General features: G+C 38.3%; 57 protein-coding genes, 1 tRNA gene and 1 pseudogene (1 of these 59 running past the window's edge). 14 read left to right on the top strand and 45 right to left on the bottom strand.

Features of this window, described 5'->3' with window-relative positions; translation table 11 throughout:
- A protein-coding gene (locus J7E77_RS26850) for a hypothetical protein (RefSeq protein ID WP_251028204.1) crosses the window boundary here: on the top strand, positions 1–344 show its final stretch. It extends 880 nt beyond the left edge of the window; the window shows 344 of its 1224 coding nt (coding positions 881–1224); its start codon lies off the left edge, out of view; its stop codon occupies positions 342–344.
- 53 nt (positions 345–397) lie between these two features.
- Here the strand turns inward: J7E77_RS26850 and J7E77_RS26845 are convergent, their stop codons facing one another.
- Entirely contained in the window at positions 398–1105 is a 708-nt protein-coding gene (locus tag J7E77_RS26845) for a hypothetical protein (protein WP_214718200.1), read from the bottom strand.
- Between the two features lie 193 nt (positions 1106–1298).
- On the bottom strand, positions 1299–2741 hold the full coding sequence (locus J7E77_RS26840; protein ID WP_214718199.1) for a hypothetical protein: 1443 nt from the start codon (positions 2739–2741) through the stop codon (positions 1299–1301).
- 662 nt (positions 2742–3403) lie between these two features.
- Here J7E77_RS26840 and J7E77_RS26835 point away from each other — a divergent pair.
- The gene (locus J7E77_RS26835) at positions 3404–4210 is read left to right on the top strand and encodes an aspartate dehydrogenase (RefSeq protein ID WP_214718198.1); all 807 of its coding nucleotides are present in this window, start codon (positions 3404–3406) and stop codon (positions 4208–4210) included.
- 51 nt (positions 4211–4261) lie between these two features.
- Here the strand turns inward: J7E77_RS26835 and J7E77_RS26830 are convergent, their stop codons facing one another.
- The 6 genes from J7E77_RS26830 to J7E77_RS26805 form a co-directional block, all read right to left on the bottom strand.
- Positions 4262–4939 (bottom strand): GntR family transcriptional regulator, encoded by a 678-nt coding sequence (locus J7E77_RS26830; RefSeq protein WP_214718196.1) that lies wholly within the window; start codon positions 4937–4939, stop codon positions 4262–4264.
- Positions 4940–5054: 115 nt separating this feature from the next.
- Entirely contained in the window at positions 5055–5672 is a 618-nt protein-coding gene (yyaC, locus tag J7E77_RS26825) for a spore protease YyaC (protein WP_214718194.1), read from the bottom strand.
- A gap of 189 nt (positions 5673–5861) precedes the next feature.
- Positions 5862–6776 (bottom strand): ketopantoate reductase family protein, encoded by a 915-nt coding sequence (locus J7E77_RS26820; RefSeq protein WP_214718274.1) that lies wholly within the window; start codon positions 6774–6776, stop codon positions 5862–5864.
- Positions 6777–6962: 186 nt separating this feature from the next.
- Positions 6963–8045, bottom strand: a complete 1083-nt coding sequence (locus tag J7E77_RS26815) for a sulfate permease (RefSeq protein WP_214718192.1) — start codon at positions 8043–8045, stop codon at positions 6963–6965.
- 262 nt (positions 8046–8307) lie between these two features.
- The gene (locus tag J7E77_RS26810) at positions 8308–9951 is read right to left on the bottom strand and encodes a flavin-containing monooxygenase (RefSeq protein ID WP_251028203.1); all 1644 of its coding nucleotides are present in this window, start codon (positions 9949–9951) and stop codon (positions 8308–8310) included.
- Positions 9952–9981: 30 nt separating this feature from the next.
- Positions 9982–10929 carry an alpha/beta hydrolase gene (locus J7E77_RS26805; protein ID WP_251028202.1) on the bottom strand — a complete coding sequence of 316 codons (948 nt, stop codon included), beginning with the start codon at positions 10927–10929 and terminating at the stop codon, positions 9982–9984.
- 145 nt (positions 10930–11074) lie between these two features.
- Between J7E77_RS26805 and J7E77_RS26800 the strand changes: the two genes are divergently transcribed.
- The gene (locus J7E77_RS26800) at positions 11075–11770 is read left to right on the top strand and encodes a helix-turn-helix domain-containing protein (RefSeq protein WP_214718189.1); all 696 of its coding nucleotides are present in this window, start codon (positions 11075–11077) and stop codon (positions 11768–11770) included.
- A gap of 86 nt (positions 11771–11856) precedes the next feature.
- On the opposite strand, the gene J7E77_RS26795 is transcribed toward J7E77_RS26800, so the two are convergent.
- On the bottom strand, positions 11857–12975 hold the full coding sequence (locus J7E77_RS26795; RefSeq protein ID WP_214718188.1) for an NAD(P)/FAD-dependent oxidoreductase: 1119 nt from the start codon (positions 12973–12975) through the stop codon (positions 11857–11859).
- A 389-nt stretch (positions 12976–13364) separates the two neighbouring features.
- Here J7E77_RS26795 and J7E77_RS26790 point away from each other — a divergent pair, with 389 nt between their 5' ends.
- Both J7E77_RS26790 and J7E77_RS26785 read left to right on the top strand, forming a co-directional pair.
- The gene (locus J7E77_RS26790; protein ID WP_088087953.1) at positions 13365–13559 is read left to right on the top strand and encodes an alpha/beta-type small acid-soluble spore protein; all 195 of its coding nucleotides are present in this window, start codon (positions 13365–13367) and stop codon (positions 13557–13559) included.
- A gap of 117 nt (positions 13560–13676) precedes the next feature.
- A complete protein-coding gene (locus J7E77_RS26785) occupies positions 13677–14513 on the top strand; it encodes an SDR family oxidoreductase (protein WP_214718187.1) in 837 nt (278 codons plus the stop codon).
- Here the strand turns inward: J7E77_RS26785 and J7E77_RS26780 are convergent.
- Together J7E77_RS26780 and J7E77_RS26775 are read right to left on the bottom strand one after the other, a co-directional pair.
- On the bottom strand, positions 14510–15082 hold the full coding sequence (locus J7E77_RS26780; RefSeq protein WP_214718186.1) for a DUF2062 domain-containing protein: 573 nt from the start codon (positions 15080–15082) through the stop codon (positions 14510–14512). The two genes, J7E77_RS26785 and J7E77_RS26780, sit on opposite strands and share 4 nt — an antisense overlap.
- Before the next feature lie 248 nt (positions 15083–15330).
- The gene (locus J7E77_RS26775) at positions 15331–15969 is read right to left on the bottom strand and encodes a hypothetical protein (protein ID WP_214718185.1); all 639 of its coding nucleotides are present in this window, start codon (positions 15967–15969) and stop codon (positions 15331–15333) included.
- A gap of 198 nt (positions 15970–16167) precedes the next feature.
- Between J7E77_RS26775 and J7E77_RS26770 the strand changes: the two genes are divergently transcribed.
- On the top strand, positions 16168–17763 hold the full coding sequence (locus J7E77_RS26770) for an acetolactate synthase large subunit (RefSeq protein WP_214718184.1): 1596 nt from the start codon (positions 16168–16170) through the stop codon (positions 17761–17763).
- 137 nt (positions 17764–17900) lie between these two features.
- Here the strand turns inward: J7E77_RS26770 and J7E77_RS26765 are convergent, their stop codons facing one another.
- The 6 genes and pseudogenes from J7E77_RS26765 to J7E77_RS26740 all read right to left on the bottom strand — a co-directional run bounded on the left by J7E77_RS26765 (position 17901) and on the right by J7E77_RS26740 (position 25683).
- Complete coding sequence (locus J7E77_RS26765) at positions 17901–18461, bottom strand: hypothetical protein (RefSeq protein WP_214718182.1); 561 nt, start codon at positions 18459–18461, stop codon at positions 17901–17903.
- A 228-nt stretch (positions 18462–18689) separates the two neighbouring features.
- Positions 18690–19121 (bottom strand): annotated as a pseudogene (locus J7E77_RS26760) (isocitrate/isopropylmalate family dehydrogenase); the annotation flags it as partial.
- A 180-nt stretch (positions 19122–19301) separates the two neighbouring features.
- Positions 19302–21242: an FUSC family protein gene (locus J7E77_RS26755; protein ID WP_214718173.1), complete on the bottom strand. Its 1941-nt coding sequence runs from the start codon at positions 21240–21242 to the stop codon at positions 19302–19304.
- Between the two features lie 174 nt (positions 21243–21416).
- Positions 21417–23600 (bottom strand): malate synthase G, encoded by a 2184-nt coding sequence (locus J7E77_RS26750; RefSeq protein ID WP_214718171.1) that lies wholly within the window; start codon positions 23598–23600, stop codon positions 21417–21419.
- A gap of 92 nt (positions 23601–23692) precedes the next feature.
- Positions 23693–24925 carry an RNA-guided endonuclease IscB gene (iscB, locus tag J7E77_RS26745; RefSeq protein WP_214718170.1) on the bottom strand — a complete coding sequence of 411 codons (1233 nt, stop codon included), beginning with the start codon at positions 24923–24925 and terminating at the stop codon, positions 23693–23695.
- 584 nt (positions 24926–25509) lie between these two features.
- A complete protein-coding gene (locus J7E77_RS26740) occupies positions 25510–25683 on the bottom strand; it encodes a hypothetical protein (protein WP_214718169.1) in 174 nt (57 codons plus the stop codon).
- A gap of 212 nt (positions 25684–25895) precedes the next feature.
- Here J7E77_RS26740 and J7E77_RS26735 point away from each other — a divergent pair, with 212 nt between their 5' ends.
- Positions 25896–26405, top strand: a complete 510-nt coding sequence (locus J7E77_RS26735; protein ID WP_214718168.1) for a DUF2243 domain-containing protein — start codon at positions 25896–25898, stop codon at positions 26403–26405.
- Positions 26392–27207 (top strand): cytochrome c oxidase assembly protein, encoded by an 816-nt coding sequence (locus J7E77_RS26730; RefSeq protein ID WP_214718162.1) that lies wholly within the window; start codon positions 26392–26394, stop codon positions 27205–27207. Before J7E77_RS26735 ends, J7E77_RS26730 begins: the two co-directional genes overlap by 14 nt.
- A 49-nt stretch (positions 27208–27256) precedes the next feature.
- Here the strand turns inward: J7E77_RS26730 and J7E77_RS26725 are convergent, their stop codons facing one another.
- The gene (locus J7E77_RS26725; RefSeq protein WP_214718160.1) at positions 27257–27979 is read right to left on the bottom strand and encodes a DUF2161 domain-containing phosphodiesterase; all 723 of its coding nucleotides are present in this window, start codon (positions 27977–27979) and stop codon (positions 27257–27259) included.
- A 218-nt stretch (positions 27980–28197) separates the two neighbouring features.
- On the opposite strand from J7E77_RS26725, the gene J7E77_RS26720 reads away from it, so the two are divergent.
- The gene (locus J7E77_RS26720; RefSeq protein WP_214718159.1) at positions 28198–28710 is read left to right on the top strand and encodes a CBO0543 family protein; all 513 of its coding nucleotides are present in this window, start codon (positions 28198–28200) and stop codon (positions 28708–28710) included.
- A 73-nt stretch (positions 28711–28783) separates the two neighbouring features.
- Here J7E77_RS26720 and J7E77_RS26715 read toward each other — a convergent pair whose 3' ends face one another.
- Positions 28784–29284, bottom strand: coding sequence for a hypothetical protein (locus J7E77_RS26715; RefSeq protein WP_214718157.1), 501 nt, complete (start codon positions 29282–29284; stop codon positions 28784–28786).
- A gap of 207 nt (positions 29285–29491) precedes the next feature.
- Here J7E77_RS26715 and J7E77_RS26710 point away from each other — a divergent pair, with 207 nt between their 5' ends.
- Complete coding sequence (locus tag J7E77_RS26710) at positions 29492–29785, top strand: hypothetical protein (protein WP_168244300.1); 294 nt, start codon at positions 29492–29494, stop codon at positions 29783–29785.
- Positions 29786–29911: 126 nt separating this feature from the next.
- On the opposite strand, the gene J7E77_RS26705 is transcribed toward J7E77_RS26710, so the two are convergent.
- From J7E77_RS26705 to J7E77_RS26675, 8 genes are all read right to left on the bottom strand, one after another.
- Positions 29912–30511 carry a class I SAM-dependent methyltransferase gene (locus tag J7E77_RS26705; RefSeq protein WP_214718156.1) on the bottom strand — a complete coding sequence of 200 codons (600 nt, stop codon included), beginning with the start codon at positions 30509–30511 and terminating at the stop codon, positions 29912–29914.
- A 249-nt stretch (positions 30512–30760) separates the two neighbouring features.
- Positions 30761–32083, bottom strand: a complete 1323-nt coding sequence (locus J7E77_RS26700; protein ID WP_214718155.1) for an aspartate aminotransferase family protein — start codon at positions 32081–32083, stop codon at positions 30761–30763.
- A 78-nt stretch (positions 32084–32161) separates the two neighbouring features.
- Positions 32162–33019 (bottom strand): ABC transporter ATP-binding protein, encoded by an 858-nt coding sequence (locus J7E77_RS26695; RefSeq protein WP_214718154.1) that lies wholly within the window; start codon positions 33017–33019, stop codon positions 32162–32164.
- Complete coding sequence (locus tag J7E77_RS26690; RefSeq protein WP_214718153.1) at positions 33020–33817, bottom strand: ABC transporter permease; 798 nt, start codon at positions 33815–33817, stop codon at positions 33020–33022. It abuts the gene before it with no gap.
- A 124-nt stretch (positions 33818–33941) separates the two neighbouring features.
- A complete protein-coding gene (locus J7E77_RS26685; RefSeq protein ID WP_308160793.1) occupies positions 33942–34736 on the bottom strand; it encodes an ABC transporter substrate-binding protein in 795 nt (264 codons plus the stop codon).
- 1 nt (position 34737) lies between these two features.
- Positions 34738–34929, bottom strand: coding sequence for a hypothetical protein (locus J7E77_RS30940; RefSeq protein ID WP_251028201.1), 192 nt, complete (start codon positions 34927–34929; stop codon positions 34738–34740).
- A 122-nt stretch (positions 34930–35051) separates the two neighbouring features.
- The gene (locus tag J7E77_RS26680; protein ID WP_214718152.1) at positions 35052–36161 is read right to left on the bottom strand and encodes an iron-containing alcohol dehydrogenase family protein; all 1110 of its coding nucleotides are present in this window, start codon (positions 36159–36161) and stop codon (positions 35052–35054) included.
- A gap of 307 nt (positions 36162–36468) precedes the next feature.
- Complete coding sequence (locus J7E77_RS26675) at positions 36469–37848, bottom strand: sigma-54 interaction domain-containing protein (protein ID WP_308160792.1); 1380 nt, start codon at positions 37846–37848, stop codon at positions 36469–36471.
- Positions 37849–38114: 266 nt separating this feature from the next.
- On the opposite strand from J7E77_RS26675, the gene J7E77_RS26670 reads away from it, so the two are divergent.
- Positions 38115–38807, top strand: coding sequence for a Dph6-related ATP pyrophosphatase (locus tag J7E77_RS26670; RefSeq protein ID WP_214718151.1), 693 nt, complete (start codon positions 38115–38117; stop codon positions 38805–38807).
- A gap of 148 nt (positions 38808–38955) precedes the next feature.
- On the opposite strand, the gene J7E77_RS26665 is transcribed toward J7E77_RS26670, so the two are convergent.
- The 3 genes from J7E77_RS26665 to purU all read right to left on the bottom strand — a co-directional run bounded on the left by J7E77_RS26665 (position 38956) and on the right by purU (position 40882).
- Positions 38956–39378 (bottom strand): SRPBCC family protein, encoded by a 423-nt coding sequence (locus J7E77_RS26665; protein WP_214718143.1) that lies wholly within the window; start codon positions 39376–39378, stop codon positions 38956–38958.
- Positions 39379–39617: 239 nt separating this feature from the next.
- Positions 39618–39824: a CDGSH iron-sulfur domain-containing protein gene (locus tag J7E77_RS26660; protein WP_308160791.1), complete on the bottom strand. Its 207-nt coding sequence runs from the start codon at positions 39822–39824 to the stop codon at positions 39618–39620.
- A gap of 158 nt (positions 39825–39982) precedes the next feature.
- Positions 39983–40882, bottom strand: a complete 900-nt coding sequence (purU, locus tag J7E77_RS26655; protein WP_214718139.1) for a formyltetrahydrofolate deformylase — start codon at positions 40880–40882, stop codon at positions 39983–39985.
- Positions 40883–41049: 167 nt separating this feature from the next.
- On the opposite strand from purU, the gene J7E77_RS26650 reads away from it, so the two are divergent.
- Positions 41050–41136: transfer RNA gene (locus tag J7E77_RS26650), tRNA-OTHER, on the top strand.
- Positions 41137–41361: 225 nt separating this feature from the next.
- On the opposite strand, the gene J7E77_RS26645 is transcribed toward J7E77_RS26650, so the two are convergent.
- The 6 genes from J7E77_RS26645 to J7E77_RS26620 all read right to left on the bottom strand — a co-directional run bounded on the left by J7E77_RS26645 (position 41362) and on the right by J7E77_RS26620 (position 48404).
- Positions 41362–41520 carry a hypothetical protein gene (locus tag J7E77_RS26645; RefSeq protein WP_214718137.1) on the bottom strand — a complete coding sequence of 53 codons (159 nt, stop codon included), beginning with the start codon at positions 41518–41520 and terminating at the stop codon, positions 41362–41364.
- A gap of 329 nt (positions 41521–41849) precedes the next feature.
- On the bottom strand, positions 41850–42770 hold the full coding sequence (locus J7E77_RS26640; protein ID WP_214718135.1) for a carbohydrate kinase family protein: 921 nt from the start codon (positions 42768–42770) through the stop codon (positions 41850–41852).
- Positions 42771–42855: 85 nt separating this feature from the next.
- Positions 42856–44250: an MATE family efflux transporter gene (locus J7E77_RS26635; protein WP_214718134.1), complete on the bottom strand. Its 1395-nt coding sequence runs from the start codon at positions 44248–44250 to the stop codon at positions 42856–42858.
- A gap of 152 nt (positions 44251–44402) precedes the next feature.
- Complete coding sequence (locus J7E77_RS26630) at positions 44403–45965, bottom strand: acetate--CoA ligase (protein WP_214718133.1); 1563 nt, start codon at positions 45963–45965, stop codon at positions 44403–44405.
- 271 nt (positions 45966–46236) lie between these two features.
- Positions 46237–47187, bottom strand: a complete 951-nt coding sequence (locus J7E77_RS26625; protein ID WP_214718132.1) for a ribose-phosphate diphosphokinase — start codon at positions 47185–47187, stop codon at positions 46237–46239.
- A 143-nt stretch (positions 47188–47330) separates the two neighbouring features.
- Positions 47331–48404: an NAD(P)H-dependent flavin oxidoreductase gene (locus J7E77_RS26620; protein WP_214718131.1), complete on the bottom strand. Its 1074-nt coding sequence runs from the start codon at positions 48402–48404 to the stop codon at positions 47331–47333.
- A gap of 245 nt (positions 48405–48649) precedes the next feature.
- On the opposite strand from J7E77_RS26620, the gene J7E77_RS26615 reads away from it, so the two are divergent.
- Positions 48650–48883: an ABC transporter gene (locus J7E77_RS26615; RefSeq protein WP_214718130.1), complete on the top strand. Its 234-nt coding sequence runs from the start codon at positions 48650–48652 to the stop codon at positions 48881–48883.
- A gap of 442 nt (positions 48884–49325) precedes the next feature.
- On the opposite strand, the gene J7E77_RS26610 is transcribed toward J7E77_RS26615, so the two are convergent.
- The 6 genes from J7E77_RS26610 to J7E77_RS26585 all read right to left on the bottom strand — a co-directional run bounded on the left by J7E77_RS26610 (position 49326) and on the right by J7E77_RS26585 (position 53750).
- Positions 49326–49805: an extracellular solute-binding protein gene (locus J7E77_RS26610; RefSeq protein WP_483861476.1), complete on the bottom strand. Its 480-nt coding sequence runs from the start codon at positions 49803–49805 to the stop codon at positions 49326–49328.
- Entirely contained in the window at positions 49706–50200 is a 495-nt protein-coding gene (locus J7E77_RS31970) for a hypothetical protein (RefSeq protein ID WP_483861477.1), read from the bottom strand. Before J7E77_RS31970 ends, J7E77_RS26610 begins: the two co-directional genes overlap by 100 nt.
- Complete coding sequence (locus J7E77_RS26600; RefSeq protein ID WP_214718129.1) at positions 50143–50421, bottom strand: extracellular solute-binding protein; 279 nt, start codon at positions 50419–50421, stop codon at positions 50143–50145. Before J7E77_RS26600 ends, J7E77_RS31970 begins: the two co-directional genes overlap by 58 nt.
- Positions 50422–50582: 161 nt before the next feature.
- Positions 50583–51230: a glycosyltransferase gene (locus tag J7E77_RS26595; RefSeq protein ID WP_214718128.1), complete on the bottom strand. Its 648-nt coding sequence runs from the start codon at positions 51228–51230 to the stop codon at positions 50583–50585.
- 99 nt (positions 51231–51329) lie between these two features.
- Entirely contained in the window at positions 51330–52676 is a 1347-nt protein-coding gene (locus J7E77_RS26590; RefSeq protein WP_214718127.1) for a hypothetical protein, read from the bottom strand.
- A 144-nt stretch (positions 52677–52820) separates the two neighbouring features.
- Complete coding sequence (locus tag J7E77_RS26585; protein WP_214718126.1) at positions 52821–53750, bottom strand: glycosyltransferase; 930 nt, start codon at positions 53748–53750, stop codon at positions 52821–52823.
- 182 nt (positions 53751–53932) lie between these two features.
- Here J7E77_RS26585 and J7E77_RS26580 point away from each other — a divergent pair, with 182 nt between their 5' ends.
- Positions 53933–55228, top strand: coding sequence for a glycosyltransferase (locus J7E77_RS26580; RefSeq protein WP_251028200.1), 1296 nt, complete (start codon positions 53933–53935; stop codon positions 55226–55228).
- Positions 55229–55321: 93 nt separating this feature from the next.
- Here the strand turns inward: J7E77_RS26580 and J7E77_RS26575 are convergent, their stop codons facing one another.
- The 3 genes from J7E77_RS26575 to J7E77_RS26565 form a co-directional block, all read right to left on the bottom strand.
- Positions 55322–56221 (bottom strand): ROK family protein, encoded by a 900-nt coding sequence (locus J7E77_RS26575; RefSeq protein ID WP_214718125.1) that lies wholly within the window; start codon positions 56219–56221, stop codon positions 55322–55324.
- A gap of 26 nt (positions 56222–56247) precedes the next feature.
- Positions 56248–56697 carry an ATP-binding protein gene (locus tag J7E77_RS26570; protein ID WP_214718123.1) on the bottom strand — a complete coding sequence of 150 codons (450 nt, stop codon included), beginning with the start codon at positions 56695–56697 and terminating at the stop codon, positions 56248–56250.
- 322 nt (positions 56698–57019) lie between these two features.
- On the bottom strand, positions 57020–57671 hold a 652-nt coding region (locus J7E77_RS26565; RefSeq protein WP_214718121.1), incomplete at its 5' end, for a hypothetical protein.

Here is a 57671-nt window from a genome sequence, read left to right as displayed (position 1 = left end):
AGTTTATTAGTTTAGCAGGTGTAGAAATCTTTTTGATTTTATTGCCTCTAATCCCGTTGGCTTTTGCTTTTCTAGGACTGCATCCCGCAGTTTCACTAGCCCTAATGACAGAGGGTTTGAACCCAGAGGTGATTGGGATATCACCGCATATCTTGACTGTGGCGATGTTAGCAGGAGCTGTTTCTGCTTTTCTAGTGGGCCCTTATAATGCGACATTAGGTCTTATGTCAAACATCGTTAAGGAAAGCTCCTATAAAGTGTCTAACTGGAACCTGCCATTCGCAAGCATTTATATTGGCTGTGTCATGTTATACTTATTTATTTTACAAGTGTTTTTAGCTTAACGAAGCCGCTCATAACTAAAGGTGTCAATCATTGAATTGACACCTTTAGCAATTTAAGGGGTTTTAACATTTTTACTAGAATTCTCTGTTTGTATTTCTTTGACAATTTCCTTGGCAAAGTGACCAAGACTCCCCTCACTATAGGAACGTATCACTTCGGGTGCTAGCGATGTTAGCGCTCTTTTAAGATATTCTGGGGATAATCCTCTGTCCGCAAATTCAGTCTCGATATTGATGGCCGTTTTTAAGGCAAAATAGGTGGCTAATTTATTTACCTCTGTTAAACAACTTTCACGATCAATCTTTACCTTTCCAATCTCCTCAAAAAGCTCCTCAATCTTTGGTGGTAATACGGATTCAGTTATAAATAAACCATTTGCGTGTTCCAATAAATCTCTCGAATGACCCATATACTTCACACCATGAATCTCTAAGCATGGAAACTTGATCGTTAGCTCATTAGTAGCAAGGTTCGTGGCCATATTAATGATAGATGGTGTATGCTGAGCATTGCTCTGGAGCTTTAAGCTTGAGATAAATGGAATAATCTCCGTAGCAGGAAGTGCGAGAATTAAAATATCTACATTACCTATTTCACTTTCTGTTAAGTGATAGCCATTTTGAAATAGGTGGAGATAATTTCTGGCTTTTGTTTCCACTGGGTGGTAAACACCTATTGGGATTGATTTTTTATCCCAATGAGTCATCAACGCTGTTCCTAATTTTCCTATCCCTACTAAACCAATCCTTTGTTGTTTCATCCTTTATCCCCTCTCTTCGTTTCATCCTATGTTTATTGTCTTTTCAAGATAACAAATGTTTTCTTGTTTAAACTACAAATAATAAGGCTACCCCAAAAATCAGTTCGCTGCTGACTTTTGGAATAGCCTCTTTATTTATAAGCGACACCTAATTTCTGTATCTAGTATACTTAAATACATTAAAACTGTTACTTTACCAAATGATAACGGCCAGTATTGTAGCAATGGTAAGTCCGGTTATAACTGGGAAGAAGTTCTTTCTGGCCAGTTCTAACGGTGATACTTGGAGGAACCCGGCAACTGCAACAAGAGATGACCATGCAATCAGCGTACCTCCGCCACTCCAAACCGCTCCCATCTGCCCAATAGCTGCCAGAACGGAAGGATCGATATTACTTCCAGGTCCAATCGCTCCAGACAGTGCACCTGTTAACGGTAGCCCTGCAAACCCAGAACCATCTAACCCTGTAATGATTCCAACGATTAAGATACTAAATGCTGCTATAAATGGGCTATGTGGAATATAATTTTGACCTGCTTGGATCAAATCGAATAGAAATCCTGGTTTTGCTGCATCTTCACCTAAAGAAAGGATAGACGCTGAAAAGTCTCCGCTTCCCATAAAGAAGTAGCCTGCAATCGGAATAACGGGTGCCATCGCCCTAAATGCGAATACAAAACCTTCGGTAATATGTTCACTGATTTTATCTAGTGCATGAATTCGGTTAAAAGCAATCGTCGCCAACACTAAGAGAATGGTTGCCACCCCTCCAATAAAAGCTGCGCCGTCGCCTCCCTCAAATCCAGCTCCACCGCCAATTTTTGTCTGGAACATAAAAATCATAACAGCAAGCATTGCTAAAGGCACAATAATCGCAAAGATTTTTCCCCATTTTTCTTTTACCTTAATAACTTCAGCAGTTTCTTCTACTGTAGCAGCAAGTTCTTCGGTAACTTGGAAGAATGCCTTTTCCTCTTTATTAATCTCATTAACAGATCTTTTTGTAATCGCTTTTCGATGTGTGGCATACACAATCGCTAGAGAAGTTATTCCAGTAATGAGAGAAAGAATGAAGGCCTTATCTGAAACTAAGGATTTATCAATTCCTGCGGCTTTCGCACTAAGCATTGGGGCTACTTGCATAATATAGTCTGATGAAAGTGCCATACCTTGTCCTGCAATAACAATAACCATTGCTGAAGTCATGACTGGCAATCCTGCGCTTACTGCAGCAGGCACTAACAAAGCACAAATTAACGGAACAGCTGGGGTTGGCCAGAAAAAGAGTGAAATCACAAACGTAGTGACCATTAACACTAAATAAGAAACGTGTCCGTTTACCATTATTTTTTGGATCGGCACGACCATCCTTTTATCTGACCCTAGATCCTTCAAGGAATTAAGGAGACCGATCATGATGGAAATGATTAGGAAAATACTAAATAGTTCCTTAGCGGCAACCAGGTTTGCATTAAAGACGGCTTGAAAACCGCCGATCACGCTCCCTTTATACACGGCCGCTACTAAAAAGGTTCCAACTATAAGAGGTAACACAACACCTTTTCTAAAAAGCATGATAATAATAACGGCTACAGTGACTACTAGATAAACCCAATGAGCTGCTGTTAATTCCATATTTCCCCTCCGTTTGTTTTAAAAAATTTTTAAAACGATTGTAGCGAAAGATTTCCTTAATTATTGGAAAAGGACCGTAGGAGAGGAATATTAGTTATAAATGGATGGTTATCATGGTGTATATCCTCTACTTCTGATTTGCTTTTCTTATTCCTATAAAGATAAACAATTGCTATTCCATTAAAAGAATAAATCGAAGAGATAATATTTTGAATACTGTAGATTGTATACCAAAGATTTATAAATTTTTTACGAAATTACATGACAACCAAAACACTAAGTTGAAGGCTCTTTTATATCAGAACATTTTCTAGTCCCTAAATCATTCAATCTACAAACAAAGAAAAACTAGTGCAAAGAGTCTAAGTTGCGTTTTATGTAGTTTGATTCTTTAGGAATGATTAAGATCAACCCCTTTCTTTTCACTATGTACACCTTGTTTACTTTAAGGTTGAAAATAATATACCATTATTCTCTTATCTTTGCAAACAATTTTGAAAATTTAGAAGTTTATATAAATTTATATTATTACTATTGCTTTTGTGATTCGAATCGGCTAAAATGTAGAAAATTGATGGTATATGGTATACAAAGAACTTTTATTACATAGATTGGTAACTTTATAGTTTATTGGAAAAAAATTCAATCCGAGGAGAATGAATATGCTTAGAGCTGGTATCATAGGATATGGAACGCTTGGAAAGAGTATAAGCCAGTTAATCGAATCAGGACATGCTGGCGATGTCGCCCTTCAAGCCCTTTTGGTTAGAACCCCACTTGGTCCTTTAGGCAACCCACCTAGTCAATGTACAGTAACTACTAATGAAGATGTTTTTTTTAACCAAGATTTAGATATCATTATTGAAGCAGCCGGTCATCACGCCCTCCAACTATACGGTGAAAAAGCCCTTTCTTCAGGAAGTAATTTAGTCATTCTTTCTGTCGGTGCATTAGCAAATATAGACTTTTATGAGTCCTTACAGGCGGCTGCAACTAAATACAATCAACAAATAATCATTCCATCTGCTGCCATCGCAGGTTTGGATCGGATCGCTGCTGGGGTATTGGGTGAAATCGATGAAATAACCTTAATTACAAGGAAGCCAACAAAAAGTTGGTATGGGACGATTGCTGAGGAAAAAGTAGATTTAGAAACAATTACTGAACCTTTTTGTGTTTTTGATGGTAATGCCAGAAACGCTGCAAAATTATTCCCTGAAAACGTAAATGTTTCCGCGGCACTCAGTCTTGCCGGGATTGGATTCGAAGAAACGAAGGTTCAAGTTTATGTGGACCCAACGATTCAAATGAATACCCACACAATCATTGCGAAGGGCTTTTTTGGTCAAATGGAAATAACGATTCAAAACAAGCCTTTTAAGCAAAATCCTAAATCTAGTCCTATTGTGGCGATGAGTGTCGCAAAAGTATTACAGAATCTAACCACCTCAGTCGTAATCGGACTTTAATAACATGCAGACAGAAATAGAAAAACTCCACCAGTGGATGGAGTTTTTTATTTATTTACTCTTTTTTCCTTGATTAACAGCCTCAATATATGCTTTTCGAGAATTTTCAATATGAATCTTCGTCAAATACTCAGCCATTTCTATTTCTTGATTGATAATGGCTTCCATTATTCGTAAATGTTCTTCCATCGACTGCACCGGTCGGCCTGGATTTTTATAACCTGTCTTGGCAAATGCCCGAATATAATCTGACAACCCACTTAGTATTTCATATAGTTTCGAATTTTTTGCTGAACTGTATAATAGATGATTCAATTCACCATGTAAATTAGAGAAATCATTATCATTCTTATCCTTTAAGCAGACTTCTACTTTTTTACAGTACTCGACAAACTTACTTTTGGTTTCATCGTCTAATTTTTGAGCAGCTAATTTTGCTGCCAAAACCTCAAGTGAGGAAAGAATCGTAAATACTTCAATAATTTCCTTATCTGAAATATCTGCAACTATAACACCTTTTCTTGGAACGGTTTTTACAAACCCCTGCGATTCTAATCTAAACAACGCTTCACGGATAGGTGTTCGGCTGATATTCAATCGCTCTGCCAGTTCCCGTTCCACCAAACGATCACCCGTTTTAAATTCACCTTCTAAAATGAGATCTTTAATGTGAATAAAGACCCTTTCGCGTAAAGACAATAGATCTTCCTCTGCCCAATTATTCCCCACGGTTTCTCCTTCTTTCTAGGTATACATTGTACCAATTATAACTTACTCTAATTGTAAACATCAAATACTATGGTTGAATTTTCCAAGGAAGTGGGAAATAATTTTAAATTTTTCATCATTGGATAGTTTCAATAAGTCTTTTGCGAGTTGAGGGTTCCCCTAAGACTGCTTGCGTAATAATCTTTGCCATAACTTCGGCCAACTTCACGACAGTGAATAATCTCGTATTATTTAAGGATTGCGCAGGTGCTAATGGATCCAGGTAATTAACCACAGCTTTCATATGGTATTCACCTACACTAGGTAAAGATTTATTAACCGCCATACCTGGGACCAAAGAACCTTCTTTTAAAAAAATAAACCCAATTTGTCGTTCATCCCCCAAACAAGCATCAATACCCAAGATAAATGGTTGATTATGTTTTTGATAAATGTCCTTGAGAATTTTCTTTATATTTAAGGCATGAACTGGTTTTTCTAAGGTTCCATAAACCGGAAAAGGAATGTCAGCTTCTGTTAACATCGTCCCGACAATCGGGCCTAGTGAGTCTCCTGTAGAACGGTCTGAACCCACACACAAAATTATGACTTCCCTCGAGGTGCTACTAAGGACTTCTTTTAGTTTAGTGACAATATCAATTAGCTCGTTTCCCTCTGTAGTCTCTTTAACGGAAACATAGCATGACCTTTCTGCCTTCTCAGTCGTCTTTTTCTTGCCGTCAAAAGGCCACATAAACATCAACCCTCTTCTCAAGTTGTAGTTTATACACGTTTTCTTTTATTTTATGATACCTAGTGTAAAACCTGCCATAATCCTGCAAATAAAAATCACATAAAAGAACTCTAGAGTTCACCATTTTGTAACAAAACAGTGCCTGACCCCCGCTATTGTATAACATTAAAGCAGTGGGAGTCAGGCACTTTATATACTTTCAAATAAGTTAATTCGATTATAAAGTTCTTTATTTATTGGAGTTGAGATCCCAAATTTATCTGCCAATTTTAGGACAGTTCCGGAGAACAGCTCCACCTCACTTGGACGTCTGGCTTCGACATCTTGAGCCATGGATGGTTTACCGTCTGGACTTAAGGTTGCTAATACCCGTAACCAATAGGCTAAATCTGCTTCGGTTAAGTGGATGCCTGCTCTTTCAGATAGCGTGATTACCTCTCTCATCGCCGCAATCATCATCTCTCTTGCTTCTCCTTCTCGTTGAATCTCACCATAGTTGCTCTGAAAGACAGCTACGGTTTGATTGACTCCGACATTTAACATAAACTTCCCCCATTGTCTCTTAACCATATTGGTATCGACCTCATAGGGAACTGCCATTTTTTCAAAAAAAGCCGCGACACTGTTAACATTTTTGGAAATGAATCCTGGTTCTTGTTCACCAAAGCAAAGCATTCCCCTATGGTCATATGTGAGTTGATTCCCCACTTTAACCGCATCCATTCCTTGGGCAACACAATATAAAATTTTCTCATGCCCATATGCCTGGCCAATGACAGCCTCACTGGAAATCCCATTTAAAGCCGATAAAATGATCGTCTGGTCACCAATATGATTCTTTACTGCTTGAATCGCATCCTTTAAACCATTATATTTCACCGTGAAAATAAGCAAATCAGCTGGCTCGCATCTTTCATCAGGTGTCAGATAAGTGAAATCGCAGCGTTCTCCGTTACAATAGACGTGTTCATTTTTATATTTGGTTATTCTGTCCCGGTCAGCAATAATTCGTAAATCTGCTTTTGGCATTTTCCTTGATAAATGATGTCCAAAAAGTATTCCTAATGCACCTAAACCAATGATCGATACCTTTTTTATCTCCATCACGCATTTCATTCCTTCCATATTGAAAAAGTGCTTTTTAAGAATTTTATATTTTGATTTAGCAACTAAATAGTATGTAAACAGGCTTTCACAAATCTATTTTACTACTTGTATTTTATTAATGAAATTAAAAAACTCTGTGGAAATAGATTCCCAACAGAGTTTTTAACCAGCAAAATCTATTACTTATATTCCGCCTCCATCATCATGGATGGTACTGTTTTCCTTGCGAATGGTCGCTGAAAGGCTGATCACACCCACGGTTGCGATCAATGTACTTACAATGATAATAATATTATAAATATTAATCTTAACTAAGAGATTAATCAGGATATAAGAAATAACAAGCGAAGCTAAAGGTGAGATTAGCCAGACTTTTAGAATCCTTTGAATGACTGATTTTTGCCAAATACCAAACCCCTTTTGTGAGGCACCCACACCTAATATTCCACAAGTCGTTACTTGGGTGAGAGGAATTGGCAAACCAAACAGTGATGCGACAATAACGAGGGTTCCTCCTGTAAAGGAAACCGCACTCCCTTCTAGCAAGGAGAGTCTGGTGATTTTCTTCCCATTCGTTTCAAGCACCTTGCTCCCTAGTAAAATAGCTCCGATTGAGACGAATAAACCGCCGATCCAGATTCCTTTACTCGTTGAAATCATCCCAGCCCCTACTAGCGGGCCAACGGCATTTGCTACATTATTCATCCCAGCTGAAAAGGCCTCTAAACAGCCCCCTATGACTAGTAATACCGCCAGCCATTTTTTCCATTTTCCATTCTTAGTTAAACCGACCCAACGCTTTTCAGCAGAGGATATCAACTTTCCAAGTCCAAAGGTAATGAGAAATGAGACGATTGGAACTAACACCCAGAAGGAAACAATCACCAAAAGATTATTTAAATATAAACTTTTAAAAGCGATCCCAGCACCTACAATCGATCCAACGGTAACCTCACTTGTCGATAAAGGGATCCCTAACAGATTTGCAATAAACAATGTCAACGTAGCTCCTGCAAGGATAAGGACGACTAATTTAATCGTTAGGAGATTGGAAGGAATAATTCCCTCGCCAATCGTTTTCACAACCTCCCCACCACCAAGTACAGCACCTAGAAAAGCTGCTAACGCAACCAAAATCATGGCCAAGCGCTTACTCTTTATGGCATCTGCACCATAGGCCGATCCCATTGATGCTGCCGTCCCACTTGCTCCAATATTCATCGCAAAGAAAAAAGCAATAATAAAAGCAATAGACGTCCAAACCATGTATAATCTCTCCTTATGTACCCTATCTATTAAACTGGTAAACACGCAACCAATTTTAAACTCCCAATTCATACTATTCAGGTAGGAATAATTTAGTATTTTGTTTATTATACATTCCCAAATCACATTAATCAATCAATAATTTCAGATGTCTTCAAATTTTCAAAAAATAACTTTTTACCTATTTTTAAAACCCATTTTTTGAAAATAAAAAAAGAGTCCGAAGACTCTTTTTTTGTAGTAATTTGGATTCATACATCCACTAATGTGATGCTGTCTTAGTTGAACTCTTTAATGAAAATCCCTCGTACCCTTTAGCAGCGATTTCGGTACACTTTTGGCGATAGGCGCCGACTCCGCCTACATAAATCAGGAAGCCACGCGGCTTGCCTGGGATATTCGCCCCTGTGTACCATGAGTCAGTTTTAGTATAAAGCGTGGATTCGGCTACTTCTCTGCAATGGGTACTCCAAGCTTCTTCCGCCTCAACAGTCGCCTCAATCGTTTCCACACCATTCTTATTCATATACTCAATACAATCCGCAATCCATTCCACATGCTGTTCAATGGAGACAGGCATATTACTCAGCACAGAAGGACTTTCAGGACCAGTAATCATAAACATGTTCGGAAAACCAGCGTTTGCAATCCCTAGGTAGGTCCTCGTCTGTGCTCCCCCAGCCCATTTCTCTTTCAGTGACACCCCGTTTTTACCCCGAATATCCATCTTCAATAAAGGCCCAGTCATTCCGTCGTATCCTGTGGCAAAAACAATCGCGTCCAGTTCATATTCCGCTTCCGTGGTCCGGATCCCTTTTAGAGTAATCTCCTCAATAGGTGCTTTCTTTACGTCTACCAAGGTGACGTTTTCACGGTTATACGTTTCGTAATAATTCGTGTCAATGATTGGCCGTTTTGTACCATAAAAATAACTTGGTAAAAGCTTTTCAGCCACCTCCGGGTCATCGACAATCTTACGGATCTTGGAGCGGATAAATTCGGCAGCCGTTTCGTTGGCTGCATCATTAATAAGCAGGTCATAATAGGCAGTAAAAATGCCTAATCCACCCTTCTCCCATGCCTCCTCGTATACACGCTCTCGCTCTTCAGGTGTAACCTCCAGCGCTGACTTAGTAGGTGGTACCATTGGCTGGCCTCCCTGGGATTCACGCATTTGTCGTTTTATCTCGCTGAAATTTTCTTTAGCCTGCCGGATATACTCCGGGTCGTACGGATGATTTCTAGCTGGGGCACAATACTGTGGAGTTCGTTGGAAAACGGTAAGGTGTTCGGCCTCTTGAGCGATGACTGGGATGGCTTGGACGCCAGTTGAACCCGTGCCAATAATGCCGACTCGCTTACCCTTGAAATCTACCTTTTCGTGCGGCCAATGTCCAGTGTGATACCACTTGCCCTTGAAATTATTGATCCCGTTAAAGTTTGGTACATTGGCAGCAGAAAGGCAGCCGACTCCTGTGATGAAGTATTTCGCTGATACACTAGTTCCATCGTTCAAATGGAGCATCCATCTATTATTCTCTTCGTTATAATGGGCAGCCAAAATACGAGTCTTAAACTGGATGTCACGACGGAGATCAAACTTGGTTGCTACAAAATTTAGGTAACTTAGTATTTCCGGCTGCTCAGGATATCGAGAAGTCCAGGTCCATTCCTTATAGAGTTCTTCTGAAAAAGTGTAGTTATAATAGATGCTTTCCGAGTCACAGCGTGCTCCGGGATACCGGTTCCAATACCATGTACCGCCAACACCATCACCCGCCTCGAAAACACGGGTAGAGAAACCAGCCTCACGTAAGCGATGAAGCGTATACAATCCCGAAAACCCTGCCCCAATAACAACAGCGTCGTAGTTGGCAACTTGATTTGACTGTTTAGTAGATTTCAATATTCCTACCTCCCGCATCTAATATAATCGTTAAACCCTGCTGACTTTTTGGTCAATTTCACTTAAAAACTTGGCAAATCTAGAAATTGATTCTTTAATTCGCTCTGGAAATACTGCCATATTCGTAAAATAACCATGTACTAAACCTGATTCGATAATCGTTTCAACCTTGACCCCTGCATCTTTAAGACGCTCAGCATAGGCTAAACCTTCATCCCTTAGGACATCATTTTCTGCGGTAATAACGTAAGCTGGCGGGAGATTGCTTAAATCCTCTGCCAATAATGGAGCAATATATTTATTTTTTGTATCCTCATCATTGTTAATATAATAATTTCCAAACCAAATCATTAAGTCTCTATCAAGACCAAATCCAGTTTGGAACTCTTGATATGACTTGGTGTCGTACCCGAGGGCCGTTACAGGATAAATAAGAACCTGGGCAGCGATGTCTGGACCATTTTGTTCTTTGGCGATTAACGAAACGACGGCTGAAAGATTTCCACCTGCACTGTCACCGCCAACAACTAGATTGGAAGCGTTTCCATTTATCACCTCAGCATTTTCACTAACCCATTTTAATGCCGCATAGGAATCCTCTATAGGGATTGGAAACTTATATTCAGGTGCAAGCCTATAATCGACAGAAACGACAACTCTGCCAATTCGATTAGCAATCATTCGGCAACTTGGATCTGCTGTCTCAAGATCCCCAATTACCCAGCCACCGCCATGGTAATAGACAAATAGAGGAAATGGTCCTTGACCTTCCGGTGTATAAATTCTCACCTTAATCTCGGCATCATCGGCGACAGGAATCATTCTGTCCTCTATCTTCGCAAGCGGGGCCAGTTCTACCTCTACGGGAGGGGCTAATGCAAACATTTCTCTTACTGTCTGTGCATCTAATGACTGGATTAATGGCATCTGGCTGAACATTTCTAAATAAGCTTTTGCTTGCGGGTCTAAATTGGCCAAAAAACATCTTCCTTTCCTAAATGGGAATTTTTCAACTTTTAAAAAAAAGATTTTCCTAAAAGTGTATCTTAAGGATATAATTTTTTGTATAATTTGAATATTCCCAATTTTAGACGTGCTATATCCCTATAAAGGAGATGATAATATGACATCTCAGTATACCTTACAGCATCGAATTCACGATTTGGAGGAAGCCACCTGCCACGAAGAAAGATTATATAAAATTCTCGAAGTATACATGGACCTTTATCCTGTCATGAATGCCTATTTATTTAGATTTTCTCCGTTAGGGTTTCTTGGTGAAGGAATCATCTCATTGTCATCTGCTGGTATGGTCCATATTGGGGATATTCGGGATGATATCCGTTCCCTGCCGATCATTTACTCAGCCATTAATGAGAAGAAAGCAAAGTATTGTTCTGGTATTGAGTATCTAAAGCAAACAAGTAGTAAATACATAACTTCTTCAAGTGTAAGTTCGATTTTAGTTGTACCTATTTGTTACCGATCGGTTATTATTGGATATATTTGCTCAAATGAGTTCGTGAAAGAATCTTCAATTGATGATAAACATCTTGTCTCATTAACCCTTTATGGCAAAGAAGTTGGAAAGTTTCTAGAAAAATTCGATAGTGTGGAAGACCCGCAAGTATTAAGTAAGCGGGAACTAGAAGTTATGAGGAGAATTGCCTGGGGAGAAAGCACAAAGGAAATGGCCGATTCGATGGAAATCAGCGAATTAACGGTAAAACAATATGTGAAAACGGCAATTAAAAAGCTTGGCGTTCAAAATCGTTCCCATGCAATTGGAGAGCTTTTCCGGAGAGGAATACTTTCGTAGTTTTTTGTAAGCGCTTTATTTCCCAAAGTAACTTACCTTAGATTAGATAAACTGGAGTATCAGCACCCAAGTGGGTGCTCTTTTTATTACTCATCATGTGCCACGGCTACTTCATAGCAACTCAGGTCAATCTCTGTTTGTTTTCCTAAAACAAGCTTTGCTAGTTCCACGCCGAGATACGGTCCACTCGTTAATCCTGAAGCCCCTAATCCATTGGCTAAATAGATTCCTTCATAATCAGGTAAAGCCCCAATCACAGGCAAAAAGCCAGGGGTGAACGGCCGAAAACCGACTCTTGTTTCAAGATACGTACCTGCAGCTAATCCAGGTGCTACTTCTAGGGCTTTGCTTAATATTTCATGGATTCCTCCTGCCGTTACACGATTGTCAAATTCAGCCTCATTTTCATGAGTCGAGCCGACGACGACCCGGCCATTATCAAAGGTAAGAATGTAATGGTTTTGGGGTGGAATAACAACCGGCCATTGGCTCGTATCTGTTTCAGGCAACTCAAGGTGGATGATTTGTGCCTTTTGTGGTTTGACTAAAAAATGAACTCCTAATGGCTGTAAAAGCTCTTTAGACCATGCACCTGCCGTAACAATGACCTGATCCGCTAAAAATGTTGAATCATCAAGTATAATGCCAACCACTTTGTTTCCCTGCATTGCTAGGGAGGCATTCCCGTTACGGAAAGTAACTCCATGCTTGATCGAGGCGCGGATTAATGACTCACGTAATGCTCTTCCATTTACCCGTCCTCCTCCACTAACATGAACAGACCCATACTCTTCAGATAACGGCGGGAAAAGCCGCTTTGTTTCAGCAGGTGAAAGAATGGTTATCTCCCCCATTTCGGGTGCATCGTCCCTTCGTTTCCGTGCTCGTTCAGCCATTTGTTCGAGTTTACTCATTTCTGTATGAAGACTAATTGCCCCTACCCGTTGATAGCCCGTTTCTTTCTCTCCATCTGCTTCCAATTGAGCAATTAATTCTGGATAGTAACGAGCTCCTCCTTTTGCTAACTGATACCATGCTTTGTTTCGCCGCTGCGAAAGCCAAGGACAAACAATCCCCGCTGCTGCATCAGTGGCCTGCCCGGGATCCATACGATCCACTAATGTCACCTCTGCCCCTAATTGTACAAGGTGATACGCTGTTGACGCCCCGAGAATTCCTGCTCCTATAACTACTATCTTCTGCATATTACACCTTTTCCGCACTTTTTAAAAAAAGGACTTAATGATTTCTTGTTCATTCATACATTCTGTACAAATGTATTCAATTTCTAGAGCATCTTCGCGTACCATGTGCTCTGTTTCTTTACCGCACTTTTCACAATAAAGATTTTTGGGGAATTCTATCATAATTACATCACTCGCTTTTTTATATAATGTTTACAACTATAAGTGTAATGTTCCCCATGATAGCGTATTTTAGCAAAAGGCTGAGGAATTTACTGCGATGTCATTAATAAATTTTAGCATTCATTGATTCAAAAGAACCAACTTATAATGAAATGGAACAAAATCGGTTAAATTATATACGAGCAATTTTTCATTGCTCAAAAAAACTTCGTCGGGAGTGATGTATCATGGCCAGAAACAAACTATTGGTTCCTGGAGCAGACAATGCTTTAGATCAAATGAAAGAAGAAATTGCCAACGAGTTTGGAGTTCAACTGGGTGCTGATACGACCGCACGAGCAAATGGTTCAGTCGGAGGCGAAATGACGAAACGTCTTGTCGCTTATGCTGAACAAACCCTTCAAAATCATCAAAATCAATAACAGGTGATTCCAAAAAGAGGCTGTCCCAAGTATTTTGGGGCAGCCTTTTTCCATTTTGCTATACAAACTTCTCTATTTTAAGTTTAAATAGAACAAAAGGAAGAAAAGGAGCCCATCATGACACAAAAAACAGCCATCGTTACAGGATCTTCAAGCGGCTTCGGTTTGTTAACCGTGATTGAACTGGCATTAAAAGGATTTATAGTGATTGCAACGATGAGAGATGAAAACAAAGCGCAGCCCCTACTAGAACTTGCAAAAGAAAACCAGGTAGAAAATTTCATTCATGTCCTCCCGCTTGATGTTACATCCACGGAATCCATTCTTCTTTTAAAAGGCAAATTGGAGAAATATCCCTCTATAGATGTGTTAGTCAACAATGCGGGTTATGCACTTGGAGGTTTTAGTGAAGAGCTCTCAATCGAGGATTATCGGCTTCAATTTGAAACCAACTTTTTCGGATTGATCGCCGTAACACAGGCAGTCCTTCCATTAATGCGGGCAAAGAAACAAGGCAGGATTATTAACATGAGCAGTATCAGCGGGAGATTCGGTTTCCCAGGATTATCTGCATATGTCGCATCCAAGCACGCTCTTGAGGGTTATAGTGAGAGCTTACGACTGGAACTTAAACCATTTGGGATTGATATATCCTTAATTGAGCCTGGATCCTTTCAAACCAATATTTGGGCAAGCGTGGATGGGATGGGGGTCAATGCGGAGTCCCCGTACGCATCCTATATGGAGAAGATACTAAATGAAATTGAAGGTGGAAAAGCTGGGCATGGCAATCCAATCGAGGTAGCCAAACTGGCTGCACAAATTGCCTCGCAGCCGAAATCACCTGACCTCCGGTATCCAATCGGGGCTGGTGTAAAGAATATGCTTACCATAAAAAATTTCCTGCCGTGGAAGCTTTTAGAATCAATCATCTTTAAGAAGCTAAAACCTTAGTTATTAGCAGCATCGATGATAACGAGAGGATTTTTTCGAGATGCTTGTTTATCACGAATTCTCGTAAGTCTTTTCGTTTTTTCTTTTTCGTAAAAATAATGAACAAGGAAGTACGAGATGACTCCAAGGACGATCCCAAAAATAGTCATTCCAATTAACACATGGACTCCGCCATGAAGAAGACTGACAACGCCTCGGAAATCCCCTTGCAATAATTGTTCAAACGAAAATGGTGTCTTATGACCGATTTGCCCGTTAAATGGATAGATGAGTTTACCAATTTTCTTGGCAAAAGGTAAAAGAAGAACAGGAAGAAAGGATAGTTTTCCAATGACATTTCCGATGATTGCTGCAGGCAATGAACCTCTAGCTATCCGGACCATCGGTAAAAACACAATATAAATAAGGGATGCAGACGATAGAACGACCATTTCCAAACCAAAGCCAATCGCAAATCCCAAGGAAACTTTTTTCGCTCCACCGGGAGAACGTAACAGTTTGATAAAATTCAACTTAAAAGCTCGTCCAATTCGTTGAAAAATATTATGCTTTTTATGTTTTAAGTTCATAGGAATACTTCCTTTTTTCGACAGATTTTCATCCACAGCTTCCAATTAATTCGAGGTTTCAACTCGTTAGTACGATTACCATTATCATAACACTAAAAATAGAATAATTAAGGTCTAAATTGTGAATTGTAAGCGAATTCACAATTTACCAAGGGTAAATTTTCCTCTCCTAATCGTTAGGACATTTAAATGAATGTTCTTATTATTCCTTACTTGATAAAAATAAGCCGTGATAAGGTAAGAAAAAATCACCCTTCACGGCCGTTTAACAGAAGAGTCAATTCATGATCAGGGAATTGATCTTTAATGCCTGGTTTGCTTTGAAAATAAGCGAAGATTTCTTCATTTGAATAATTTTTTGATAATCCCTTAATAATAGTTTTTAAATAGGCAGGGGAAGGCTTCTTCCATTCGACCTCATTAATATCCCATGGGGCTGTAAAGGTGTAAATGGGAAAGCCATTTTCATCTCCCAAATACAGTATATTTCCATACCAGGAATGGCGGTGGAATACTTTTGAACCCTTCTGTTTAACCTCATGTAAATCAATCTCAAAATTTAGTCCATTATTTTCTTGTTTGACGACATCTAGAAACTGTTCGCCCGTAATTAGATATTTCTTACTATAGGTATGGTTTCCTTTGTCTTGGTTCAATCCGATAAAGGCTACTCCTTGAGATTCCCATCTAGCCGCTTCTTTGGCGAAGTAAAGGGGCAGGTCTATGGTGAAGGTTGACTCGTCTACTGGAAGGGAAGGATCTTTACATCCTATCTCAATTTGGGCGGATCCCTCAGGTTGACCACCTTTTATATAACATAAGAATCGGTCGGCATTAATATTGGAACCATAACTTGCATACCAGACATATTGTTGTTTTTCATTCAATTATTTATCACCTTTTTCTAAGTTACCCATTATTTTCTTTTAATTGTAACACTACCATGACCAGACTTCTGCTGCTTCAGAGACTCCGTTGTGGAAATTTTCCGATTAAACTTTCTAAAGCCCGGAGAGGTTGAAAAATCCTATCAGCGGTAACCATAGAAAACATAGGATAAAAATCAAGGTTTTTTGGAGGATCAGATGAAAGTAACAGATGTACTCGTCCATTGTTTAGAAAACGAAGGTGTGGAATATGTGTTTGGGATCTTCGGCACGGAGACACTCGATCTTGCTGATTCATTATCAAAATCAACACAAATTCAGTATGTGAATGTCAGGCACGAGCAAGGGGCTGCTTTTATGGCCGATGTTTATGGTAGATTATCAAAAAAAGTCGGCGTTTGTTTATCGACGTTGGGTCCAGGAGCAACAAATTTATTGACTGGTATTGCCAGCGCTCAGCTCGATCATTCACCCGTGGTGGCATTAATTGGACAAGCTGGCGTGGAACGTCACCATAATGAATCACATCAATATATAGATATAGCTAAATTGTTTGAGCCGACAACAAAGTGGAGCACTCAAATCAAGGAATCCCAGACTGTCCCCACGATTATTCGAAAAGCATTCAGAGTGGCAAAAATGGAGAAACCAGGTTCGGTCGCTATTACGTTACCGGAGAACTTTTCCACTCAAATGATTCCTGGGAAGCCTTTGCCGGTAACATCTTTGCCTGAAAGTGTCCCAGTTAATGAGGCACTCGTAGAAGCAACCACACTTATTAAACAACACCTAAAACCATTTATTATCATTGGTAACGGAGTAATCAGGCAGGAGACATATCCTGAGTTGCTGACCTTTATCAATACCATTCAATCTCCTGTTACCCACAGTTTTATGGCAAAAGGTGTGTTACCGAAGGAACACCCGCTGAATTTCTTTACGTTTGGATTTAATGAAAACGATGAAGTTTTACCAGGCATGGAGGAAGCAGATTTACTGATTGTTATCGGCTTCGACTTTGTTGAAAAACTGCCGAAAGACTGGAATCCTAAGAAACTTCCGGTTCTACATATCGATACTTTACCTGCCGAAATAAATGAATATTACCCTGTCGGGGTTGAGCTGGTCGGGAACATTAAGATGACACTCCAAATGCTTAATCAATCAGAGCTCCCAACTAAATCCTGGGTACCTTCTGGGGAACTTAAAGAACAAATAAAGACTGCTTATCAAATCGACCAAGATCAGCCAGACTCCAGCACACTGCCCTATACAATTGAAAATGTTCTCCATTGTATTGAAAGTCTTACTTCAGAGAACACAATTGTGATTTCTGATGTCGGTTCCCATAAGGTTTCAATCGCCCGTACCTATCAGCCCAAAATGCCAAACCAGTTAATCATCTCAAACGGTCTAGCTTCAATGGGAATTGCCATACCAGGTGCCATCGGAGCAAAACTGGCTTGTCCAGATGACGACGTTATTTGTATTACTGGTGATGGCGGCGCGCTCATGAATTTTGCAGAATTAGAGACGGCCAAACGTCTAGGACTCTCTTTCCTCATTATTGTTTTAAATGACTCAATGTTAAAACTTGAGGTTCAGCAAATGAACAAAATGTTTGGAGAAAACTACGGAGTCACCTTCCAGAACCCGGATTTTGTTAATTTAGCTGCTAGCTTCGGTATTAAAGGAATAAGAGCCAGCACCCTTGGTGAATTTGAAAACATCCTCAAAGAGGAGCTGCAGCCCCTAGAGGAAATCGTTGTAATCGAGGTTGCCATGCAAAATTGACCCTAGCCTGGAATATGGACAACTCCTTTTTGAATAAGTAGATAGGAATGAAATGTACATTGCCGACTTTGGAATCTTTAAACCACCAGGAACAAATATAGGGGCTGCTCCTAACACAGGTGTGATTTGGAGGGTTACTAGTTTATAAACTTCTTAAACCTTTTTAAAAATGTTAACCCAATAACAACCCAAATCCAGTTATAAAAGAAAGAAAACAAAAAAATACTGCCTGTTGTTAGGATGGAAAAAGAACCAGAAACAGTTGGACCCAAGACTGGGAATCTAAAAACATATAAAAGGTTGATTATTCCAATCGTTAAAAAAGTAGCCCCAAAAGCAATGATGCTTATTCTTTTCTTGAGAAAATAGAAAGCGATTCCGGTCCCCAGCCCTAACAAGCCAGTGGTAAAGGGGAAGATAATTAATTCACTAGGTTGAAGGATTAAAAGCAATAGATTGGTAAGGAAATAGGACATGGCGCCAAGTGGAAGGGAGAGGATCGAACAGAATAGAATGGGAGCGGTCGCAAAAGGGCTGATAAAATAACCCATTACAGGTAAAGAACCACCTGCTGCCTGGAGAACAGCTGCAATGCTAGCAAATAGTGCAGCTAGAACAAGGCGTTTTGTTTTAGAATTTTGTTTGAAGACTAATTGCGCTGAATGAATATCATCCAAAATTGATTTGAACAAATACATCGGTTCCACCTCGTTTTTTTCGTTTCTTTTCATTCAATATATTATTATTTATTGGTGATGGAACCGATGCGTAATTTAAATTAGAAATTGAAACGATAACATATTAGTTTATTATTAACTTCCTAATAATCTCTTCTGTTACTTCTCCTGTTGAATGACTTCCTCCAAGGTCTGGTGTTAAGATGCCCTCATTGGTGACGTTTTCAATAGTATCTAGTAATAAAATTAGATTCTCCCGCCAACTGAACTGTATTCTCCTTCACTATTTTCCCTGACGACCATTAAATCAAAGTCTTTGGGGTTAATCAACGGCGATTTCACACCTTTAAGTACTTTCGCAGGTCTAATATTAATGACCTGTTCGAATTCTCGTCTTATTTTAATGAGAAGTCCCCAAAGTGAAACATGATCTGGAACGAGTTTGGCGTTACCCACGGCCCCAAGAAAAATAGCATCAAACTCTTTTAATCTTTCAAGTCCATCTGCGGCCATCATTGCTCCATTTTTCAAATAATATTCACACCCGTACGGAAAATGGGTGAATCCAAACTTAATGCCGCCATGGATATTTGCTATTGTATCCAACACTTTAATTGCCACAGGTACAACTTCATTTCCAATTCCATCCCCAGGTATAGATGCAATTTTTAAATTCTTCATCTTTCCACCACCTTTAATTAGTATCGATTCAGTCGACAGATCGCATGAATATTTTTACATTACATGAATATCATAACACTTTTTTAAAATATAAAAATACACAGAAATATGAAATAATTTTTTGTTATAGTCACCTATTGTAAACATCGCTATAGGTCCTTCTTTTACTTTAACAGAAACTCAACTTTCCATTTGAAGCGACTTTTGCAGGCTGATAATTTCACTTTGAATGCTAGGAAATGCTTCGATGTTAGGTACAGTTTTTAAAGAAGGCGAACGTTTTCGAGCGGTGGCATTGGCCATCGTTTCACATATATAAAGCAATTGGGAAAGTGTTTCATCTGATAGAATTGGACGTTCTTCGGTTCTTGAACAATTTTCTAGTAAATATCCTAAATGCTCGATCGAAAAAATTACCGGCCAGTAGTATTCCACTGCTTTTTGATTAACCGGAATCTCGCCTGCAGCTGTAGTATATAACGTAATTAAATTAATAATATTCGTACGCATTTTTCTTAATTCTCTACTCTCCGAAGCAATAAAACCTTCTCCTTGATCTGAAAAGAGGATGATCAAAAATTGAGCCTGACTTCGGATGGTTTTGGTGATTAAATGTGGCAGTCGACTAGAGGCTGATCGCCTCCCTACTAACCATACACCGATGAGACCTATACTAATTCCGATCAACACATCGATTAATCTGGCCGAGGCAAAATAGGAAAAGCTAAAACTTCCATGACTCGTGCTTTCTGCCATTAATAATGCATTCGGTGTAAAAAATAAGGCTGCCAATCCATAATTCTTTACAATAAAAAGTTCCGTAATAAACGTCAATAGTAAAACGAAAAAAGCAATAATGTAACCATCTGGGTGCATAGCAAGAATGAAACTAGCAATTAAAATACCAATGATGGTACCCAATCCTCTTTGAATGGCACGATGATAGGTCGCAACAATGGTAGAGCCTGACAAAACAGCTACACAGGATAAAGGGACCCAATAGGACCGTACAAATGCAAACTGAAAGGCAATAATTGCAGCGCTGGTCGTAATAACGCCGAATCGTATCGCCGTAATAAAAACAATCGAGTGTTTATCAAAGGAACCCATAAAAATAGTCTTAAAGGAAGGTTTGGAAATTCGAATCGTTTGATTTATTTTAGATGTTGGTTCATTCATGATGGCATCCGCATCATAAACGATTGTAAATAATTGAGCCACCTTTTCATCCATAACTGAAGGCTGAAGAATTTTTTTTGAAAAACTTTCTCCCTTTTTCTTATGGTCTAGTGAATGAGCCATTTCCCGGATAGTTTGACCCAATTCTGGTGGGAAGTTGGAATGACTATCTGAAAAATTTTCAAGGGCATACAAAAATATTTGATTGGCATGATCGTTTAATACGTATAAACGATTAAAGAGATCCGTTGTTCGACAAGGGATATACCCTGCTGCCAATGTTTCTTCAGCTTCTTTCAAAACGGACATAACTCGATGTCTCGGAATAGAAAATTTATTTGTACCAACGGAATCGAGAAACGCAGCCAATTCCAAATAAACTCTTTGGACGACCCCTGTTTCTGGGCCGTGTGGATTGAAGAACCAGCCAAACATGGCAATCATCCACGATAGGGTTCCACCAAGAAAGACAAGAGCGGCTCGTAACGGGGCAAGCTCTGGTTGGATTGGCATCCCAGTAGTCATCGAAAAAACCAACACAAAAAAGATGGCAGAGGGTCCCGTTATTCGTAATGCACCAAAAATAAAAATAGCAGCTGCTCCAATGATCCCCATTAAAATGGCGATAGCAAGCGGATATGGAGCAGATAGTGTCCCTAATACTGAGACCAAACACATGCCAAGAATGACAAAAACTAGCTTTTTTGCCCGCTGAGCATAGGGGATATTAAATACATAAAGATAGGTAAAGCCCCCCATCCCGGCTAACAATCCATATTCTAAATTACCAAATAATAATCCAATAATAACAGGGAGTGCTGCAGCAATACCTGCACAAAATGCCTTTAGCCAGGGAAATGGCTTCTTATTCACTGCCATCGATTGCTTTATAATAGTTAGGAATTTAGATTTAGAGGCTCCTGCTTTGTGGCTTTCTTCCATCCTGATCGCTTCTTTCCAACATTAGTAAAGTTTCCTTCTGTTCCATATTACTCATTCCTATTTACTCCTTAAAAGGTAATGTATCAAAGCTATTTTTCCTTATGTTGACAGTTTCATTCATCAAAAAAAGCAACTACATCTGTAACCATGTAGTTGCTTGTGATTTTGGCACTATTAATTGTGGTGCTCGACTCTCCATTTGGCTTTAGCTTCAATACGGCGACGATGCAAAATCGGCTCAGTGTAGCCGTTTGGCTGATCATAGCCTTTAAATACTAAGTCGCACGCTGCTTGAAATGCAACAGATTGATCATAATCTACAGCCATCGGGCGATAGGCCGGGTCACCTTCATTTTGGCGGTCCACTACTTTCGCCATCCGCTTTAACGTTTCTTGAACCTGTTCCTTCGTACAAATACCATGGTGCAGCCAGTTAGCGATATGCTGGCTAGAAATCCTTAGCGTGGCACGGTCCTCCATCAAACCCACATGATTAATATCTGGTACTTTCGAACAGCCAACGCCCATTTCTACCCAACGAACGACATAGCCAAGAATGCCCTGGGCATTGTTATCAAGCTCCTGCTGAATTTCTTCAGCGGACCAGTTGGTCTTTTCGGCAGCAGGGATCGTTAAAATCTGATCTCTTAAATCCTGAATATCCTTTGCTAACTCATCCTGCACCTTTGAAACATCTAACTGATGATAATGAAGGGCATGCAGGGTTGCAGCTGTTGGTGATGGAACCCATGCAGTCGTCCCGCCCGCTTGCAGGTGGACGATTTTTTGCTTGATCATTTCAGCCATCAGGTCCGGCATCGCCCACATTCCTTTACCAATCTGGGCCCGGCCTTTGAGTCCAGTGGCGAGTCCGATAAAAACATTGGATTTTTCATAGCTTTGCAGCCAAGTTGAAAACTTCATTTCGTTTTTGCGAATAACTGCTCCTATTTCCATTGAAGTATGGATCTCATCCCCGGTCCGGTCCAAGAAACCAGTATTAATGAAGACAATTCGATCTTTTACTTCACGAATACAATTCTTCAGATTCAAAGACGTCCGGCGCTCTTCGTCCATCACACCAATCTTTAGCGTATTCCGTACAAGACCAAGCATGTCTTCCACGCGATTAAACGTTTCGTTGGCAAACGCCGCTTCTTCGGATCCATGCATTTTCGGCTTTACGATATAGATCGATCCCTTAGACGAGTTTTGATATTTTCCATTCGCCAAAAGAGAATGCTTGGCAATTAAACTGGTAAGGACCGTATCCATTAACCCTTCTGGTACCTCGTTCCCATCCTTATTAAGAATTGCATGACTCTTCATTAAATGGCCGACAATACGAACAAACATAAGCGATCGCCCTTTTAAGGCGAATTCTTCACCTGATGGGGATGTATATTGTCGATCAGGCTGGAGAGATCGCGTGATCGTCTTTCCATTCTTAGTTAGAGCAGCCGTCAAGTCCCCCTTCATCAATCCGAGCCAATTTGAATAAACAAGCACCTTATCCTCAGCATCAACGGCGGCAACGGAATCTTCACAGTCCATAATCGTGGTTAATGCCGACTCTATGAAAATATCTTTAATACCCGCCAGGTCTGTTTTACCAATTGGATGGCTGCGGTCGAATTGGATTTCAAAATAGAGACCATTATTTTTAAACAAAATGGAGGAAGGTTCTTCTGGATTCCCCTGATACCCGAATAGTTTTGTTTCATCTGAAAGCCCTTTGGTTGAGCCATTGCGGAGTAAAACTGCTAATCTCCCATTCACAATCGAATATTTAACAGCTTCCTTATGGGAAAATTGGTTAAGTGGTATGGCTTGATCAAGAAACTCCCTTGCAAAAGCAATTACTTTTTCCCCTCGAACTGGATTATAGCCAGCATTTCGCTGGGCACCGCCGTCCTCACTTATTGCATCCGTTCCATATAATGCATCGTAAAGGCTTCCCCACCGGGCGTTAGCTGCGTTTAAGGCATAGCGGGCATTATCAACAGGAACGACAAGCTGCGGTCCTGCTTTTAAGGCTACTTCCTCATCGACATTTTCAGTAGTAATTTGAAAGTCTGCTGCCTCAGACTCTAAATAGCCAATTTCCTTTAAAAATGATTTATAATTTTCAAAGTGGAAGGATTTATTTATTCGGTGCCAGGCATTGATTTGATGTTGAATGTCATCCCTTCGAGCTAATAGCTGATTATTTTTCGGTGTCAAATCAGCAAAGAGTGTCTCGAAATCAGCCCAGAACTTTTCGCGGTCCAAGCCAGTTCCAGGTAAAGCGTCCTCGTTAATAAACTGATAAAGTACATCTGCTACTTGAAGATTACCTATTTTTACATAGTTTGACATCATTCAATTTCCTGGTAACAAAAAATGTAATAAAACGTACACTTTCCTTATTTTGTTACCAGAATTCACCTCCTTAATAATTTAACTTAACTTCAAAACCAATATATTTTGTTAAATCGCCATAATAATGTAAGCCTAGAAAGACCATATCTTTTCAAAATCTTTCCCTCTATCGTTGTCATGTTACATTGATTTTTTTCTGGATATAAAGCGGTGATATACGCCAAATACCTTTCTCCATTGCGTTTCGTATATTTAACAAAATCCCTGTGATGAAAACCATTTACCGACTCTATTTTTTTATTGGAGTGCTTTCTCATTGGTTTTATCGCCCAATTTTTGATTTCACATTGTTCAGGCCTAACATTTGAATGACAAATAACAATAGCATCATTGGCGTGTGTCTTCTCAATTCCCCAATCCATGCGTTTGTTTGCAGTATCCCCTCCAGTTGTTATAGATAATTGGGATATTTTCTTTAATTCATTTTGAATATAGGTTTTCCCTTGCATAACATGCATGGCATCACTGTACGAGATCTTTTTGCCTTTTACTTTTTGATAGAATCTCATACAATGGTTTAACTCATCGCCAGTTACCTTTCCATGGCAGGTGGAACAAAGGGTGATTAAGTTATGAAGGGAATCACTGCCGTTTAGTCGCCTTGGGGTAATGTGGTGCACTTCCATTCGGGAATTTGTCAATCCACAATCCTGGCAAGTATTGTGGTCACGAATCACTGCTGCTTTTCGAATGTTTTCATCTAAGCGATTGCTTTGTTGATATTCCCATTTGTATGGTTTAAAGCCTTTTTCCAATGCTCGGATATCAATTAAGACATCTTCTAAGAAAATACGGTCGATTCGTATCCACTTGTGGAGTTGTTTGACCACTCTTAAAATAGAATCCTTCTTTTGTTTAATACTTGCTGGAATTCGTCCTTCTCGTTTGGAAGAAGATCGATTATCAAATCGTGCGGGTCTGTATTTTTTATGTTGCCTTCTGTATCGACGGTACCCTCGTCTTACGGCAATTTTTTCTTTGACATTTGTACGAAGTTCAATGGTTCCTCTAAATACAGGTTTATTTCTGGTGTTGCATTTTTGTACTAAAGCAATACCTACAAATTTCGAACCATCGTCAATGCCTAGATGAACGGATGTTGAGTCGATTTCATCTACAGGGATTCCTTTTTTTAGCTGAATCACCATGGGAAATTTGCTTTTCAATGCAGCTTTCTGTTTCCGAATTAAATACCATGCACGATTTTCTTTTGTTGGAGATAACTTGTTGCCTTTTGCATCTAACACAAAACAATGGGTCATTTCTGACCAGCCTCCGTTACGGGAATTTTCCTCCTTGCCAAAGTCAATGGACAGGACATGCTATTTCGGTGGTAAGTTTCCAAACCCTAGGAAACGGTCTTCCTCCTAGCTAACAGAGCAGCAGACTGGTGGACACATCCGCAGGTGTTTCTTTACCTTATCCACTAACGTAGTTCATCGTGCTATTTCCTTTTCAGGAAACTACACTCACCTAGGCTTGAGAGCACGAATGAGCTTCATACAAAATGATTGGGTTCCATTTTAGTATGATTTAGATGAATTTGTTATGATTTTTCTCTTACTGATTCGAGCTCCTTATGTAGCTTAAACTTTTACAACCACTTAGTAATCTGTGATTCTATTCAAAATGAACAAATAAGAATCTTTATTAACCTTTACCCCCTTTCTCCTCTCCGCCAAAAAATATGAAGCGCTTCCTTTATTATACAATAATTGAAACAAGAAAAAACCTTGCAGTATGCAAAGTTATCTTTTAATACGATATCCGTTAAAAATGGGAATGATGTCAGCAACAATTACCGTCAGATGCTGCCCGAGGTCTGTATCACTTATTAAATCTATAATTACTTAGCCGAAAGGATTTTGATTTCATTTTCAGCCTCAACCATCCTGCCAAATCGATAGCCTTCAATCAGTACATGCCGCTCATGATCACTTAGTCGACGCTTCCATTTCGTTTCTAAAAAATAGATGACTTCGTTATAAAGAATTTCCTGATATTCAAAAGGTTTATTCATAAATAAGTCTCCTTCCTATCTTTATCGCCCTATGCTTAACAGTCTTGACAAATTGAGGAGAAATTAAAAATAAGAATTTTTATCCACCCATTTTAGCTATCAACTCAATAAGATAACTTTAAGGACAGGCACTCTTCTGGAAACCTGTTTATTGTTAATACATTTAGGGTAAATTGAAATGCAGAAGAATTAGTTGGATAAAGGAGAAGAAAATGGAACAGAAAAATAAGATTACTAATCACAAGAATTACCCTGCATACATAAGTCGAAATCTCTGGTCTGGCATTCTGTTTGGCATTGGACTGGTCGCTTTTATAGACGAAACTATTTTTCATCAATTACTGCATTGGCATCATTTCTACGATAAATCTACGACTACGATTGGACTAGTCTCTGATGGATTTTTTCATGCGTTTAGCTGGTTTGCGACAGTTGGGTCATTATTTATGGTTGCCGACCTTCGCCGCCGTAGTGGATGGCTGCTACCGAGGTGGTTGGGCAGTGTATTGCTTGGGGCTGGAGGATTCCAATTATATGATGGAACCATCCAACATAAACTGATGAGACTTCACCAAATACGCTATCAAGTAAATATCCTACCCTACGACATGGTGTGGTACACAACCTCTGTTCTGATGATTATTCTAGGCATCGTCCTCCTAGTTCGCACGAATAAGAGATATAAACCATCAGGAGTCCCCAAAGAAAATGCACATACATAATCACATACAACATGGTTCTGAAATGGGAATACCTGGCTTGATTCCCCAACTGATATTAACTCTGCCGTTTATTATGGCATTAGTGATCTATCTCTACGCAGTCATTCTAACTAAGCGACGGAAAAAATCATGGCGGTTTTTCCGAATGGTCTTGTGGATCGGAGGATTGTCCTGTTCCTTAGCTGCTATATCAGGACCTATGGCCGCTCGTTCCCATCAAGATTTCACGTCACATATGCTCGGCCATCTCCTGCTCGGGATGCTGGCACCGCTTCTTATGGTCCTGGCCGCCCCAATGACACTAATTCTGCGAACATTAAACGTAAAGCAAGCACGGCTCTTATCCCGTATTATAAAAAGCAACCCAATCAGATTCATCAGTAATCCTATTGTAGCCTCACTCCTAAATGTCGGCGGCCTTTGGGTCCTCTATACAACTAGCCTATATCAAACGATGCAACATAACGCACTGCTTCACAGCGTAGTCCACCTGCATGTATTCCTTGCGGGCTATTTTTTCACAGCAGCCTTTATTTATACGGATCCCCACCCACACCGGACGAGTAATCTATTCCGTTCGAGCGTATTAATCATCGCCTTGGCATGCCACGGCATTCTTTCAAAATATATTTATGCTCATCCGCCAATGGGAGTTCCCATTGCCCAAGCCAAAACGGGCGCTTTCCTTATGTATTATGGTGGAGATGCCATTGACTTGATTCTGATCACTATCTTTTGTTATCAATGGTTCAAAGAAACACGACCGCGAACGACCCAAGTATATTTTGAACATAGAGAGTAAAAAAGACTGTCCCAAGTAATTTTTGGGGCAGCCTTTTAGGTAGTAGCAGTTAAGTAACCTGGTCGTCGCCTAAACTAGTTAAATAATAATTTATCAACTCCGGATATTCCTTGATTTCTTCTTTCCCCTTCTCAGTTATTACATAGATACCTCGTTTAATCCTTTCAAACCAACCATAATAGTTTTTAGTAAGGACCGAAGAAGTATTTTTTCCAGATCCCAATTGATTTAACTTTTTCGGGGATAATGGACCCAAATTTTCTAGGTAACACGCAATTTGGATGCAATTTTCTTTATAAGCTGTCATAATCTTGGTTCGATTACTGCCGCCCACATTATAGTCCGCACTTCGGCCTTTAATTTCCTTCATAATAGAATCTCGCTTGCGTTTGTTTTTGCGGCGAATAAATGGAGTGGGCTCGAAAATAATTTCTGCCCTTCCCCGTTTTCCTGGGCTCGAAACAACAATCATTCCCAGCTCCAGCCTGCGAATTAAATGGCATTTTTCTGTCCACCGTTTAGAATTTAAACGATGCTTCGGTTTCGGTATCGCCACATAAACTTTATCCGTAATACGCTGCCGTTTGGCCGCCTGTATTAGTAAATCCACACTTAGGGTGAGTTTTAATTCAATGACAACTAACTCTTCATCTTTCACTGCAACAATATCGCAGTCCTTCACTTCCCCGTAAACCTCATACCCTTCACGTAAAAAATAAGTCTGAATGGGTTTATATAAATCTATCTCTTGCAGCTTTTTTGTTTCCGTCACACGGTATCACCACCCAATGCAAACCTTTAGAATCATACTTACAAATGTAACCCATTTTTTCTTTTTGGAAAAGGATGTTTCACCGATGAAAGAACTTAATTCTTTAAATGATTTGTAGAATTTATAACTGAATTAAAAAATTTTATTATTACTCACCTATGGATGGTATATCTACTTTTGGGAAATATAGTATATATTAACTTCTAGGAGTGTACCTCATGATTGCCATCATCTATTCGGTTATTTGGATAATTGCTGCCTTTAAGTTCGCAGATCGTAATTGGAAGGTATATTATCCTACGATGCTTTTTGCTTCCCTAGGAGACGCATTATATGAACTCCTTTGTTATAAATATCAACTTTGGCAATTGGAACCCAATGGGATACAGTTTGCTATGATTCCGATATTGTTACTAACTTTGATTGGAATGCCCCTATCGACATGGGTTTACCTTTCCAAATATCCTTTTAGAAAAGGCGTCCTCTCTCAATCTCTTTACATCGCCTTTTTTACAAGTGTCTATATTGTTTTGGAATATTTTGCGGTGAAGGGCGGATCTATTACCTACCATCATCATTGGAATTTATTATGGTCCCTATTATTCGTAATGGTTATGTTCATGATCATTCGAATCCATTTTAAAAGGCCCATCCTCGCCCTTATCTTTTCTGCGATCTTTGCTATTTTTCTATGTTTCATCTTTGATGTTACCCTTGACAAAATGAAGTAATTTTAATTTCCGGTGTCAGTGCTCTACCGTCTGTCCACTTTCAGACGGAAGTATGCTGACTACACCAAAATCATTATGATTCTTGTTTTTCCCAAAATTCATAGATCAATTCTTGAAAAATTTCATTTATACTTTTCTTTTTATGTTTTTTAATCCACTCAACCTGGTCGATTGGCAGATTTAGTTTTAAACTAACATCCTCATTTGGCATTTCCACTTTTCTTATTTCTTCGATGGTAATGCCTTCTTCTATATTCGGAAACCAAGATTCATTTTCGTTTACCCGTTTGAAGTCTTGATATTCTTTGATATCATCGAGCGCACAGAATAAATTAAGTTGTGGCAAGCCTCCAGCCAGAATTTTTACATGCATAATGGAATTTATGATTCTCCCATCTTCAAATTCTATCTCAACAATTAGGTTTTCAACGGTTTTATATTTTTTTACAACAACCTCACTTACAATCAAATCCAATTCTAAGGTAAAGCCTGAGCTCGATTCAAAGATGTAAACCGCATTTCTAAATACATGAATACTCTCGCCATCGATTGTGACTGATTTTACAACTGCCATAAACCTTTCCTCCATACATTTGGTTCATCTATTAGTTCATTGAAACTACGCTTATTTTAAAGCGGTAATATTGATTCTCACTCTTTAAATTTACCATATAAATGAAGTGACAGTTGAATTTTTATTTCAACTTTTAATACTCAATAATTTTTATGCCAATGGGGAATATTAGAAGAGGCAATATATTGGAAAGAGGTGAACGAGTTAATGAATCAAGATCTTACAATTGATCCTAACCAAATGCCTAAATTCAATAGTCATGAGGAAGCAAGAGGTTGGTTTAAAGGGCAATTTGGAGACCGATTTTTACTAAGGATGACGGATATGAAAGATGGAAAAAGAGTGAATTTTTATCATCTCGTCAAAGACCCTGAGGTGTACAAGCCTTACATGGAGAGCTTTGCCAGCGTCGTTCAACATGAAATCACCAACATGGACGTCTTCAAAAGCTATACAACTATCGAAATTGATGACAATGGGAATGTTGAAATCAAGGATTAAATTTTGGGGGTTGACCCCAGGAGCGTTAAATCAATAAAAGATAAGAAAAAGAGACTGGCTGACTCAACAATGTTGTTTTTAGACAACATTAGAGCCAGCCTTCCAATATGGAGACTCTTGAAAAAACTATGCTTTCTTATTATTTTTGGCTTCAGCAAAAACAAATAAATCACGATAATATTTTTGCACCTTTATTATTGAGATATCATGAGCCTTTAGTAAGTCAAAGGTATTCCTATTTAAACAGCATCCATCACAGATTTTTTTCCAAGCGGGAGTTAACCAGTCCTGGAGTGTGGATAAAAACCGATTTTGCATTTTTACATGCTCAAATAGTAGAATTTTACCTTCAGGCTTACATACTCGTTTCATCTCTAAAATGGCTATATCCGGATTTGGAATCGTACAAAATACAAGTGTTGCCACTACTGTATCGAAAGTATCCGCAGCAAAAGGCAGTTTTTCTGCACTTGCCTGAACGATTTCTATTGGGACTAGTGATTGCTTATGTTTCGATAAGGAACGCTCAATCATATGTTGATTCGGTTCAATCGCAGTCACTGTTTCTGCAGATTCATATAAAGGAAAATTAATTCCTGTACCCGACCCTAATTCTAGGACACTTCCCGTTGCCTTTGAAAGAAGTTCCATGCGAATCCTCTTAAACTTCTTTTTCTCCAACGGATTCATAAAAAAATCATACCAATTTGCAAATAAACGACTCAAAATTTTCAACTCCAAACAAGTAACCACAAAGGACTCAGATATATTTATTTTAACAAACGATGCCCGGTAAGGTTGTTACTAAATAATTAACAGTATACCATTTTTCAGCTAATATCCTTGTATAATTTTCTTTCTTAAAAACATATTAGTTTACATAATATATTTATAACAAACTATTTTGCCTACACAAGACAAAATAAAAAGCGATGAGAGAAAAATCTCAACGCTTATCATGCTGTTTGCTGATTATTATTTTACTGGCTGCATCAATGTCGCTTCATACTCCGATAATGCTTCATCAAGTATTTGAAGCCCTTCATCAATTTGTTCCTTGGTAACGATTAACGGAGGAATCATTCGAATGACTTCCCCATGATTTCCGCACAGATAGAATAAAACACCTTTTTCAAGCGCGAGATCAAGAATTTTTAACAATCCTTCACCATTCGGTCCACCTGTCACTGGGTCAATGATTTCAATCCCAATCATTAAGCCAACCGCACGGATGCTGCCAATAACAGAGTGACGTTCTTTAATTTGTTCTAGCTGCTGAACGGCATAGCTTCCCATGTTTCGAGTGTTTTCAAGTAGGTTTTCCTCTTTCATTACTTCCAAGGTAGCTAGTGCAACGGAACATGCAATTGGATTTCCGCCAAACGTTGTCCCATGACTTCCGAGTGGCCATTGTTTCATTAATTCACTGGAAGAGACCGTCGCGCTAAGCGGAAGACCATTGGCAATTCCTTTGGCGATTGCCATAATATCTGGGGTTACATCAAAGGTTTGCGCTGCGAACCATTGACCTGTACGGCCAAATCCTGTTTGAACTTCATCAAATATCAATAAGATATTGTGGCGATCACAAATCTCACGAACTTTTTTTAACCAGCCCTTTGGCGGAACCACATAACCACCTTCACCGAGCACAGGCTCTAGAATCACACATGCGACCTCTTCCGGTGTTACTTGATGGCTAAATAATGATGCAAAATCTTTTTCTAATTTTTCGATCACATAGGTTTCAGGATCCATACCTGCTGGACATTCTTTTACATTCGCATAAGGAACTTGATAGGTAAGTCCAGACGGTTGGATAAATTTCCGGTACTTGCTTTTCGATGTAGTCACACTTAATGCGCCTAAAGAACGACCATGGAAACAACCTGTAAAGGAAATGACATAAGGTCGTTTCGTCACATATTTTGCTAGTTTAAGAGCGCCTTCGATTGCTTCCGTTCCACTATTGGCAAAGAAAAAGCAATCAAGGTCCCCAGGTAAAATTTCAGCAAGTTCATCGGCTAAACGTAAAATCGACTCATACATAATCACGCCAGAAGGACCATGCATCAATCCATCTGCTGCATCTTTAATGGCTTGCACCACCTTTGGATGACGATGCCCAACATTTGTTACGGCTATCCCGGATGTAAAATCAAGATACTTCTTTCCATCCACTCCAAAGTAATAGCAGCCTTCCTCTTTAACAACTGGTAGATTTGGATGGTCCTTCGCCATGCTAGGTGCAAGTCGATTTGGCATATTTTTCACGAGGTGATCCCATTTGTTCTCCATACTTTGACCTCCATATTCGTAATCCTTTTCTCTCGAAATTACGGGTTTCTTCTATTATTATCAGTTTAGTGACGTGAGTTATTTAATCGCTTTTAAACTTTCATCACGAATCAGCGACAATAATTCTTCTTTGTATTCGGCAAACTCGAGTGTAGCTTTTACACTAAAATCTCTAGGTCTCTCTAATGTTATAGGGATCTTTTTCTTTAAACGACCTGGTCTTGCAGTCATCACATAAACGGAATCTGCTAAAAAGATCGATTCATCAACATCATGCGTAATAAATAAAATCGTCTTTTTGGACTCTTCCCATGCTTTAAGGAGCACTTCTTGCATAATGTTTCTAGTTTGGGCATCCAATGCTCCAAATGGCTCATCCATTAATAATATTTTCGGATCGTTTGCCAGCGCCCGTGCAATCGCTACACGTTGTTTCATCCCACCTGATAATTGAATCGGGAAATGCGATTCAAATCCTTCTAAACCGATTAATTGCAAGTAGTGTCTTGCAATATCGTCCCTTTCTTTTTGAGAAACACCCTTTAGCTTTAGTCCAAAGGTAATATTCTCTTTGACAGATAACCATGGAAATAAAGTGTACGATTGAAACACCATACCTCGATCAGGTCCAGGTCCATTGATTTCCTGCCCATCAAGAAGAACTTTTCCTGACGTTGCATCTTCTAAACCTGCGACAATCCTTAACACGGTGGATTTGCCACAACCTGAAGGTCCTAAAATGGTGACAAATTCCCCTACCTCAATCGAAAAGGAGGTTTTTTCTAATGCGGTTGTTTCACCTTTTTTTGTTTTAAAGACTTTCCCTACCTCTTTAATTTCTAACTTTGGGGTACCCATTTTTGAAACAAGAGATTCTCTCTGTTTTGGTACAACTATTTCTTCTACTTCTTTCACTTTTAATCCAGGTGTAACCATCTAGAAACCATCCTTTCTCATCCAAGAAAACGAAGCCTTGTATATAGCTTTAAAGAGAATATCTGTAATCAGCCCCAGTAAACCAATAATTAGAATGCCCACGATGATTTTATCCGGCTGCAGAAAACGTGATGCCTGCATGATCATATATCCTAAACCACTAGATGCACCAACGATTTCAGCAACGACTAAATATGTCCACGCCCATCCGAATGTAATACGAAGCGTATCAACAATTCCCGGTAATGAAGCAGGCAGAATTACCTTTGTGAACACCTGTGCCTTCTTTGCGCCTAATGTGTAGGAAACATCGACTAAATCATTTTGAACATTTTTCGTAACGTCCATAATCATCAGTGTCAGCTGAAAAAACGTTCCTAAGAAAATGACACTCATTTTTTCGGTCTCTCCAAGTCCAATCCAAAGTATAAGTAAAGGAATGAAGGCGGATGCCGGCATATAGCGAATGAATCCGATGATCGGTTCAAATGCTCCCTCCATAATCCGCAGCGATCCCATTAAGATCCCTAGAGGTATGCCAATAATGGCAGCAGCTAGAAACCCGAAAAGAACCCTTGTAAAACTGATTCCAATATCAGAGAGAATCTCACCATTAATGAACATATCGACGGCTGTCGCTAATACAGCAGTTGGAGTTGGTAAGAATAAAGGATTAACAAACTGGCCGTAACTGAGTACAGACCAAATCAATAGAAAAATAATAAATGTTAAGAAGCCAGCCGAAGTATAAAACATTTTTGGAATTTCCTTATTAGGAGTAAACAATTTTGCTATCATTTTTTCTCACCTATTTTCTTATGCGTTTTATTTTGAAAAAAAGCCTAACTGATGAGGGGTAAAAAACAACTCATGAGTCAGGCTGATCAAAGTGAATCCAAAAATAATTTAGCAAGTAAATTTCTTACTTTTGGAAAGTTGGATTGATGACATCTTCTGCTTTTGGCTCTGTTTTAAGAAGTTTTTGATCCTTGTAAAACGAAATCGCATTTTCTGTTGATTGATAAATGGAACCTTTTGCACTTTCCGTGCCAAATAATTTTACGTTATCTTCTTTTGAAAAGAATTTCAAACCAGTTACCGTTCCTTCAAATTCTCTTAGGTCAATTTTTAAACCTTTCGCCATAATTTCGTTGGCTTCTTTTTCATGTTCTTTCCAGTAAGTCATTGCTTCGCCCATAGCTTTTACAAAAGCTTCCACATCTTTCGGACGATTTTTGATGACATCTTCTTTAAAGCTGACGGTATCAACAATAATTCCTGATAGATCTTTAGTTGTTAACAATACCTTTCCGTTTGCTTGTGCTCCTTTTGATAACCAAGGCTCCCATGTTACGGCTGCATCCACTTTACCAGCTGCAAAAGCTGCACCAGCATCGCCTGCAGACATTTGGACAACTTGCACATCTTTTTCAGTTAATCCGCCTTGTTTTAAGGCTTGTAGTGCTAGCATATGGCTTGTTGAACCAACTTCAAATGCTACTTGTTTCCCTTTTAAATCTTTCACACTATTAATTCCTTTTTTTACAAGGATGCCATCTCCGCCGTATGAATCATCCAATAACCAAACAACTTGAACTGGGATTTCAGAGGCTGCTAATGAAACTTGCACATCCAGTGCTGTTGCCATCCCGTCAATTTTCCCGCTTGCTAACGCTTGTTTACGTTCACCTAATCCTTCAACAATGGAAAGATCCACATCAATTCTTTTTGAAAAAGCCCTTTTCCTTTGCTAAAAATAATGGGCCATATCCTGTCCATGTCGGCAATGTCACTCTCAAAGGTTCAGACGACTTCCCATTTTCTGCAGTACTTGCCGCGTCCTTTTTTCCACATGCCGCTAACGCGAATAACAACATCAACGAGCAAACAACTAATAACCATTTTTTCATCCTACATTCCCCCTTGATTGATTAAAAAAATTATCTCTCTTTCGTGTAGCTAGCTTCATAGAATCAAGTTTTTTCAACCATGTTGCTCTTTTTTAAATGGACTGCCTACGAATAAAGAACCATTACTGTGCAGCAACACCAGTAGTTAACATCCCATTTCCTATTTCATCTGCTCGGCGGACAGCTTCAATCACCATTTCTGGTGTGACTTCAAATGGCATATTTGCCATATCTTCAATAGTAACGGTAATGTCACCAAGCCTTCTCCACTGACTATTTGTTAAATTTGTTATCCCCATTTGCTTTAAAGTAAAAGGAAGTCCTACTTCCTGGTAATAACTTATTAACGTTTTCAACTCATCATCACTGGTATTCTCCATACACAACTGTGCAAGAATACCAAAGGCAACAATTTCACCATGATAGGTGTGGTGCACTTCAGGGAAAATCGTTAATCCGGAATAGATGGCATGCGCTCCAGCTGTCCGGCAATCATCCCCGCCATACCCACTTACACTGCCACTGACTAAAATAACGGTATCTATCACATTTTCGAATTCTTTTGTCACTGTTTGTGCTCTTACAGCATTGACAGACTCTTTCCCTATTTGAAGCAACGTTTGGTACACCTGACCTGCTATCGCAATGGCCGTCTGATTTAAGGCGGTTGGTGTTGCTTTTTTCACAGAGGATTTCGTTTCGAAATATTTAGCCAATGTATCGCCAATACCTGCTATTAAAAAACGAACGGGCGCCTTCATGATAATTTCCGAATCTACCAAGACTAAATCAGGAGCTTTTGACTTTCGTTCAATCCCGATAAATTCACCTTCATTGCTGTAAAGAATGGTAAAAGGTGTGGCAGCTGCACAAGTTGCGGCGATTGTTGGTATGGCAACTAAAGGTTTGTTAAGTCGGTAAGCAACGGCTTTCACCGTATCAATTGCTTTACCTCCACCTGCCACGATGAGGACATCGATCTTTTCATCTCTTAAGTCGGCTACTACTCTATCGATATTCGATTCGGAAGATTCTCCTCCATACCACAGGGAATTCTTCAATAAAATCCCATGCTCTAACAAACTTTTTCGTAATGAAACTTCTACAATTTCTTTACTTGTATGGCCTCCAATAAGGGCGGCAGAGTTTCCGAAGTTTTTTATGTAAGTTCCCGCTGCTTCTAATAAACCCTTATTTCTAATATATTGAGCTGGTCCTACTGTTACTTTCATAATCCACCTCTTCTCCACTAAAGTTATTTAAAAATGAATAATATTCCTTAAATATAAATATTTGTCTATTTTATGTCAATATATTTTCCTAATATTCTATCATCAATTGAATATACACAAATTGAAATAAAAATACACTTACAATGTTATTTGAGAATATTTACGTTTATTATTTTTGTATAAATATAAGCAATAAAGAACCGCTTTCCCTTCGTATCGCCCCCCTTATAAGGAATAGCCTTGCTAAGAAACCTCCCTTGGTTGGTCCACTCATTACTAAAATATAATGCAAGTTTCGTGCCACTCTTTATTCTATTTCGTATTTTCTGAGTTTTCTAAATACAGATGGTTGACTGATTCCTAATGCTTTAGCCATGTTAATCGTTGTTTTGTATTGTTTTCTAGCTTTTATTAGCACTTGCTTTTCAACGCTTTCAAGAATTTCATTCAAGGAGCGATTGGTTTCTTCAACTGACGTCACATCAGGAAAAGGCTTTCGAAATTGATTAGGTAAATTTCCAATTTCAATCAGCTGTTTAGGTGAGGTGACTACCAGTCTTTCAATTAAATTGATTAATTCCCGCACATTTCCCTTCCACTCTTGTGTTAACAATAGATGGATAACACCCTCATCAAGGCTGCGCTCCCGGCCGTACTTTTTTGAAAAAAACGCTAAAAAGTGTTCAATCAACGGAATAATATCAGTTGACCGCTTCCTTAATGGCGGAATGGTGATGGGTACCACATTTAAGCGAAAATAGAGGTCATGTCTAAAGGTTTTTTCTTCAACTGCATTCTCTAAGTTTTTATTTGTCGCGGCTAGGATACGGAAATCAACGGTTCGAAGCCTCGTTCCACCGACACGATAAAATTGCTTTTCCTGAATAAATTTGAGGATTTTCACTTGATCTGCTAATGACAACTCACCAATTTCATCTAAAAATAATGTCCCACCTTCAGCAAGTTCCGCTAACCCTACCTTCCCTTTCGAATTTGCACCCGTAAATGCACCTGATTCATAACCAAAAAACTCTGCCTCAAAAAGGGATTCGGGTATGGCCCCACAGTTCACCTCGATAAAAGGTCCGTTCTTTCTCGAACTCTTCTTGTGAATAAATTTAGCAATATGTGATTTTCCCACTCCTGTTTCCCCCAGCAGTAACACATTGACATCGATTTCAGCTACCTGTAATGCGAGTTGGAGGACTTTTTTCATTTCTATACTGGTTGCTATCATCCCATCAGAATCAAACTGAAGATTTCTCAGCAATTCAAGCTCACTTTTCACTCGTTCCATTTCGTCTTCGATGTCAATTAAGTATTTTTTCATGTTAAGTAACTCTGTTACATCATGTGAATAACTGACAATTCGGACGAGCGTTTTGTTAGCATCGAATACAGGAATCCCCGTAACAAGTAACTTATCGCCATTATTAGTTGTTTGGACAAGGGTAATTTTCTTTTTTTCTTTAATGACCAAAGGGGTCAAAATCGGTGTAAAAACCCCTTCTTTTTCAAGTTCATAAACGGATCGGCCGATCATTTCATTTGTCTTCATATTATAAATACCTTCGGTTGCTTCACTCACCTTCAAAATAATGCCATCTGTATCGGTCACTAAAATATCGTCTTGCAATGAATGAAGAATGGCTTCATTTTCATTCCAAACTTTTATTTCATCATTCACAAATAATCCTCCCTTCTCGAATTCCAATCAATGAAAAATTATTCATTTATGAATAATAAACCAGCAAAATTTCTTGATAGTTCAGTTATATCAGATGATTGATAATTTTTATACTTTTTTGAATAAATTATTTAAAATTGTATAATGAAATACGTATCACTTAATGTTTTACTTGGATTCCCATCTACGAGCTCGGGTTATTAATCTTTATGATAAAATATCATTATGACAAACATGAAAATATCATTAAGGGGAGATGATGAATCTTGAAAAAACGAATAGCTTTATCTTGGAGTGGCGGAAAGGATTGTTGCATGGCCTTAGATACTTTAATTTCGCACGGATTTGAGGTTGTTTGCTTGGTTACAACTGTTCCCAAAGAACTTGGGCGAACATTTGGCCATGGAGAGCGAACAGAAATGATAAAACTACAAGGTGAAGCTTTAAACCTACCTGTTCATTTTATCGAATGTACATACGAAAACTATACAAGTCAATTTGTCGAAGAAGTGCTTTCCTTGAAAAATCAATATAATGTAACGGGAATAGCCTACGGAGATCTATATTTAGATGAACACAGGGAATGGGGAGAAAAAGTCGCTATCGCTGCAGATGTTGATGCCCTGTATCCACTATGGATGAAAAAGGAAGCTTCTTTACAATCATTGGATAAGTTTGTCCATTCTGGTTATGAAGCAATCGTGATCCGCGTACGGGAAGATGTATTAGATGACATGTGGCTTGGTAGAATCATAGATGAATCGTTCCTACAGGATGTTCAACAGACTACTATTTGTCCGATGGGAGAATCCGGTGAATATCATACCTTTGTATATGATGGACCACTATTTTCAAAGAGGATTCAATTGGAACATGGAGAATTAATCCAGCTGGTAACCACAAAGAAACTAGAATTTAGGAGTTATCGACTTATTGAGAGTGGTACCCGTCATTGTTGAATCAGCATGCACAAAGGTAGCAAAGTGAGTTCATCTTCATCACAAAATAAAAAGGAGAAAATCAGCCTTGAACTGATTTTCTCCTCTCTATTTTTCCAAAAAAATCCCTATTAAAGGGATTCCCTTGAAAACAATCTTTTCGATTTGATTATTGCTCGCTATATTTTTTAAAATTATCTAAAATGGCCTGCCATCCTGCTTGTTGCATCTCAATTGAATTGGTGGTTTCTGCATCAAAAGTTTCGATTACCTGGGTTTCATTTCCACGACCTTTAAAAGTAATATCAACTTTTCTTCCATCCCCCATGGTATAAGAAATAGCCTCATTTAATTTCACTTCATCATAAATCCCACCAAAATCAAAGCCAAAACTGCCATCTTTTGCTTCCATTCTTGTGAGAAATTTCCCGCCAACCGTTAAATCATTTTCAGCAATTGGCGTGTGCCAGTCATCTGAAGCATTGTTCCATTTCGTTATATGATTTGGCTCTGTCCAATATCCCCACACTTTTTCTACTGGTGCATGAACTGTTGCTTTTACCGTTATTTTCTCATTATTACCTTTTGTCATTTTATTTACCGCCTCTCATAATACACTTAGTTATTAAGTTGAATTCCTTTGGCGTACAAACTTCATGGTGACACATACCTGATAATATATTATCAACTATTCACCATGTCCGCAATAAACAGTCTTGGATTATGAAATTCAATAAAATAAGAACAGCCAAGATTTGTTTGCCCATCCTGGCTACACCTACAGAATCCAAAAGTGCTACAAAACCCTGGAAAGAGTGGTGCCTGACACCTTTACTTTCCGTCAGTCACTCTTGGGCTGCTTTCAAATCCGCCTTTCTTATGTGATCCATCACAAAACGGCTTTTTGTTGGAAAGTCCACAACGGCATAGATACACTTTTGCCTTCTTCGGATATTCATTTCCTTCGGCATCCATGATTTGAAAGTCTCCATTTACAGCTAGTGGACCATTATCGTTAATCTTAATTTGATTTTCCATTTTCCTCATCCCCCTAGTATTTTAAATGTATATTCACGACGCTTTCCAATAGTCCTAGTTTTTGATTGGAAAAATAGATTAAATCCATTTTTAAAAATCCCGCACAAATAGCCCAATCTAATGATTGGACAGAAAAAAATCCCTATTAAAGGGATTTACTAGAAAACAATTGTTTTATTTTGATGAACGATAATACGGTCTTCAATATGCCATTTTACCGCTCGAGCCAATACGCTTCTTTCAATTCTACGTCCAATTTTCTTAAGGCTGTCCACATTGTCATGATGATCGACCCGACTGATATCCTGTTCGATAATAGGTCCCTCATCCAGGTCATTGGTCACATAATGAGAAGTAGCACCGATTAATTTGACACCGCGGCCAAAAGCTCGTTCATAGGGTCTTGCACCCACAAAGGCTGGTAAAAAGGAGTGGTGAATATTGATAATTTTATTGGGATTCTCTTCGACAAATTTCGGTGACAAGATTTGCATATATCGGGCCAATACCACAAAATCAATGTCATACTCTTTTAGCAGCTTAAGTTGCGTTGCTTCGGCTTGTCCACGAATATCTTTATTGGCTGGAACGTAATAAAACGGGATGTTTAGTCCTTCGACAACCTCTCTTCCTGTTTCATGATTACTGATAACAAGGGCGATATCAGCCATTAAGTCTCCACTTTGCCATTCCCACAAAAGCTCGAGCAAACAATGAAGTTCTTTTGATACAAAGATTGCCGCTTTTTTCACATGATAAACATGCGTAAAGCTCCATTCCATCGAAAACTCCTTAACAATTTCAGCAAACTGAGTCTCCATGTCCTTTGCTTTATCCTTTAAACCTGGGCATTCAAATTCAATCCGAATAAAAAAGGTGCCACCCTCAGGATTGGTGGAATACTGACTGGATTCAATAATATTTGCATTATAGGAAAACAAAAACTTTGATATCGCCGCAACTATGCCAGGTTGATCTGGGCAGCTAACTAATAGGCATCCACGATTCTGATTTTTTTCTTGAAACACTTCAATTTGATCTTTTATATATGAGTTCATGGTAATTCCTCTCTATCATTGTTGAAAATATTATACATTAGATGGACCTAATAGTTAATCATTATTTAGAAAATTGCTAACTGCGCAACATTAGTATAGTTTAGTTTACTAAAAAATTTTGTTATAACTAAGGAATAATAACTTATTTTTGGTACATATTATAGATAGGACTTGTAGCTCAATGAATAGAGCAACTTGCAGCCCTTACACAAAGGTTGCAATGTGTTTTGTGGGTTTAAATCCCACCAAGTCCTATATAAACAACCTCCCAAATTCCTGATTCTATTTTTTCATAATAATAATTCCCTCACTAGGCTAGTTCCTCTCCTTAATGTTATTTTTTCAGATTAGAAGTTGACAATAAGTGCTCTTGGAATCATTTTTGGAGTTTTTATTAGATTTTTGTATCCAATAAGCCTCATTAGATTCATTTTCTCCACTTTTTATTAGATTTTTATAGCCAATTGGCCTCATTGGATTCATTTTCTCCACTTTTTATTAGATTTTTGTATCCAATAAGCCTCATTGGATTCATTTTCACCACTTTTTATTTGATTTTTATAGCCAACAGGTCTCATTGAATTCATTTTCACCACTTTTATTTGATTTTTATAGCCAACAGGTCTCATTGGATTCATTTTCACCACTTTTTATTAGATTTTTATAGCCAACTGGCCTCATTGGATTCATTTTCTCCACTTTTTATTAGATTTTTGTAGCCAATAGGCCTCATTGGATTCATTTTCTCCACTTTTTATTAGATTTTTATAGCCAACAGGCCTCATTGGATTCATTTTCACCACTTTTTATCAGATTTTTATCGCAAGGTACCAATTATTACCATTTTATCTCCATAAAAAAATCAACAATAACATTTAATAACATCCAATAATAAAAACCTGAGTCCATTTCAATATCGGACTAAGCAACTAGTGGCGTTTTATTACCTTCAACTTGATCGTACACTTCAGATTTTTTTGCTAAAGTTGGCAGATAGGGAGCCGATTTCTGTTGTCGCTGCTGCTCCTATTCTATTTGCAAATTGAAGGTACTCTTTTATTTGAGATAGTTTAACCGGCATTCCTTTTTCGTGAAAACAATACAACAGGGCTGACATAAATGCATCACCTGCACCGGTCGTATCAATGGCTTTTACTGTCGGAGCAGGAACAAAAACTTTGTGACCATTAATAACAGCACATGCACCTTTGCTCCCCATCGTTATAAACAGATAGGGAATCTTCCATTTAGATATTTTTTCTAATCCAGCCTCTATTGAATTTGTTTCTGTTAAAAAGTTCAACTCATCTTCCGCCAGCTTCACTAGATGTGCATATTTAAGGAAAGAAGAAACAGTTTGACGACAATGCTGCTCATTTACCCAGCGCTTTAGACGAAGATTAGCGTCAAAAGCAATCATATTGCTGAAATCTTTGGCATATTTTAGCGCAGCTTCTGTTGTCTTTTTTGCTTTTTCATGAAAGAGAGTTCCTGATCCAAAATAAAAGATCTTCGCCTGTTCAAAAACTCCCCTTCTTAATTCGTCTTCAGTTAATACTTCATCTGGAGTGTCGTTGACGTAAGTGTGGAAATACCGCTCACCGCTTGCATTAATATGAACATAGACACCGCAAATCTTTTTACTCGGTGAGTGGACAGAAAATGAAGTATTGATATTTTCTTTCCTAAATTCTTGTTCTACAAATTGACTAATTTCATCGGTTCCAAGTTTACATAAATAATAAGCATGGATACCGAGTCGCCTTGTACCGACGGCCACGTTAACAGTAGCGCCGCCTAATAGTTGTTTATATTGGGTATTGGTTTGGTCTATTGAAATAAAATCTACAAATGCTTCTCCAATTGAAATGACTCCTTGTTGATCCAAGATGATCCTCCTTCAAACATTATCTATGATGATTATATGAAAAAACCTCCTCAAATGCATGTTGAGGAGGTTCTATCTGAATTTATTATACAAGTTTATGCTCGTACCACTTTTTCCCTTTGAATCGCCATCCAAAGATGATTCCACGTGCACCCCATTCTACAATCATCGCTACCCATACACCGATAATCCCAAAACCTAAGGTAATACCTAAAATATAACCTAGGACCACCCGTAATAACCACATTGACAGCAAAGAAGCAATCGAAGTAAAGTTCGAATCGCCAGCTGCTCTTAGGGCTGATGGCATAATAAAACTCGGTGACCACAAGATTGGCTGGGCAATGGCAGATATCAGGATAAGTGTAAATATGGTTGGAACAATTTCATCAGGTGGGTTGAACAATTTTATCAATAACGGAAACAATGGCAATAATATAAGATCTGCAACAACAAAGAAGATGGAGGAAAGTCCAATCAACGAATAAATGAATTTCCTAGCGTCCTCTATATTCCTACGTCCAACACACTGCCCAACAATCGTAACAATTGCAATGCCGAGTGCATTTGGTCCGATTTGATATAACAAAGCAATGGCATTACCGATAGCATATACCGTCATTGAAAGGGTGCCTAATTGAACAATAAACGTTTGCGTTAACAGTTTTCCACCATTGAAAAATATCTGTTCTGCAGCAAACGGAAGACCAATAAACATCACTTTCTTGAGAATAGACATATCTATTCGGAATGCGCTTTTTATCCGAAAACGGATCGTCTCATTATATTTTAAGACATAAATTAATGAAGCAACCATTCCCAAAACTCGTGCTAGAATCGTTGAAACCACGAGTCCTTCCACACCCATTTTAAAAATCGTAATAAGCAAAACATTTAGAATCGTATTCGTTAAATTCATGATTAATGATAAATTTAAGCAAGGTTTTGTCTCTCCGACACCTCTTAAGGCCCCCGTCACCGCTTGAAAGATCGCGATTAACGGATATGAAAGACAGCTTCCGATGAGATAGATTCTTGCGTTTTGAAACACGTCTGCTTCCGCTTTACCAAATAACATGTTTAGGATTGGTGTATGAAAAATAATTACAAGAGCGCTGATTAGGACTGAAAATATGGTACAGGCAGATATCGCTTGGGTCGCTGTTTTAGACACCATCGCTGAGTTACCGCTGCCTTTATATTGGGCCACAATAACGGTACCACCTGTTGCCACAGCAATAAATACATTGGCCAAGAAAATATTCAATGAATCTACCATACTCACCGCGCTGACTGCAGCTACTCCTGCAGAACTGATCATCGCTGTATTTAATAAACTCATTAAGATTAAAAAGGCCTGGTCTACGAAAAGGGGCAAGATGATTGCAAATATTTTCTTGTAATCTATCGATTCGCCAGTAAAATACTTATCTAATATAGATACCGTTCTATGCCTAATATTCAGTTCTAATTTATTCATTACACGACACTTCTTTAATGGATTTTTGGAAATTCAACGACAATATTTGTAAAATGAACTTTGATTATTATACCACGAATTGGAAGAGAGTATAGTGTTTTAATGTGACTCTCGCCAAGGGCTGTCAGAATCGCAAATTTGCCTTTCTTCTATTATCGCTGCGTTCGAAGTTCGATCCGACGAATTTTTCCTGAATCTGTTTTAGGTAGTGCCTCGATATATTCAATCACCCGTGGATATTTATAAGGTGCTGTTAAATTTTTAACAAAGCCCTGCAATTCCTTTGTTAACTCCATTGAATTGGAAATCCCATCTTTCAATACCACAAATGCTTTGACAATGTTTCCTCTGATTGGGTCCGGTAAAGCGACTACCGCGCACTCTTTCACCGATTTATGTTTCATTAAAGCATCTTCCACTTCAAAAGGTCCAATCGTATAGCCAGAGCTGATGATTACATCATCTTTTCTTCCTTGGAACCAAAAATAGTTATCCTCGTCTTTAAATGCCCGGTCACCCGTTAAAAAGTATTGATTATTATAGGAAGCCGCCGTTGTCTCGGGATTTTTATAATACTGTTTAAATAATGCTGGGAAATCGCTTCTAATCGCAATCGTCCCAACTTCCTTTATAGGAGCAGGTTGGCCATTTTCATCAACCACTTCAATAAATTTTGATAACAGCGGCTGCCCCATTGAGCCTAATTTTTTCTCATCTATATTTAAATTGGCAATCAGTAACGTACTTTCAGTCTGACCGTACCCATCCCGAATCAGGATGTTAAATTGATTTTTAAACACATCGATGACTTCACGATTAAGTGCCTCTCCTGCGGAAACAGCAGTATGTAATGGCGATAGATCGAAGTTTGAAAGGTCATCTAATTTAGCCATCATCCGATATTCAGTAGGTGTGCAGCATAAAACATTTACTTTGTTATTTTGAAGAAGCCGTAAATATTTATGGGGATTGAACCTGCCATGATAGATAAAACCTGTTGCCCCTGAACCCAATATCGATAAAAATGGACTCCAGACCCATTTTTGCCACCCTGGGGAAGCTGTGGCCCAAACCAGATCCTCTTCACTAATATTCAGCCATTTTGAAGCGGCAATTCTTAAATGAGCAAATCCCCATCCATGGCTATGGACAACCCCTTTTGGCTGCCCGGTTGTCCCAGATGTATAAGCTAAAAAAGCATAATCCTCACTCAGTGTTTCTACATCGATAAAGGTTTCTGATTCCTCTTCGATTAACGCTTCTAACGAGAGCCAATTTGGTACTTCTAGACCAAACGCGATTTTATATTGTAAAAACGGTGTTTCCTCGTTAATATTTTCAAATTCTTTTACCAAATCAAAATATGAAATGACGGCTTTAGCTTCAGAATGATTTAAGCGATAAACTAAATCCTTTGCCCTAAGCAATTCTGAAGTAGGACTAATGACAAGCCCTGCCTTTAAACATGCTAAGTAGATGACATAAGATTCAATGAGACGAGTGGTCATTACGACAACCCGATCACCTTTCTCTAATCCTAATTTAGTTAACCCATTGGCAAGTTTATTTGCATTCGTGATTAACTGAGCATAAGAGATCGTTTTTGTTTCCCCAAGTTCATTTTCCCATCGCAAGGCAATTTTATCTGAGGCATGCTTTGAGATTTCACTTGCTAAATTAAAGTGTTCTGGTACGATCAATGATTTCAATTCCACTTTAATCAAACTCCAATCTTGATAGTATTAGTGGGTTCCCTATGGAACTCTGCCTGTAAGAAATACCCAAAGATATTAGTATCTGGTATTAAAACAAGCTATTAAATGCAATTCCCTCTTACAATAATATCATTTTAAAAATCATTGTAAATTATTTAGATTTATAACTACTGCCCAATACCAGGGTTTATTATCTGGTCATAAACTTTTTCTAGATTCTCTAACAAATAAAAAAGCCAACAAAATATATAGTTGGCTTCGAACAATAAACTTATTCAAATAACGGACTTACTGCTTTTTCATTATGAATCCGATCGATTGCCTCTACAAGCAATGGAGCAACAGATATCGTTTTGATTTTGCTAATGACTTTATCTTCAGGTAACTGAATTGTATTCGTCACCACTAATTCCTTAATTGGTGATGCTTCAATTTTTTCAATCGCCTTGTCTGTAAAAACAGGATGAGTACATCCTGCATAGATCGCTTTAGCCCCATTTTCTGCTAGTGCCTTAGCTGCTAACACAATAGTTTCTCCTGTATCAATTAAATCGTCAATAATAATCACATTTTTTCCTTCTACATTACCAACTACATTAGTGGTTTCGACACCATTTTCCTCAAATCTTCTTTTATCGATCAGAGCAATTGGAGCATGTAATAGGTTGGCCACTTTCCTCGCTCTGCCGATACTGCCGTTATGAGGCGCCACAATAACAATATCTTCCAATCCCTTTTCCTGAAAATACTGTCCAAGGATTGGAACACCATATAGATGTTCAACAGGGATATCAAAGAAACCTTGAATTTGTGATGTGTGGAGGTCCATTGTAAGAATTCTAGTTGCTCCAGTAGTTTCTAAAAGGTTAGCGACTAGTTTTGCCGTAATTGGCTCGCGCGAACGTGCCTTTCTGTCTTGCCGTCCATACCCATAGTATGGAATGACAACATTGATTACTCCAACTGATGCTCTTTTTAAGGCATCTATCATAATGAGGAGTTCCAAAATATTATCATTAACAGGGTAGGAAGTAGATTGAACGATATATACTTCACTGCCTCGAACACTTTCTTCTATATGGATTTGAATCTCTCCATCACTAAAATGAGATACTGAACTTTTGCCTAACTCACAGCCCAATAGCTCTGCTATCTCTGCTGCTAGCTTTTGATTTGAATTCAATGAAAAAAGTTTAAATCTTTTGTTTTGTTGGTATGTCACCTTAGATCCTCCACACTATTTCAATTTCTGTAGTTAATTTTTTAATCCTCACTTATTTTACTATATTCAACGCTACAATGGTAGGAATTCGAAATATCCATACTCTGTTTTCAACGAGTTTTAGAAGCATGGTTTGTCCCAAACTATTTGAAAGATAGTAAACGTGTGGCACCTGTAACTAAATCATGGATAATTTTACTAGCGGATACTTCGTTTTGTAATAGTCTTATTGCCTGACCTGCCCATAATGACATATATTCGGGTTTATTTTGCAAAGCTGCTTCTCTACGAATATCATTTGTCAGGGTATTTTGGGTTGGGAAATCCGCTGGAGAGATATTGGCGTCATGGTACGTTTGAATAAAAGCATTGTTGATTCCCCTCGCTGGACGGCCGGAAAATACTTTCGTAATAACCGTACTTTCTTCTGTACTGTTGATTAGTGATTGTTTATATACAGGATGTGCTCCCGACTCAAGGGTCGTTAAGAAAGCGGTCCCCATTTGCACCCCCTGCGCACCTAAAGCTAATGAGGCAACTAGGCCGCGACTATCCATTATTCCCCCTGCAGCAACAACCGGCACCGTAACAGCATCCACGATCTGAGGAACAAGTGAAAAGGTTCCGATTGCTGCACCATGGGTGTTTTTTTCAATTTCAAAAGTTCCTCGATGACCACCAGCGTCACTCCCTTGGGCAATAATGATATCTACCCCACTATCCTCAGCAAGTTTCGCTTCACGAACAGTTGTTACCATGGTAGTAATGATGATGTTATGTTGCTTTGCGACTGTCATTTTATCTTTGGGAAGGACACCGAATGCAGTTGAAATGACAGGTACGTTTTCATCGATTAACACTTCAAACTGTTCCTCAAAAAAGTTGTTCGTTACGACTTGTTGTTCAGTGAATTCGATTCCTAATTTCCCTCTAATGTCATTAAGTACCTTCTGTGACTCTTCGACTCCTTCATATTGATCTTTCAAATTTGTACAAAACAAGTTCACGGCAAATGGCTTTGTTGTCCGATCCTTAATTTCCCTGATAGCTTTTCTTATCTCCTCCGGTTTCATATAGGCCGCACCCAAAGTCCCTAACCCACCAGCGTTAGATACACTAGCAACAAGATCCACGGTTGTAGGACCTCCAGCCATTCCAGCTTGGATAATTGGATAGGCAATATCCAGTAGGTCACATAGTTTTGTGTTTAAATGCATAGAAATCTTCCTTTCTCCTAACAATCCATTTTATTGTTCGTTATGTATGAAGGGATAGTATTCTTTCGGCCCAATCCCAATAACGTTTTCCTCTACTACTATATAAACACAATTAGAGCAAAAGTGTCAGAAACTTTTTATTAGCGCCTTTTTTGAGCCCGCTTTTCGTGATTTCATAAACAAGTTGTCAAGCAACTGCATACATTAATATCGAACAACCATAGACAGACAGGGGGTGAATTTATATGAGTCCTAATCATTCTTGCTATGGGATTTTTGGAATTTTTCTTGGATTTTTAACAGGTGCCATTTGGTTATTGTTTGTAGTATTGGGCTGGGTCACTATGTTGCTTGGAGTAATCGGCCTAAGTGGTCTAATTGTTACCGTTCTAAACTTCCTTATCGCTGTAATTGGTTTCCTAGCATTCCTTATCTTCGGATTATACGTATTCAAGAGGGCGTGGCATCACTGTAAGTGAAATAGCATTCAAGATTAATCCAGCTTGGAATTATAAATTTTGTGCAAGAAACCAATACTGGATGACAGTCTCTTATTAGAGGCTGTCCTTTTCATTATTTTTATACAAATAAAAAAAGCGGGCAACTAGGGCTGTTGTCAGCCTTGTTGTCCGCTTTTTAAATTAGAATTTAGTTTGATAGTTATCGATTTCCCATGTATGAACCGCAGTACGGTAGCTATATCATGCTTTTTTTAAGATTATTTAAGTATCAATAACCTTGATAAATCGACACTTTACTGATTCACTCTTTCATTAAATATTATAGAATTTCAAAAACAGTCGGTCAAAAATCGGTCAAAGTGGTCGGTCAGTGGTCACAAGAAAATGGTCATAAAAAGGGTCATTAAATTGGTCACAAAATTGGAAATAAAAATGGATAGAAAACCCAAAAAACGGGCTTCTATCCATTTTGTTTTTCTAGCCAATCTAATAAAAACTTTTTAGTTTTTTCGGTTGGGAATAACCATTTTCTTCCTAATTTTCTTTTAGGAAAATCTTTGTCATAAAAAAATTCTTTAAGAATTGTGTTCCATGACAATCTTGTGTGTCGCATTAAATCTTCCGTATCCCAAAACATCGCCCAACCAATTCCGTGAACAATGGAAGCCTGTTGTTTGCCTTTAGGAAGTGGAGCGACCCCTAATTTATCACCGAGTACCCCTTGAAATTCGCCTGCACTAACTGAAATCGCAGGAATCATGGCCACTTTTCCGGATAGGAACAACTGCTTGCCTTCCGTCTCCATAACCGTTTTCGCTGAAGGCGAGATTCCCTTGTCAATTAACTTCTTGATAAAATGAAAGGCTTCTTTCGATTCGGGAGAATCAAACCCAGACTTCTTTTTATCCTCGCTGATAATGTATCCTCCTGCTTGGTGCATAAGATCGTAATAAACGGCTTGACTTTGCTTGATATCAGTGGAATACCCATAAATACCCTTTTCTTTATTCGATAACTACTTTGCAACCTTTTCAATATCAGCCCAGGTCCAGTTTTCATCTGGGTATGGAACCCCTGCATCATCGAAAAGCTTTTTGTTGTAATACAGCCCGACAGAGTCGATAAAATAAGGAGCCGCATAAAGCTTATCTTGATACGTATTAAATCCACAACGGCTGGGAAATAGTTATCCTTTTTATATTCACTATCTTTTTGAATATAAGGGTCTATATCCTTGATAAATCCTGAAATAGCATATTGGTAGAAGTTCGGTCCGTTCATCCAGAAAACATCCGGACCTTTTCCGCCTCCGATACTTGTTTTAGCTTGGTCCAATAATCCTCCCAAGGTGTATAGGTGACATTGACCTTGATATCTGGATGTTGTTTCTTAAATGCTTCAATAGATTTATCTACGGCAGGATTGACATTTTTATCCCATAATGCAGCTTCAAGTGTCTTCTTTTCTTTCCCGCTGCTCTGTGTGTTGGAGCAAGCAGACATAACAACAACGACAATGATTAACAATAGGTGAACCAGAAACCTCATCTTTTTCATTTCTCTCCCCCTCGTATCATTTTGTTCATATGAAGCTATTAAAGATTGTAAATCTTAGGGGAAGTGGTATATCAATCTAAAAATAGAAGTTCTATTCCATTTCAGGCAAATCGAAAAACCATATTCTTTTTTACAAGGATCTTTCTGTGTTGAAAAGAATCTTAATTAGGGCGGAACCAACTACTTACTGATGTATTTTTACCATGAATATGCCAAATGATATTACTTGAATTATCAACATTATCGTCTTTTAATCCATACTTGCTCCAGGCAGTCCTCCACTGCAGATCCTCGTAATTTTTATTATCTTTAATAGTAAGTAAAGTTTGGTATGCTTTTTGACTAAATGCAAATGTCATAGGCATTCGATAGTTATTATTTGGAAAATGACCACCTAGACTTTTGTAATTACCTTTTGCTAAATGGTAGTTATTCAGTTGATAACTTATTTTTGAGCTTAATATATCACATTGATGTGTCTCAAAATATTCAACTACAGTTTTCACATAATCCTTTTTATAAATATCATCGTCATCAATTTTAATATATAGATCATATAGTTCTGGACATTGTGATATTGTCGTCATTGCATTTGTATGGGTCCTTGAATTTTTCTTGTACTGAATTTTAAATCGATCGTCAAGGATATCATCAAATAAGATTTCATAATCTTTAACTTCGAATTCATTATCAAACATAATGCTGATTGAATGGGTAAAATTTGTATACGACTGGTTTTTCATATTAAGTATACATTGACGAATCATGTAGGGACGTTGATACGATGGTGTAAATAACAAAACCTTCACTTTTTATACCTCCCTTAACAAGTCACAGCAGTTATATAATTTTATACATCACAAATGAAAAGATTTGGATAACGTATTTCGGTTTTTGAGAAAATGTATTTATGATAGAGGCGGTTCTTTTATCCATTCTCCTTCTACGGAACAAGCCCAATATGTTAGTTTGTCTCCCGATTGACAAACCAGAATTGTCCGGCCGTCCTCCAACTGATCAAGCAGGATAGGTTCGACATCTTCCTGAGTAATTACTATTGGGCCATGCCATGGATATCCTCGTTTTTCATTCTCTCGCCACCAAAATCCAATACCGCCCCTTTCTAACTTGCATGCTGCCTCAAAATTCCCAGAGCGATTCCCATGAAAAACGGGAATATCCTTTACCCCTTCAGCAAACGTTATGGTCCTATTCCATATTTTTTTTACTCTATTTTGCCAATAGTGGGTTAACGTATTACCTGACTGTACAATTAGTTCTTTATTGCCAAATTTACTTCTAATGGGCAGCGAAGGCGCAAAATTTGACTCATCTTTTTCATACCAAGGGTAAATCTCGTCACAATATTTTTCAATCATGCATTTATAAGCCAGCTGTTTAATTAACCTTCGTGTTTGGTCGTTCTTAAGGCGATAAATTGGATGGCACAACCCACTAAACTTCTTGCTATTTAAACAGTCTATTATTTCATCCAGTTTAAAATGTGGACGATACCGTATGAGATCCGTGTCACTTACGTATGGATATTTTTTCATTTTAAACCCTAATTCGTGTGCGATATTGACAAAAAATATTTCGTCAGAACCCCAAGATATCGTTTCTAACAGAGCATTTTTGTATTTTTCCTTTTTACTCGGTTCCAGAATTGCCTTAACCAATGATCTTTTAATCACTTGACCAACATTAAATACACCATAATACGGATCAAGCCTGAATAATTCTTTCCATCTATCAATATCTTTTCTTAGTTGTTTTCCGATAAACCAATTATGTCCAGGTATCCTTAGTCTAACGGCCATGTAATCTGCTTCTCTCATTTGTTCGGATATGATGTTCTCATATCCGTCCTTAATAAATAAAGCATCGGAATCTATATTAATAAAATATTCATAATCTATTCCCAGTTCCTCAATCCATTCCATTGTCTCAAGAAAATATATAGTTGTGTATCCATACTTTAATTTTCTACTGGATGGACACACAGGTACACCTAAATCATCGCATAGGGATGGATCTCCCCCTCCATTAAATAAAACGAATGTGCTATTCGGACAAAAAAATCGGACATTATTGATTAGTTCCTTAATAAGCTCACGATTATTATGAACAAGGATGGCAAAACAAATTTTGCTTTTTGGTTTTTTAGTAAAGTACTTATATTCCTTTTTAAGGGTCTGCTCCCTTGTTACATTTCCATTCTGGTGTGAATTTACTTTTGAATTATTTTCATTCATGATCATTCACCTCATATAATAAATGAAAGGATAAAGGGAGAAACAATCGACCTTTTTCCAAATTTATTAATAAAAAAAGAAAATTCCCTTGTCATTGATGATTCATATTTTTTGGGTATTACTTGTTTGTTAGTTATGGACATTCTATTGTTTGCCTAAAATTTCTTCAATCTTCGCAATTAATTGTTCTACTCTTTTATAAGTAGTATGTTGGGTTTGTACAAATTGATAACCCTGGTCCGCAATCCTATTCCTTTCGTCCTCGTGTTCTAAATAATGTTCTGCTTTTTCATAAAAATCATGTTTCGTAATACTAACATAATGTTCACCAGGAATAAGCCCCAAATCATCAAGGTCTTTAAGTTGTGGAGCAAGCAATAAAGTTCTGCATCCCGGAACTTCAAAATATTTCATTACCGGAAACTTTCTTCTCGTTCCACAAGTAAAAAAGATTTTTGCCCTATTTATTTCCATTGCATATCTTTCAGTTACAAAAATTTTAGCCTTTTCGTCTTCCGTATATTTTCGATATCCGGGATGGGGGTGATAGACAAATCTTGAATCTTTTTTAAATTGCTTAACTATTTTTTCTCTCAAGGGATAACCGCCATTTACAGCCCCCATTAGTAACATATCGATTTCTTTTGGTAAACCATAATCCTTAAAGATTTCACTATTAATATGGTGAGGAAACCAACAGAGTCGATTTTTAAATTCAGGATATATTTTTTTGAAAATCCGCTTGTAATTAGAAAAAATGTATTGAATGTTATTGGAATTGATATATTCTCTTCTTTTTTCAATAAATCGGTGTACATCCTCAATAAAAATCCCAGCAGGAATACTAATATCTGATAAACCGTAAACTACAGGTTTCAAACTGCCCCCAATATCATTTTGAATAAGAATAAAATCAGGTGTAAAAGCTATATGCTTTAAAATATCCTGTATATGTCCAGAATCTCTCCAAATGGCTAAATTTGTTTTTTGGGATAATTCTTTCTCAACATGGTAAAAGCTCTCATTGAAAGTATTAAGTTTTGTATCTTTACCTATCAGAAGTAGATTTAACATTAAATAAGCCACCTTTTTTTTCGCCTAATCCATCATTATAGTATGTTAATAGATAAAATATGTTCCTCGAAATATTTTTCTGTTTTCGCAATAATCTCTACCGAACAAATTTCCGGGTTTTTCCATATGATAAGACGTTCATCAAACAAAATGTTCTATTAAATTAAGGGAGAGGCTAAGAGATGAAAATAGCACTTCTTACAATGTTTAATGGCTTAGATAGTTCGTATTCTTTGGTAAATGTAGTAGCGGAACAGGTTCGAATGCTTCTTGATGCAAATATTGAAACCAGAATTTTGGTAAGTGACATCTGCCCGCTAAATAAACTTTATGGAATTTTCCTAGATAAACGAATTAAATGGGTGAAAATATGTAACCATCTAGAAGGAAAACAAATGCATTGGAAAAACTACATTCAGTCAGAAGGTGAGGTACATGATACCTTTTTTAATGAGGCAGATGTGATTGCAGAGGACTTAGTAAAAAAATTAGCAGATATTGATATCTGTTTTATGCATGATATTCATTACCAGGGGTGGCATTTACACCATAACATCGCAATTAGAAAAGTTCAGGAGAAACTGACTAACCTTAAATTCCTTGCATTTACCCACTCCGCGCCTGTTAAACGCCCCCCCAACCCGAAATGGCCTTTCTCTGCCCGATTTACACCAATGCCTAATACTTTGTATATTTATCCAACACAATCTGGAATTTCAGCCTTGGCAAAACAATACAATGTTCCTGAAGATCGTTGTAAAGTAGTAAATAACAGTCTTGACCTACTAGGTTTTGTAACAGAGGAAGTTAATCTATTATCAAAGTATATTGATTTGCTGACTCCGGATATTTTAGTTGTCTATCCTGGTCGTTTAACGAGGGCAAAGAAATTTGATAAAGTTGCTGCTCTATGCGGAGCAATAAAAGTAAAAACAAGCAAGCTTGTCAAAGTAATATTCTGTGATACATTCCCAAAGTTAGATACTTCTCCAGAGGCCTATAAGGAATTTGTTCGCTCTATTGGGGTAAAATTTGGTTTAAATGATGGAGATTTATTATTCACATCAGATATAAAAGAATTTAATAAAGGGCTCCCAAGAAAAAGTGTATTAGAACTTTTCACACTTTCAAACTTATTTATATGTCCTTCTTACTCAGAGTCTTTTGGTTTAACTGTCCTGGAAGCAGCAAGTAGAGGGAATTTTCTTGTTTTAAACGAACAGGTGCCGGCTTTAAATGAACTCGGGAGCCAATTGGATGCGTACTTTATGAAATGGGATGCCAAGAATTTTGGATTTAATACTCGTGAAATCTATCGTCCTTCAGAAGAAGCTTATCTTACTAACCATGCTGACAACATTATCAAATTGATGGATACCAATTCAGTTATTCATGCAAAAATAATCGCAAAACAACGGTATTCTCCAAAATGGATCTGGAAAAATCAATTGGAACCGATTATTAAATCATTATGTTAAATTGCGAAACTAAACTAAAAAGAAACCCGGTCCAAAAAATTCCTTGGATTGGGTTTCTTTTATTTGAGTTAATACACAATTACAACAGCTATTTTATTTAAAAGGCCGGTTTTGTTCTTGTAAAAAATGATACAAAGCGCCAATCATTCCAGCATCGTTTTGATATTTACATAGTTCAACAGGTACCTTGAATACTTTCCACCATGAAATAAGGTCAAGTTGATGATTAATCATGCTTAACAATTCTTGTTGATTGGCCACGCCCCCGCCAATTAATACTTTTTGAGGGTTTAAAGTTACAGTAAGGTTATAAATTCCATAACTTATGTTTTTTGTCCAATCATCAATTAGTTTTCTAACCGAATGATTATTATTAGAATCCAAAAAAACTGTCTCTCCATCAATATTTTCGTTTTCACTTAAGCCTTTTAATTTTTTATAGGAATGAATTAAGGCAGATGTAGAAGCGTTCGAATGCCATACTTCAAATTGCCCTCTTTTAGTCCGGTTCTTCATAAACCCAAATTCACCGCCTCTAAAACTGTGACCACGCAAAAGCTTCCCGTTAGTGAAAATCCCTCCGCCAACGCCGGTTCCCAATGTTATACAAATAAAATCTGTACAATTTTTTGCATTACCACTGATGCTTTCGGCTAACGCAGCACAATTCCCATCGTTTTCTATTTCAATCGGAAGGGAAGTTTTTGCTTTTAATAATTCTTTTAGATTTTGTTTACTTAATGCCTTTACAGAACCTGCTGCTTCAGAATACCCTGTATGGGGATTAATAAATCCCGGTAAACTAATAGCAATCCCACTCACAATAGTATTTCTTGTGTTCATGTTAATTGTATCTATCATGTCTTTTAGAAATAGTTCCAGGTTGATTGGACGGGTATTATAGCTACCTTGTGAAAGAACAGTTCCATTCTCTAATAATAAACCGTACTTAACTTTTGTCCCGCCTACATCGAAACAGATGTACTTTTTCAAATTACTTCCTCCAGACTAATCTAGATTTAGGTGGTATCGTTATTCATTACCTTAATAATTACTCCCTCATCCGAGGTAGGTTTTTCGAACTCTTCGTAGTAAATTTTTTTTAATAAATTTTCCGGTAATCGTTTCAACACTTTATTACGTTTTTTACAAATATCAAAGTTGGTATCAACATGAAATATTTCCAAAGTTAGCCCGAATTCTTTAGCAACCTCGATCCATCTATTACGACGCTCTCTTGTCTTGTTTGTGGAATCCACAACTACTTTATGGCCGCTTTTAAGTAACGTCCGGACCATGAGTTCAGCTGATTCCCATACTTTTGGTTCAGCCTTAGCTTTATAAACGTGGCCATGTAAAGCTAGCCTGAGATCATCAATAGATACGCGTGTCCACCCTTGTTCCTGAAGTGTTTTCCCGTATGTTGATTTTCCGCTTAGTGGAATCCCGCACATAATTCCAAGTTTCATCATACATCTCCCCTAAGTACTTTTATCAATGCTTCTCTTTATTAAATGCTTGAAAACATTAAGAAGTTAGTTTTTGGGATACCCATTTTTCTATTACGCCTTCATCATCTCTATAACTGGACAATTGTTGATATTAACTATTCCTTTACATCATTCCGGCATTGATTATTTTTGATTGTTGGTAAAAAGAGACCCTACATATTCCTCCCACAATAGAGATCCTTTGCCCTCCAAATTCCCAAATAACCTAAAAATACAAAGTAGAGACTGACCTAAAAAGTCGTTTGATTACCTTTAGACCAGTCTCTTTTTTAAATGTGATTTATTTTCCTGGTTTCGGTGGTTTTAGTTTTCTTGGTTTCGGTGGTTTTAGTTTTCTTGGTTTCGGTGGTTTTAGTTTTCTTGGTTTCGGTGGTTTTGGTTTTTCTGGTTTCGGCGGTTTTGGTTTTTCTGGTTTTGGCGGTTTTGGTTTTTCTGGTTTTGGCGGTTTCGGTTTTCCTGGTTTCCGCGGTTTCGGTGGGATCGGACATTCAGTTGCTGTATCAGTCTCGGTTTCGGTTTCCGTCTCGGTTTCGGTCTCCGTCACGGTCTCCGTTTCCGTTTCGGTTTCGGTCTCCGTTTCAGTCTCGGTTTCTGTCTCGGTCTCCGTTTCGGTCTCCGTTTCGGTCTCCGTCTCCGTTTCGGTCTCCGTTTCCGTCTCGGTCTCCGTTTCAGTTTCCGTTTCAGTCTCCGTCTCGGTCTCCGTTTCAGTTTCCGTTTCGGTCTCCGTTTCGGTCTCCGTTTCCGTTTCGGTTTCTGTTTCCGTTTCGGTCTCCGTCTCCGTTTCCGTTTCCGTTTCCGTTTCGGTCTCCGTTTCCGTCTCGGTCTCCGTTTCGGTTTCGGTCTCCGTTTCCGTTTCGGTCTCCGTTTCCGTTTCGGTCTCCGTTTCCGTTTCTGTTTTGGTGTTGTCGTCGGGTTCTGTTTTCATGTCACGT

The organism is Bacillus sp. ISL-77, assembly GCF_018613105.1.
The sequence above is the reverse complement of the archived record's forward strand: the minus strand, read 5'-3'. Positions and strand labels throughout refer to the sequence as shown.

Coding starts and splice junctions, on each gene's coding strand:
- J7E77_RS26610 (WP_483861476.1), bottom strand. CDS start 49,805: ATGCACCAAGCAGGAGGATACATTATCAGCGAGGATAAAAAGAAGTCT.
- J7E77_RS26835 (WP_214718198.1), top strand. CDS start 3,404: ATGCTTAGAGCTGGTATCATAGGATATGGAACGCTTGGAAAGAGTATA.
- J7E77_RS26840 (WP_214718199.1), bottom strand. CDS start 2,741: ATGGAATTAACAGCAGCTCATTGGGTTTATCTAGTAGTCACTGTAGCC.
- J7E77_RS26620 (WP_214718131.1), bottom strand. CDS start 48,404: ATGCATTTAAACACAAAACTATGTGACCTACTGGATATTGCCTATCCA.
- J7E77_RS26690 (WP_214718153.1), bottom strand. CDS start 33,817: ATGATAGCAAAATTGTTTACTCCTAATAAGGAAATTCCAAAAATGTTT.
- J7E77_RS26780 (WP_214718186.1), bottom strand. CDS start 15,082: ATGAACTTAAAACATAAAAAGCATAATATTTTTCAACGAATTGGACGA.
- J7E77_RS26795 (WP_214718188.1), bottom strand. CDS start 12,975: ATGCAGAAGATAGTAGTTATAGGAGCAGGAATTCTCGGGGCGTCAACA.
- J7E77_RS26660 (WP_308160791.1), bottom strand. CDS start 39,824: ATGGAAAATCAAATTAAGATTAACGATAATGGTCCACTAGCTGTAAAT.
- J7E77_RS26695 (WP_214718154.1), bottom strand. CDS start 33,019: ATGGTTACACCTGGATTAAAAGTGAAAGAAGTAGAAGAAATAGTTGTA.
- J7E77_RS26585 (WP_214718126.1), bottom strand. CDS start 53,750: ATGTTAAATCTACTTCTGATAGGTAAAGATACAAAACTTAATACTTTC.
- J7E77_RS26645 (WP_214718137.1), bottom strand. CDS start 41,520: ATGAATCCAATGAGACCTGTTGGCTATAAAAATCAAATAAAAGTGGTG.
- J7E77_RS26815 (WP_214718192.1), bottom strand. CDS start 8,045: ATGGTTTGGACGTCTATTGCTTTTATTATTGCTTTTTTCTTTGCGATG.
- J7E77_RS26735 (WP_214718168.1), top strand. CDS start 25,896: ATGGAACAGAAAAATAAGATTACTAATCACAAGAATTACCCTGCATAC.
- J7E77_RS26635 (WP_214718134.1), bottom strand. CDS start 44,250: ATGAATAAATTAGAACTGAATATTAGGCATAGAACGGTATCTATATTA.
- J7E77_RS26750 (WP_214718171.1), bottom strand. CDS start 23,600: ATGTCAAACTATGTAAAAATAGGTAATCTTCAAGTAGCAGATGTACTT.
- J7E77_RS26740 (WP_214718169.1), bottom strand. CDS start 25,683: ATGAATAAACCTTTTGAATATCAGGAAATTCTTTATAACGAAGTCATC.
- iscB (WP_214718170.1), bottom strand. CDS start 24,925: ATGACCCATTGTTTTGTGTTAGATGCAAAAGGCAACAAGTTATCTCCA.
- J7E77_RS26845 (WP_214718200.1), bottom strand. CDS start 1,105: ATGAAACAACAAAGGATTGGTTTAGTAGGGATAGGAAAATTAGGAACA.
- J7E77_RS26710 (WP_168244300.1), top strand. CDS start 29,492: ATGAATCAAGATCTTACAATTGATCCTAACCAAATGCCTAAATTCAAT.
- J7E77_RS26665 (WP_214718143.1), bottom strand. CDS start 39,378: ATGACAAAAGGTAATAATGAGAAAATAACGGTAAAAGCAACAGTTCAT.
- J7E77_RS26820 (WP_214718274.1), bottom strand. CDS start 6,776: ATGGAGATAAAAAAGGTATCGATCATTGGTTTAGGTGCATTAGGAATA.
- yyaC (WP_214718194.1), bottom strand. CDS start 5,672: ATGTGGCCTTTTGACGGCAAGAAAAAGACGACTGAGAAGGCAGAAAGG.
- J7E77_RS26800 (WP_214718189.1), top strand. CDS start 11,075: ATGACATCTCAGTATACCTTACAGCATCGAATTCACGATTTGGAGGAA.
- J7E77_RS26615 (WP_214718130.1), top strand. CDS start 48,650: ATGAGTCCTAATCATTCTTGCTATGGGATTTTTGGAATTTTTCTTGGA.
- J7E77_RS26730 (WP_214718162.1), top strand. CDS start 26,392: ATGCACATACATAATCACATACAACATGGTTCTGAAATGGGAATACCT.
- purU (WP_214718139.1), bottom strand. CDS start 40,882: ATGAACTCATATATAAAAGATCAAATTGAAGTGTTTCAAGAAAAAAAT.
- J7E77_RS26590 (WP_214718127.1), bottom strand. CDS start 52,676: ATGAATGAAAATAATTCAAAAGTAAATTCACACCAGAATGGAAATGTA.
- J7E77_RS26600 (WP_214718129.1), bottom strand. CDS start 50,421: ATGAAAAAGATGAGGTTTCTGGTTCACCTATTGTTAATCATTGTCGTT.
- J7E77_RS26715 (WP_214718157.1), bottom strand. CDS start 29,284: ATGGCAGTTGTAAAATCAGTCACAATCGATGGCGAGAGTATTCATGTA.
- J7E77_RS26570 (WP_214718123.1), bottom strand. CDS start 56,697: ATGAAACTTGGAATTATGTGCGGGATTCCACTAAGCGGAAAATCAACA.
- J7E77_RS30940 (WP_251028201.1), bottom strand. CDS start 34,929: ATGAAAAAATGGTTATTAGTTGTTTGCTCGTTGATGTTGTTATTCGCG.
- J7E77_RS26680 (WP_214718152.1), bottom strand. CDS start 36,161: ATGAAAGTAACAGTAGGACCAGCTCAATATATTAGAAATAAGGGTTTA.
- J7E77_RS26720 (WP_214718159.1), top strand. CDS start 28,198: ATGATTGCCATCATCTATTCGGTTATTTGGATAATTGCTGCCTTTAAG.
- J7E77_RS26765 (WP_214718182.1), bottom strand. CDS start 18,461: ATGTATTTGTTCAAATCAATTTTGGATGATATTCATTCAGCGCAATTA.
- J7E77_RS26770 (WP_214718184.1), top strand. CDS start 16,168: ATGAAAGTAACAGATGTACTCGTCCATTGTTTAGAAAACGAAGGTGTG.
- J7E77_RS26700 (WP_214718155.1), bottom strand. CDS start 32,083: ATGGAGAACAAATGGGATCACCTCGTGAAAAATATGCCAAATCGACTT.
- J7E77_RS26580 (WP_251028200.1), top strand. CDS start 53,933: ATGAAAATAGCACTTCTTACAATGTTTAATGGCTTAGATAGTTCGTAT.
- J7E77_RS26790 (WP_088087953.1), top strand. CDS start 13,365: ATGGCCAGAAACAAACTATTGGTTCCTGGAGCAGACAATGCTTTAGAT.
- J7E77_RS26755 (WP_214718173.1), bottom strand. CDS start 21,242: ATGGAAGAAAGCCACAAAGCAGGAGCCTCTAAATCTAAATTCCTAACT.
- J7E77_RS26785 (WP_214718187.1), top strand. CDS start 13,677: ATGACACAAAAAACAGCCATCGTTACAGGATCTTCAAGCGGCTTCGGT.